The organism is Massilibacteroides sp., from assembly GCF_028705895.1.
Lineage (GTDB): Bacteria > Bacteroidota > Bacteroidia > Bacteroidales > Tannerellaceae > Massilibacteroides.
Genome location: NZ_JAQWCQ010000024.1, coordinates 1 through 49,988, shown reverse-complemented (window position 1 = coordinate 49,988; position 49,988 = coordinate 1). Strand labels below are relative to the sequence as shown.

The window sequence follows — 49,988 nt, the reverse complement described above, 5'->3', positions numbered from 1 at the left end:
CTAAACCAATGTCATCAACTTAAGCTATACAGTTTGGTTTTAAGGCTGAAAGCCTGCTATATTATAGCTCAACGCAACGAGTTGGGAAGGATGTAGAACGAGTCTCGCGCCCTGAAGGGGCAACATAACAGATGTTAGGGTAGGTTTATACTGTCCTTTCAGGCCGCAAAGGAAGGGTGTCCTATTACCCAACACGTTGTGTTGGGCTGATATATACTCGGCTTTCAGCCGGAATTATTCGATGAATCGTAAGACAAAGTGGAGTAAGAAGTTTGAGTTGACGACATTGGTCTCTAAAATGCCAGTTTGCAGTATAGACGTATCACGATGGATTATTACCATAACAACCGGATATTTTGCCTGATCCCTCTTTTTTTCATCGTACGGATAAAATAAAACTCCGCAGTTCATTTTAAAGAACTGCGGAGTTTCTGAGTTATGTTATAAATCTACTTGCAATGATGATTATAATTCATCGTTATTTTCACTTTCAATCAGTGGAGTAACATATGTCCATCCATTCTTGTAATCAATAGGACGATCAACGGCTGCAGCACTACCAAAGCTACCCCCATCTGCATACGATAAACGAGTGATCGGATCATTATAACGTTTCTTATCTAACCAGTCAAAACCTTCACCCCAAAGTTCAACCGCACGATAAAATTTGATTTCTTTTAGCAAATTTTCCCCTGTTGCTGTTGCATTGTAGGCTTCATCTCTCTTACTATCACGAATAAGTCCGTTTAATAAAGTTCTTGCTCCATCTTCATCTTTAGAGAAATATTTAGCTTCTGCTTCAATCAGATACATTTCAGAAGAACGGAAATGTGGAATATAACCAACACCAATTGATCCACCAATACTAAATTTAAAACTCATATAAGCTGCAACTTGATGTGAAGCAAGCATTGTTGAATGCTGTTTTTTTACTACCGTTGCTAAATCAGATGAAACAACTCCATTCAATTTGTTAAATTGATCATCTCCAGGATCAAGGAACATCTCTTTTCTAATATCTGTCGCAGGTATTTTGTCATATAATGTTTTACTTATACAAACAGGATAAGAGCGTATGATAGACGTGTTTGCATCATAAGCCATGTAAGAATGGAATCCATAATAATAAAGAGTTTGATCGTCTCCTCCATAGCTACCCCAAATCCATTCGCTGTTTTCACTGCTAAATCCTGATGTGTATTCGTCATTACTCATAAGTTTATAGCCTTCTCGAGCTTTAGCTGCCATACTTGCTGCTGTAGGATAATCTTGTTTAGTAATTGCCGCACGTGCATAGATTGCATAAGCAACATTTGAGTCAATTTCCCAAACGTTATCTCTGGTGAGACCACTTTCTGAGAAAAGAGATATAGCTTGGTCTAAATCAGAATAAATCTGTTTGTAAATCTCACCCGAAGAAACTAATGCTATATCCTTCTGCTCCATATTTTCTTCCGTACGAAGGATAAGCCCATCCTGCAAATTTGTAACGGATGATCCTCCATTACTATCTACCCAACGATGACAATAAAACTGTACAAGTTGGGTATAACAATACGCGCGGTAGCTCAAAGCCTGTGCTTTCAAGAATTTACGATCGGCTTCACTTCCTTCTGCTTTGTCAATGTTAGCAATGAATGTATTTGCATTACCTATTATCATATAATAATAGAACCAAGGGTATCTGTTATAAGACGATGTATTGTTGTCCAACATCGTTCCATTCATGACTGTGTACCAACCTGACGCTAAGGCAGGGCGAGAGAAGTTTTCTCCTAAATATTCTCCAAATAAGAATTTAATTGTGCCCTCTCCGCAAAAGACTTGTCCAAATCCACCATATTGACTAACCATTAGTCTCGCCATTCCATTAATGGCCATTTTAGCTGCGTCAGTATCTTTAAAAATTGTTTCTGTTGACGTTGATGATGTCGGCATTGTATCCAGATAATCATCAGAGCAAGCAGTTAATAGAGAGAAAGATACTGCTACTATACTAACTATATTTCTTAGATTTTTCATGTTTTCTTTTTTTTAGAAGTTTACATTAACACCAAATGTTACTACACGAGCCGGAACATAGCCGTTATTATTTATACCACTCCAGGATTGTTGAGGACTCATCCCTTGTAGTTTTGTTAGAATAAGCAAGTTTTCTGCACTTGCAGAGAGAGTAAGTCCCTTAAGTCCAATTTTGTGAGCCAATCTTTTTGGAGCCAAATAACTTAATGTTACATTCTTAATATTCAAATAATCAGAACTGATTAGGAATCGATCGGAAGTAGCATTGCTATAAGTACTTTGTGATGTGTTCAAGGCCGGTGTTCCATTAGGATCAATCCCTGTTCCTGCTTGTTCTGGCGTCCATGATTTAAGTACATCAACATGGAGAGCAGATGGAGTTGCTCCAACTGACATAAGGCTTGAATAAGAATAATCCAACATTTTACCTCCCGTCTGGAATGTAAATAATCCAGACAATTCAAATTGTTTATATCTCAAAGAGGTAGAGAAGGAGCCGTAAACCTTAGGAATTGCACTGCCACTCCAGTCCTTTTTTCCATATGTTGTGTTATATACATAGGCTTCTCCGTCAATTATTGTATAGTCGGCTGTCATTTTAGTGCGTTCTTCATTTTCCTGAGCAGCTCCTGTTCCTGTATAACCTTCATCGGCAATATAATAATCATCACTATTTAGCAAGTAAAGAGAACGTCCGTTGATGCGATCTACTCCGACATATTTATACATCCAGAAATCATAAATACTATGGCCATTCAAGTATTTTTTCGTTCCATCAATATAACCATCTTCTCCATATTCAGGGGGTAACTTTTCTATCTTATTTTTTAGGAAATTAAGATTCGTTCCCACATTCCAAGTCCAATCTTTTGTGCGGATAATATCAAAACCTAATCCAATTTCAAATCCTCTGTTGGATACTGAACCAAAGTTCTTGGTGAATTCAGGACGACCAGAGGAGCCTGTACTTATTGATCCTATAGATGATGGTAATTCAACATCAAAAAGAAGGTCCTCTGATGTTTTGTCAAAATATTCTATGCTTAAATCTAAGCGGTCGAATAAATTCGCTTCCAAAGCAATACTCATTGATTTTGCTTTTTCCCAACTAATTTCTTTTGCTTCATTCTGACTCTTATAATAAGCTCCATTTCCTCCGTTTTGTGTAGAGGTGTATAATGCCATCCATGCATAATAGCCAACACCGGAATCTTGACCTACTTCACCGTATGCTGCACGTAGTTTCAAGTGATTAATCCAGTCAAATTGTTTGATGTATTCTTCGTTTGAAAGAATCCAGCTTCCTCCTAATGACCAGAAGTTTCCCCAACGATTATCTTCGTAAAATCTTGATGAACCATCACGACGGAATGAAAATTCTCCAAAGTAAGTCTGGTCATAGTTATAAGCTGCACGACCGAAATAACCTTCCGTTTTATATCCACTCTGATACCCGTTGAGAGTCGTCATTGTTGTGAAGTTAGTAAGCTCCATTATATTTGCAAACTTCTCGTCTGTTTTATATAAGTAGGTGTATTGATATTTGTAATTGAAATTTTCATGCCCAATTAATACATCTACATTATGTACTTTACCAAATGTGCGTTTCCAGTTCAAAAGCTCTTGAAGAAGATAGTTTTTATAACGATATTCAGTTTGGCTCATACGCCCCTTACCTGCACCATCACCGATAACAGAGTTATCATAACTCTTCTTTGACGATGTTCTGTTGTTCATGTTCCCTTTGACGGTGAAAACAAAATCGTTCAGGAACATGATGTCTGCATATGCAATAGCGTCCATTGTGTTACGATAAGTTTTGTCTTTATTTAACTCTGTTTCCCATTGAATATGACGGTTGTTATTTTGCTTGCGGGAAGTACCTGGATCATACTGTTTTTCACCATTTGCATCTAATACATAATCACCCGTTGCCGAATCATGCAAATGAACAGGATAAATAGGAGCAACATTACGTGCATAATAGAAAGGATTGATGTATGAAGAAGCATTATCAGTTGAAGCAGTCATGCTATTATATTCTTGGCTTGACGCATTTATTGAAAGCCCCGTCTTGAACCAATCGGTAGGATTTACATCTACTTTAATATTTCCTGTAGTACGAGCTCCATCTGAATGTTTTAAGAATCCTTTTTCATCTAAATGCCCTAATGACATATAATATGTCGCTTTTTTCGTTCCTCCACGAGCGCTGATGTTGTATTGGCTTCTACTTCCTGTCCTCTCAAGTCCATCATACCAGTCTAAATCGTCAGTATAGCCATCTAAGATTTGTGTTCCTGCTGATAATTTTCCATTGGCATCATACAAGCTGTTCCAATCTTTATTGAAAATGTTATATTTTTCTCCGATTCCTTCAATTACAGCCTCAAGAGCATCGCCATTCGCATCATTGTAAGTAACATATTTCCCTTTAGCAAGTCCATCGGTATATAAAGCATTTCGTCTTGCCTGCCAATAGGACTCCATGAATTGTTGAGGGTTTAAGCGTTCGTATTCTTTGATTGCACGTTGATAAAAACCCTGATTTACTGTTGCTTGAATATTGATGTTTTCTTCACCTAAACGGCCACTTTTGGTTGTAATCAAAATAACGCCGTTGGCTGCTTTATTTCCATATAAAGCAGCAGAAGATGCATCTTTTAAAACGGAAATAGACTCAATGTCAGTTGGATTAATATCGCTCATGTTTCCACCTAATGGAACGCCATTAACGACATAAAGAGGAGAGTTATCCCCATTGATAGAGTTGAATCCCCGAATACGAATAGAAGGATCTGCTCCTGGTTCGCCATAAGCATTGTTAACCTGTACGCCGAGAGCTTGTCCTTCAAGAGCTGCTGTAGCAGATGCAATCGGTCTTCTTTCAAAAGATTCTGCTTTTATATTAGCAACGGCTCCCGTAATAGCTTCTTTTCTTTGTTGACCATAGGCTACAACAATAACTTCATCCAAAGCTTGTGTGTCGGATTCTAATAGAATTCTTAGATTCGGAGCAACTGCAACTTCTTGGGTTGCCATGCCGATATAAGAAATAACCAGAGTTTTTGCCGAATTTGGGACTTTTAATGTGAATTCACCATCCAAATTCGTGATTGTTCCCACTGTAGTGCCTTTTGCCAGAACGGAGGCACCGATAATTGGCTCATTGTCTTCTCCGGAGAGTACCACGCCTCTCACTGAAGTGGTTTGAGCACTAACCATTGCTATGCTAAGTACGAAGCATAGTAAAAGATAAGTCAATTTGTTCATCATAAACACACACTTGATTAATTTAACTTATAGTAATAAATGAATTTTTCTAATCAGATGTTTTAGTATTGGAGTTCTTTCGATGGTATGTGTTAATGTAACTTTAAAATAAAGTGCTATAACGAGTCAAGTTCCATTCCAAAACTATTCCTAATGCAAAAATAAGTATATTATTTAAAAAAACAACAAAAATACTTTTTTGTACGATTATAAATACAGTTTTGTATAACCGGTTATGACATATCGGATTTATTTGTGATGTTTTTGTTTCAAAATGTTTTATTTTTCTGTTATTATGTTTTACTTTTATGCTATTACTGTGGGTGTAGTGTGAATTGTTAAATCTTTTCCAATGTATTGATGAGGATATAAAAGACGAATCCCGAAAGATATTATTGTTGTTTACACAATAAATATCTTTCGGGATTCATTAAATTTAGCACTTCTCTTAGTTTCGCTTAACTAAGTTTCGGTGTGTATGGTTTGTTAATTATTTATTATCTGCCACATCCCACCATACGCGTTGCCAACGTCCGTCTTCACCATTCAGATAATTTTTGATGGCTTCGTCAGAGTTTGCTACATTGTATTGTTTGTCGGTGTCTGAATATTGCATACGATACGGATAAACTTCTATACCTTCCAATGCCTGACCTTCATAGACGGGCAATGTCGGAATATTGTAACGACGCCAGTCAGACCATGCTTCAATACCGTCGGTCATAAATCCAGCTAAGAATCGTTGCGTAACGATTTGTTTGATCGCTGTGTTTTTATCACTTGACAATGCCACCTTTTCGGATGCAATATATTCGTCAACACCTGTAATGGCTCCATGATAAGTTGATTGAAATTCGAATGATGCACGTATTCCTGCTTCATAAAGCTCTTTTGCATTTGCATTGATCCATCCTAATTCAGCAGCTTCCGCTTCAACGAGCAATGTTCTTGCAGTGGTGATAACTCCGTAAGTCGCCTGAGGTTCGCAGTAGCTGTCAGCCACACTACAACATCCATCTGCAGCAGCAAGTACAGCCGCATTTGATTCGAGTCCGAAAGGTACTCCTTTGTAGGCATTAACATCGGTTGGATCGCCTTCTACTTTTCCTTTATATCCATCCAATGTGAAATAAGAGAACATACGAGGATCTTTATGATCTTTCAATGCTTCAACAATCACTTTATTTGGAACAAAGTTCAGGTTACGGTCTGCAAGATTAGGATTACCTACATAATACATCCATGCGTAAGCACTACTGTTTGAATCGAACGTATAATGGAATCCATCTTCAACTTTAGTCATACCTCCATCGGCATAGGCCTTGGCAAAACGTGTTTTACCATTCGTCGGATCAACGTCAGCCATCTTAATAGCCATCATCATACGCAATGAAGCATTGAACTTTTTCCATTTGCTGATATCTCCATTGTAAAGAATATCCGCATCCGTCAAGGAACCATCTTCATTAAATAATGCATAAGCAGCTTGCAGGTCAGCATCTAAACTTGCATAGATACTTTCCTGTGAATCGAATTTCGGTTCCCATATATCATCACTTTCCCCTTTGAATGCATCAGAATACGGAATAGGTCCGAGCATATCTGTTAATGTCATAAAGAAGAATGCACGCAATGTTTTAGCCACAGCTATCTGGTTTTCATTATCCCCAAAAGACGAGACAGAAACATCTTCTTTTGTTTCTTCGTTCTCGTTCATTTCAATGATCGTGTTCAGATTCTTGATAATATACCGATAGTAATTGGCCGTACCGTAATTGGTTGTTGTCCCCATCGGCCCATATTGGTTATTTTTCGATTCCGACAAGTATCCTGTTCTTAATTGAGTCCAGGGGTCGTAGTCGTAACTATTCATTGTAAAGCTACGTACATTCCTTGCTGAATACGTAAACAGCATGGATGTATATGCGTCACTTGGCTTGTTGGGATTAACGTTTAAATCGCCAAAATCCCCCATGTCGCAACTCGTCAATGTCGTTGCTAATGCCATTGAGGCAATCACTAATGATTTAATATATTTCATGTTTGTTTATCTCCTAAGTTTAAAGAATTAGAAACCTAATTTAACTGTTAATCCAAAAGAACGTGTAGCTGCTGCCTGTCCGCCTTCCAACCAGTTATCTCCTGCTTCAGATGGGTCCACATTCGGGCATGCTGCATAAACTAACCATGGGTTTGTTGCCACAAAAGAAATACTGGCATTGCTTAAACCTGTTTTTGTTTTTGCAATTAAGGCTTTCGGGAAGTCATAAGTTACAGATAATTCGCGCATTTTAACGTAGGTACGGTCATATACCCATTCGTCAAGATCATAGTATGCTTTGTAGTGATAGTAGTAATATGCATTCATATAGGTGGTAACAGCATTACCATCAGCATCTACTCCATCTACACGAACACCTCCGTTTGCGTTTAATGGTTCACGTACGTTCACTCCTCTGTCATTCAGTTTAGCTGTTGATGCATTTGTTCCTGATCCTGTTGACCACATATTTGTCCATGACACCATCTGTCCCCCGATCATAAAGTCGAAGTTCGCAGCAACCTGTAAGTTTTTATAACGGAAGCTTGTAGAAAATCCTCCTGTCCAGTCCGGTTGGAAGTTACCCACTTCTTTTTCTTCATTGAATTCATAAGTCGGAGCCCAACCTCCTCCCCAAGCGGTAGAAGTACTCTTTGCTAAGATAGGTAACCCTTCTTCGTTACGAGCCCAACGAGCCATTGTTGTAATTACTCCCAGAGGTTTTCCTTCGTTTGCTTTCAAATACCAATAGTAATAGAAACTATTTCCTTCCAACAGATATGTTTTAATATTTTCATTCAAGCGAACTAATTTGTTATTGTTCTTTGCAATATTTGCATCAACATTCCACTGGAAGTCTTTCGTTTTTACCGGTGTTCCACCCAAGCTGATTTCTATCCCCTGGTTTCTCACTAATCCGGAGTTTAATTGACGGGAAGAATATCCTGATTGCGGAGCTACAGTCATATTCAATATCTGATTCTTTGTGTCGCGGCGATAGAAGTTGAAGTCTCCCCAGAATCTGTTTTCAAACATTCTGAATTCCGTACCTACTTCGTATGATGTTGAAATAGTCGGTTTGATATTTTTGTTCAACTGTGTAGCACTCGGATACAATGAAGTCAAGGAGTTATATTTATAGTTGGTATTATCAGAATCAGTATAGTTGTAAGCAAGTAATGTTTTATAGACTTCCAGAGTAGAGCCTACCTGCGCTAATGAAGCACGAAGTTTCCAATAATTAAGCCATGGAGTATCGTATTTCAGGAACTGATTTAACATAACACTTGCAGAAAGACCACCATAAAGGAAACTGTTGTTTGCTGCCGGAAGCTTAGAGTCCCAGTCATTACGAATAGATCCATCCAAGAAGTAAGTATCATCAAAACCAAACGTTGCTGTTGCGAATAAACTTCTTGTTTTATAATGTTCTTCTTCATTAAGAGCTGAAACATATCCATTTGATCCTGCCAGGTTGAAATATCCGTCCATGATCAAACCATTAGTCGTGTTCGCAGATAACGTGCCGTAGTTGTAGTTGCGTTGTTCAACGAATGCTGCAGCATCTACAGATAAACGATCATCAACGAAACGGTCACTCCATGTTGCACGTCCCTGAATTGTCAAATCACTGGTATGATATTGTCTTTCGTAATAATAAGAAGAGAAGTTGATAGAACCTTCGTTACGTTTCTGTTCTTCGTTATAACTTTTCATGTTTCCAATAACACGAACCCCCGCTTTGATGTTGTAAGGCAATAAGAATTCAGCATCACCTGTAAAGACATTCCAACGAGAAGTTTTATAATTATTGATGTTATCAAACGTTGCGTAAGGGTTGTCATGGAAGTTAGCATTCAAATTATCAGTGCCTATAATATTCCATGTTCTCCATGTTCCGTCCGGACGTTTATAATCCTTGAAATCTTTCAGGTCAACTTCCGTATGTCCCCATTGTAAATAAGAATTTAACGCATTTCCGGTAGCTCCGTATCCTTCTGCAGCCCCGTTGTGATCACGACGATAGGTGTATTTATAGTCCATAGAAATATTTAACCAATCGGTTGGTTTAAACATTGTCTTTATGCCTAAGAAACGACGTACCGCATCCGAGTTTTGTTGGATACCTTCACGCTCGCTGTTCGTGAATGACACACGTGTGCTGTAATCTTTACCGGCTTTAGAGAAAGCAATATTTGTTGTGTTAGCGATACCTGTTTGGAATAAATCGGCCAGATCCAATCCATGAACGAACGGTTTTGCCTTTTCATATTGAGAGCTTGTCGGGTCGAAATAATTCGCATTTGCCATCATTACATTCTTATTGTAACGGGCACCCCAGCTTTCGTCAGAGTCAAAATCAAGGAAGTAAGAACCATCTGCATTTTGCATACCGCCATATTCTCCATACAAGAATTCCGGACTCATTGTATCCTTTCCTTCATAATCTGCTGCATAACGTGCACCGATCATACCATAGCTACCACCACCATATGATTTCTGCATGTCAAAATGGTTGTAGTATTGGTCAAAAGACAAGGTGTGACTAACCTCAATATGTCCTTTACCATCTTCTTTCGCACCTTTAGTTGTGATGATGATTGCACCGTTTCCACCTTGCGAGCCATACAACGCTGTTGCAGCAGCTCCTTTAAGAACGTTGATACTTTCCACATCATCCATGTTAACGGCATCTTTATTAGAGATAGATCCATCCACTACATAAATAGGTTCGCTACCTTCCGGGCTGGTGAAACTTGTAGAACCACGCAACACAATTTTACCGGAATCAAAGGTAGAACCTGATTTACCAAAGAAACGCGCACCGGCAATCTTTCCGGCCATAGCATTACCCAAGTCAGTTTGGCGGGCAACTGTTAATTTTTCACCGGTCACTTTTTGAGTTGAATACCCTAAGGATTTTTCCTTACGGCTTAATCCTTGCGCAGTCACGACCACTTCGTCGAGCGTTTGCGTATCAGATTCTAATAAAACCCTAAGATTTGGAGCAACAGCCACTTCTTGTGTTGCCATACCAATGTAAGAGATAACCAAAACTTTCGCAGAGCTGGGAATATCCAAAGAAAATTCACCATCCAAGTTTGTTATTGTTCCCACTGTAGTGCCTTTTGCCAGAACGGAGGCACCAATAATCGGCTCATTGTCTTCAGCAGAGAGTACTACACCCCTCACTGAAGTAGTTTGAGCACTAACAATTCCTATACCCATTATCAGGCATAGCAAAAGATAAGTCAACTTTTTCATCATAAACACACACTTGATTAATATAACTTATAGTAAAAAAAAGTTCTGTAAGTTTTAAGGAGGTAAGGTTAGCTTTCTTAAATTACTTAAAGTCCTAATAACTAAAGTTCCTTCTAAAACTCTTTAGAGTGCAAAAATAAATATATTATTTAAAAAAACAATAAATAGTAACAAGGATATTGACGAAATTGATATTGCAATAGATGGTTTTTTGACTTTAAGACGCTTTTTTGTCATCTGTTCTTTCTTAATGTTAGAAGTTCGCGTTTCATAAAAAAAATGAATATTAATGACTGACTAAATGATAGTGACGATAAGAAAATTGTAAGTTGACAATAAAAAACGTTGCTGGAAAAAATTCCGGCAACGTTCTTGTGTTTAGTATTTTCGTTCTGTTTATTTAATAGTTCTAAATCTACTTTTCATTACTGAAAAGTTTATTGGGTGACAAACGTATTACTTTCCCGTATTTTTCTAACGTTTTCGCGTCAATCTGTTTCGGATCGCCAATAACTGCTATTCCGATAGCTTTACCTTTGATATTTTCGCTATGGAATTTGATAATATCCTCAAAAGTCAGTTGATTTATTTTTTCCAGGTTCGTTTTCGCAGGATCTTCGGTGTAACCTCTAAGGTTCCATGCCGAGAGTGATGTGCTTATCTCTCTGAAATTTGGACGTGAAGAAAGGGTTACTTCCCGCATGTAGTTTTTGATATTATCAATTCTTTCAGGATGCAAAGGTAGGTTGTTTAGTAAATCTGTATAAACCTCAATAGCTTCTATAACTTTGTCCCCTTGTGTTCCCACATAACCTATGAAATATGCTTTTTTGTCTTTGATTGGTGGAATAACAGAGGCTCCATATGCTGTATATGCCATAGATCGATATTCACGAATTTCTTTCATGACCAATCCGTTAAAACAATCTTCGATTGGTCTAATTTGTTGTCGCGCGCGTTTGCTTCTGCGGCAATAAGGTACATCTCTTCAATTCTCATATATACCTCATCGTTTTCCCATAGGCGATCTCCCATATATACTCTGTTGGCATCGAAGAATTTATTCCATGGAAGATAAGGCTGTTGATTTCTAAACCAAGCCTTGCGTCCATCTGTTTCCGGAATTTCAGCATATAGGTTATCCGGTATTTCCTTATAATCACCAATACCTGCATAACTATATGTAAAGTAATCTACATGTCCCCAGAAGGTTGGAAGTGCAGGTGTATTATCTTTTGTAAGATCAATAGCCCACATGAAAGATGGCAGTTCAACAGAATTAAACCCGGTGGTCGTCAACTTTTCTTTAGTGAACATGGTGTAGTTTCCGGAATCAATGACTTGCTGTGCTGTTTCTGCTGCTGCTGCATATTCTCCTTTTGCCAAATAGGCATAAGCTAAAAGCCTTTGGCTATATCAACGTTTAATTCAGTTTTATTGCTTCTCTCAAATTGGTCTAAAGCAGTAATGGCTTCTTTCAGGTCGTTAATAATCAGGCTGTAAACCTGGTCAACGGAAGAAAGCCCCTTCGTTTCAGCGGTTAACTGAGACGTGTAAATAGGTAATGCCGGTTGATCTTTTGCAACATCATAAGGACGTGCATACAAATTTACCAGGTTATAGTATGCATATGCTCTCAATATTTTAGCTTGTCCGTAATACGCCCTGTTGGGGCTGTCTTCAGCGGGCATATTACCATCACCTCCGACCGTATCGAAAATGGAATTTGCCGCTTTTATTATACGAAAGTAGTAACGCCAGAAACTATAAGCCCTTCTCGCTCTGTCCTTGTGTGTTGTTTGTTAATCTTGCATCTACTGAAAATCAATCATAGTTGGCTGCTGCTACAGCAATATCTCTCACCATAATGTCTGTGACTAAATCAACAGATTTTTGTCCGAAATCATCATGATCGGTTGTGCTACCGCCACTGCCCATAGAAAATGTTGTTGCGACAATTCCTGCGGATTGTCCCAATAAAATATTAGGATTCCAGACCGCATTTTTTTCTAATTGCTCCGGACTTATATATCCATTCGGAGATTCATTTAAAACACTGTCGGAACAATTCGTGAGCGAAAAAGATGCTACTCCTATTCCTAAAATATATATATATTTTTTCATGCTTAAAATCATTTAATAATTAATTAAAAATCAACTTTTATGCCACCAACGATTGTGCTTACAGGAAGGTATTGGCTGCGACCTGATGCTCCCGAAATACTTGACATAGAAACAAAACCTTTACGTTTTGACAGCATAAATAAGTTATCTCCTGATACATACACTGATAAACCTCCTAATTTAATGTTGCTGACTATATTTTTAGGGAAAGTATATCCTAAGCGGATATTAGCCAGGTTTAAATAAGAACGACTGGTTAAAAATCTCGTGGAACTTGCATTCGCATAAGTGTCGAAACCAGAAGATAAACGTGGAACATCTGTTATATCTCCAGGTGTTGTCCATCTGTTCTCAATGTCTTTATGATAGTTGTGTGATGCCGGGGTTTCATTGTTCATTAATGAGGCATATACATAATCATATGCATAACCTCCTATTCCGTATGTGAATGTTGTGTTTAATGTAACTTACTTGCATATGTTTCCATTTCAGAAATAGGTTCTCTTTTTCCATTGGCTTTTACATTATAATATTGATTGTATAATGCCATACCTGTTTCCGGATCAACGCCAGCATATTCCCTTAAGTAAAAGTCATAGTATGAATGCCCCTTAGACCAAGCGTAAGGTGTTTTTAATTCAATAGGTTTTTGTAAACCTGTTGTTTCATCAATTGGCATTTGAGTGATTTTATTAGAATAATGTCCCCCATTAACTCTAAAATCAAATTTGACATCATTGGTCTTTACTATGTTTGCGGTTAAATTAAACTCCAATCCTTGGTTAATCATTTTTCCATCATTCACAGGATAAGAAGCATATCCCAATGAGGGAGCAACTTGTTTAAGGAATAGCATGTCGGTAGTTGTCTTATGGAAATACTCTACTTCTCCACTTAAAAAATTAAAGATATCAAATTCAATACCTGTATTTATAATACTACTTTTCTCCCATGTCAAGTTCGGATTTCCTTTATATACGAATGAAAATGAAGGTTTGTCATTCATGTTGGAAATACTATATAAATCTTCATACGGATAAAAATTCGCTCTTGTATTTCCTGTACTAATGTCCTGATTTCCTAATAATCCCCAACTTAATTTGTATTTTAGATTATTAAGCCAGTCGATTTCTGAAAGGCTCTCTTCTTTGGTTAATACCCAGGCAGCACCAACAGATCCAAATGTACCCCATTTGTTCCCTTTTGAAAATCTGGAACTTCCATCACTTCTTAAAGAAGCATTAAAGTGATATTTCTCATCATAATTATATTTGATTTGTCCAAAATAACTTTCAATGGTGTATCCGTAAGTATCCGAGTCCATATAGCCCATAATGACTGCATTACTCCATTCTGTATTGTCAGAGCGAACTAATAATGATTTTTGTCCTTTAGTGTATGAATAATCCATCGTAGAGTATTCATGGGCAACAAAGGCGTCAAAGTTATGAAGGTCAAAAGATTTTACATAAGATAAAATCTGGTTGAACGTAAATTCCTTGTAAGAGGCCTGGGTTTTGGTTATACGTCCTAAACCTTCTGCATCGCCATAATAAGGATTTGTTAACTCATCTTGTCGACTTCCTATATACTGTAATCCTATATTTGAACTTAATTTAAAATCACTAAGAAATTTAGCTTCAAAAAGAGCATTTCCTGCAAATTGGTCATGTTTAGTCTCTTTTTTGTCTAAGCGCAATGATCCGACAGGATTGATCCCACCTCCGTAGGCGCGAGAGCGATTTTCTGTATTTCCATAATCGTATCTATATCCTCCAACTCTTGTATCTTCAATCAGATTGCCATCATCACGTTCGTAAACAGGGTAAAGAGCAGGCATTGCATTGACAAATTGAAAGCCATTATTGATATTCTCGTCAGACTGTCCGGGTGAATTAATTTTCATGTTTGAGTATGACATGTTTATTGTGGACTTCAGCCATGAGGATAAATTGGAACTAACATTACTTCTTGCATTGAAACGTTCAAAGTCGGATTCCATATAATAACCTTCATCCTTTAAATAACCTAAAGAGGTAAAGAATGTTGTTTTTTCTGATCCTCCCGAAATACGTACATCTCCTTCTATTTTCTGACCGGTACGGAATATGTGGTCTTCCCAGTTTTCCGGATTGTACTTCCTTTTGATTGCTGAATTGAATTTGCCTGTTGTTCCATTTATTAATTCAGATCCAGGTACATTCCACATATTATATCCAGTAGCGATCCCTTTTTTATTATCAAATATTTCAGTGTTTGCTAATGCGATAGCTTCATCCAAAGATGTTGCTGCCCCATATAAATATTTGTTCTTAATACCTTCCCAGGTTAATTCCGCAAAACGTTCAGGACTATCCATGGTGTCGTATAAAGGTATCAAACGTGTATTTACCCCGTATTTAACCTCTCCTTCTACTCTTGTTTGCCCGCTAATACCTTTTTGGTTGTAATAAGGATAACGCCGTTGGCTGCACGAGAACCATAGAGCGCTGTTGCTGTAGCATCTTTTAGAATTGTTGTTGATTCGATATCGGAAGGGCTGATTCCGCTTAATTCGGCTCCATACGGAATGCCATCTACAACGTAGAGAGGAGCATTGCTGGAATTAACAGATCCAATACCACGTATGCGAATGGATGCGTTTGAACCTGGCTGACCGCTTGTGTTGTACACTTGTACTCCGGCTACCTCTCCTTGTAATGCTTTTGAGATTTCAGAAGAATTTTTTCTTGAAATCGATTCGCTTGATACTTTTGCTGCTGAACCTGTAAATGAGTTTTTTGTCGCTGTTCCATAAGCAACAACAATAATCTCATCTAATGCCTGCGTATCTGATCTCAAAAAAACTTTAAGATTTGGCGAGATTGCGACTTCTTGCGTTATCATTCCTATATAAGAAATAACAAGAGTTTTTGCGGAACTGGGTGTTTCTAAAGAGAAAGCACCATCAATGTCGGTTACTGTTCCTACTGTCGTACCTTTAACCAGAACGGAGGCACCAATAATCGGCTCATTGTCTTCAGCAGAGAGTACTATACCTTTGACTGATGTTGTCTGAGCGCTCACTAATCCTATGCAAACAAATAGGCACAGGACTAAAAAAGTCAAGTTTTTCATCATAAACACACACTTCTAGTGATAAAATAATTAGAAATATAATATGTTTTCTTGATAGAAAATATGTAAATGTTTACATATTATTTTCAAACATATCTTTAGTTAAAGAAATGCAAATATATAGATATTTTTTTAAAATATGCTACCTTGATGTCTATCACAGATTTTTTGCCTACTTTATCCTTTGCTTTAGACCTACCTCAAAAACAATTTACACCTACCTCAAAATTTGAAATAGATACGATCCTTATTTTTTTTGGCCTGCGTGGCTAATGAGGACGTTTACTTCTTTAAACTTTTATTGATTTCTCCGATATAATTTAAGATATCTTCCCGTCCATCTCTACTTGTTGAGGACGAAACAAAGATAGGAGGGAGTTCTTCCCATGCTTCTGATAGCTTTTCTTTGTAAGCATTTAGGTTTTCTGTTAAACGGCTCTTGCTTAATTTGTCGCTTTTTGTGAAAATAATTGAGAAAGGAATGCCACTCTCACCGAGCCATTCCATAAAATCAAGATCAATCTTTTGTGCTTCGTGGCGACAGTCTAATAGGAGAAACAGATTCGTAAGTTGCATCCGTTTTAGTATGTATGAGTCTATAATTTTACGAATTTTTTCACGTCCTTCTTTTCCTCGTTGGGCGTAACCATATCCTGGTAAGTCCACCAAATACCATTCATTGTTAATCAGAAAGTGATTGATAAGCTGAGTTTTTCCCGGTTTCTGTGAAGTCATAGCTAATCCTTTTCTGTTGGTCAGCATGTTGATCAAGGATGATTTTCCTACATTACTACGTCCGATAAAGGCGTACTCAGGCAGGTTTCCTTCCGGGCATTTTTTTACATCTGTATTGCTGATAACAAATTCTGCGCTATTTACTTCCATTTTTTCTGTTTTTTCCTTTACGTGTGCAAATTTAGTCAAAAATGTCTGCTTATCCGTAAGTTCGTTAAGTTTGATGTTGTATATTTGACAAATTAAACCTCTAAACAACTATATTTATTATGAAAAAAATATGCGGATTACTTATCCTCATTGGCTTGTTGGCCGGTTTTTCCGTTTCGGCAAAGAAGCCTATTAATACATTAGTTTTAACAGGCCAAAACAACCATAACTGGCCGGTGAGTAGCATTGCTATAAAGCAAATTCTTGAAAATTCGGGACTGTTCCATGTCGATATACTCACTTCTCCTGAAAAGGGAAAAGATATGTCTTCTTTTGTTGCTGATTTTTCTTCTTATTCTTTGGTGGTTGTCGATTATAATGGTGACAACTGGCCGGAAGAAATGAAAAAACGTTTTGTGGAATATGCTCGTAAAGGAGGTGGAATTGTGATTTATCATGCAGCTGATAATCCTTTCCCCGATTGGGATGAATACAGCCGGATTTGTGCCTTAGGCGGTTGGGAAGGAAGAAATGAGAAATCCGGTCCATATGTTTATTGGAAAGATGGAGCTTTATTCAAGGATATGACTTCCGGTGCGGGAGGATCGCATGGAAAACAGCATGAATATGTATTAAACAATAGAAATACAAAACACCCTGTAATGAAGGGTCTCCCTGCACAATGGTTACATGCAAAGGATGAATTATATGATCGCATGCGGGGTCCCGGGAATATAAAAGATATGTTATATACAGCTTATTCTGATAAAGAAACAGGAGGATCAGGGCGTGAAGAACCTTTGATCTTTACTGTTGATTACCATAAAGCACGGATTTTTCATACGATGTTGGGGCATGCAGGTCAGACGCTTGAGGATAATCCGTCAATGCAATGTGTCGGTTTTCAGGTGTTATTGTTGCGTGGAGCTGAATGGGCTGCAACGGGAAAAGTGACTCAAAAAGTTCCGAAGGATTTTCCCACAAAAGATTCTGTAAAGATGAGGTTGGAGTATAAATAATCACACCTAATCTTTCTTACTTAAATATCCGTCTGAAAGAATAAAACGAGCATCATTGTCTGCGAGGAAGCGTATGGCAGCGATGCTTTTTTCTTCAGGGTAGGGGAGTTCTCCTATTATTTCGCTAATAGATTTGGGTGTTTTAGATAGCTGTTTTAACACGGAGTCTCGAATCATATCGAAGTCGTTGTCTGTTATAACCGACTCTTTTGATGCCCGGCATACATCACAAGTGCCACAGTCTTTTGTGCCCTTTTCGCCAAAATAGGAAAGTAATATCCTGCTACGGCAAATATACTTTTCTGCAGTATATTCCAATACCTTTTCGATCCGTTTCTCTAAACGCTCTTTTCTTTCCTCATAGGCTTTTCGGGGGATTGTCAGATATCGCTGTTCTTCCCTTGCTTGCGTATAAATGATTAAGGGCGTTTTTTTATGAGGAATGTAATGAAGTATTTTGTGTTTTGACAAATTCGTGAAGATGTCATAAACTTCTTGAGGCGTGCTGCCTGAACGAGTCGCGATAAGCCTCTCATCGATATAGACATAATCTGCGAATAATCCCGTATAAGATCTCAGTAATGCCTGAATGACTTCTTCTGTTTTTTTGCTGTGATGCTGATATTTATACAGATCGTCCCGTGTTACCCGGAACACTAATCGGGAGGCGTTATCCACTTCTTCCGTGTATTCAATATAGCCGGACAGTTCGAGTATCTTTAATGCATGATGCGCTTGCAGAATCGAAAACTTAAATACATGACAAAAGTCGGTTAGAGAGAAATCATGTACCGTTTCTAATCCATAGCCTACAGCTATCTGAAAGTAGTTTCCCAAAGCCTCATATACGCGGAGTATTAGTTCTTTGTCGGGAAACTCGTCGGATAGGCGTTTCTTTAATTTTGTTTTATCCGTGCCCGAACAGAGCGCGACTGCATAGGCCGTTTTCTCGTCACGTCCTGCGCGTCCTGCTTCCTGATAATATTCTTCCAAAGAGCCGGGCATATCGATATGGACGACGATTCTTACATCCGGTTTGTCTATCCCCATCCCGAAGGCGTTCGTAGAAACAATAACCCGGCATTCATCGTTTTTCCATCGATTCTGTTTTAAATCTTTTTCTGCACGATTTAACCCGGCATGAAAATAATCAGCTGATATTCCTGCCTCTTGTAAAGCTATGGCAATTTCTTTAGTCCGTTTCCGGTTGCGAACATAAACAATCGCACAGCCGGAGACTTTCTGAAGTATCTGAACCAACGAATGTATCTTATCGTCCGTGTTTCGGATAATATAGGAAAGGTTTTCCCGTCGGAAGCTTTTCTGAAAGACATTCTTCTTTTTGAATAGAAGTCTTTCTTGTATGTCGTTTACAACTTCCGGAGTGGCCGTAGCAGTCAGGGCAAGAACAGGTATGCCTTCTAATTGTTCCCGTATTTCGGCAATGTTGAGGTAAGAAGGACGGAAATCATATCCCCATTGAGAGATGCAATGGCTTTCATCTACGACTAATAAGCAGACATTCATCGCTTGTAATTTGGCCTGAAATAATTCTGTGCCTAATCTTTCCGGCGAAACATACAAGAACTTATATCCGCCGAAAATACAATTTTCTAATTGCGTGATAATCTCTTGCCTTGTCATTCCCGAATATACCGCTGTGGCTTTAATACCCGTATGCTTTAAATTCTCTACCTGATCTTTCATCAAGGCGATAAGCGGAGTGACGACAATACAAATACCCTCCATAGCCATTGCCGGAACCTGGAATGTAATTGATTTACCCCCACCGGTAGGCATCAGCCCAAGGGTGTCTTTACCTTCAGCAACAGCATGAATGATTTCTTCTTGTAGAGGGCGAAACGAAGAATACCCCCAATACTTAGCTAATATCTCGTGATATATATCCACGATACGCGGAGTCAGTCAAATTGGCTCTGTTTTGATTTCCTTAACCTGCAATTGAATGGTGGTATTGCCATTGTACGTGTTTTCTTCAATCGTATAGCAAATGTTGAACGGCAACATCCCTTTTATATGTTTGTTGTGTTCATGCATTCCAAAAGCGATACCATGTACCGGATTGTTTGAGTTGCCATCGATCAGTTCCAGTTTAAGATGTTCAAGATCTTTCCCGACTAATTTACTTGTTCCGTAGTCCTTAACTCCCAAAGTGGCAAATACCGGTTTTTGATTGTCAGGTCCGAAGGGACTCATCTTTTTGAGGTCACTAAGGAACTTGTTGTTGATTTCTTTAAAATCAAGAACCGCATCAATATCAATCTGAGGAACCATCTGTTCCGTATTTATCTCATCGGAAGCCAGTTTGGAGAATCGTTCAGTAAACGCCTGCAGGTTTTCTTCCTTTAGGGATAAGCCTGCTGCATAGGTATGCCCTCCAAAGTTTTCCAGCAAATCCCGACAGCTTTCTATAGCCTTATAAATGTCAAATCCCGGGACAGAACGAGCTGATCCGGTAATTAATTCAGGCGATTTTGTCAGGACAACAGCCGGTCTGTAATACTTCTCTGTAAGTCGGGATGCGACGATACCGATTACTCCCTTATGCCATTCCGGATTATATACAATAATCGCTTTCCTGTCTTCCATATTCTGGAATTCGTCAATAATGGCGTTGGCCTCATCGGTTATTCTTTTATCTAATTCGCGACGTTCATCATTGTACTGATTGATATTCTCGCTTTTTTCACGAGCCATCTCACTGTCTTTAGATAACAATAAGTCCACCGCCTCTTTGCCGTTCATCATGCGTCCGGATGCATTAATTCTTGGTCCGATCTTAAACACAATATCACTCATTGTGATGTCCTTTCCTGTCAGACCACAAATATCAATTATCCCTTTTAGTCCGAGACTTGGATTTGTGTTCAGTTGTTTCAACCCAAAATAAGCCATGATTCTGTTTTCTCCACTGATCGGAACAATGTCGGAAGCGATACTCACTGCAACCAAATCAAGCAGTTTTTCTAACTCGGCAAAAGGAAAGTTGTTGCTTTTAGCAAACGCTTGCATAAATTTGAAGCCGACTCCGCAACCCGAAAGATGTTCGTAAGGATATTGTGAATCTAATCTTTTGGCATCCAGCACCGCCACTGCGTCAGGTAAGGTTGCATCCGGCATATGATGGTCGCAAATAATAAAATCAATACCCTTTTCCTTTGCATATTCTACCTTTTCGACGGCTTTAATACCACAGTCGAGCGAAATAATAAGCTTTATGTCGTTTGCAACAGCATAATCAATGCCTTTGTAAGAGATTCCATATCCTTCATCGTATCTGTCCGGAATATAATAATCCAAGGCCGAAGAATACAGGCGCAAGTACTTATATACCAATGAGACGGCAGTAGTTCCATCCACATCGTAATCCCCATAAATCAGAATTTTTTCCTTATTGCCCAATGCCTTATTCAGTCTTTTTACAGCTTTATCCATATCCGGCATCATGAATGGATCATGTAAATCGCTGAGGTTGGGTTTGAAGAATTTCTTTGCTTCTTCAGCTTCGGAAATACCTCGTTTAACAAGTAATAAGGCAATAATAGGGTTTAACCCTAAATCGGCTACTAACTTATCTCTTTTATGTAATTCTTCTTTTGATGGGGTTAGAAAGTTCCATTTGCTTGTCATTATATTTTGTTTTTCTTTTTTTCTTCTCTCTGAATTATTACCAAATCAAGGATAACCAATGAACGTTTCTTTTGCGCTTTTTTGTATCCTGAATTCCCTTTGTCCGGCTAAAGACTATAAAGGCTATGTAATAATTAACTTTGTAAAGTTAGAGAATTTAAATTGATAATAAACAACGGTATCGGTAAAAACGTTTTTTTTAGTAATATTTTAAAAGTACATGAATGATTTGTACATTTGTCTATATAGTTTGAGAATAAAATGATCGAAGATATAAAAAAGGCCTGCGAGGTTTTGTCGAATGGAGGTTTAATTCTGTATCCAACAGATACAATCTGGGGTATTGGCTGTGATGCGACAAATGAAATCGCTGTTCGGAAGGTGTATGAATTGAAGCAACGTATGGATAGTAAGGCAATGCTCGTCCTTGTTGACAGTACAGCGAAATTAAGTGGTTACGTTGAAGAAATCCCGGATCAGGCCTGGGACCTAATCGAACTAACAACAAAACCTCTGACGATTATTTATCCCAAAGCAAAAAACCTTCCTCCTTGTTTAGTGGCTGAAGACGGAAGTATAGGAATCCGTATTTCTTCAGAAGAGTTTTCCCGTAAACTGTGTGAACGTTTTCGGAAACCATTAGTTTCTACTTCGGCAAATCTGAGCGGAACACCGGCTCCTGCCGTTTTTGATGAAATAGCTGAAGAGATAAAATCAGGGGTTGATTATATTGTAAGTTATAGACAGGATGACCGATCCAAAGCGGCTGCATCAAGTATAATAAAACTTGGATTGGGAGGTCTCATCCAAATAATAAGAGAGTGATGACGAAAAACAAACTGGTCATACCTTATGTTTTATCGGATTTCATTTCAGCGTCTTTAGTCTGGTTTTTCTTTAACTGGTTGCGTTTTCATGAGATAGCCATCTTTGATGGTTTTACGACGTTGAAGGAGTTTCTGCTTTTCCTCCCGGTTTGGGGAGGTCAGTTTGTCATTCCTTTTTTCTGGCTCTCTATTTATTACTTTTCGGGATATTACAATGAACCGATCGGTAAATCACGTGTGACAGAGTTTTTTCAGACTCTCGGATCTGTTTTGGTCGGAGTCTTGTTTCTTTTCTTTCTTATTATATTAAATGATCTTCCTCGTTTTTTTAATATTTATTATGCACTTTTCTTTTCATTATTTGTTTGTCAGTTTCTGTTTACTTATATTCCCCGTTTATGCATTACCTTGTATGGCATCTCTAAGATAAAGAGTCGTGAATGGGCTCAGAATGTATTGATCATAGGAACGGGAAGGAAAGCGCAGCAACTTTCTGTACGATTATATGATTTAGGCTATGAGATAAGCGGGTTCGTGAAGGTTGCTGTCGACGATGAAGTCTTTGTTATGCAGGATGAGGTTCTTGGAAAAATAGATGATTTGGAAAACTTGATCAATGCTAAGAATATTCAAGAATTAGTTGTTGCGATAGAATCTCGTGAAAGTGGAGAATTGTTGAATATCTTATATCCTTTGTATCGCTACAGGTTGCCGGTTAAAACGATAGCAGAAGGACTTAACCCATTATCGCGAGTGAATATTAAAACACCAATTGGTGTTCCATTAATTGATATAACGGATAATAATTTTTCCTACGCAGAAGAAAATATAAAACATTTCTTGGACAAGGTTCTCTCTGTGTTCGTGTTAGTCTTGTTCTCTCCTTTGTTTATTTATTTATCCTGGAGAGTAAAAAGAGACTCAAAAGGCAGAATTCTCTTTAAACAGGAACGGATTGGTTATATGGGGAAACCATTTATGATCTATAAGTTCAGAACTATGTACGAAGGAGCAGAGTCGGGGATTCCTCAACTTTCAGAGGAAGATGACGAACGTATAACTCCATTCGGACGATTCATGCGTAATTACAGATTGGATGAATTACCTCAGTTCTGGAATGTATTGAAAGGGGATATGTCGCTTGTCGGTCCTCGTCCTGAAAGGAAATATTTTATTGATCAGATTGTAAAAAAAGCTCCCTATTATTATTTAATGCATAATGTTCGTCCTGGAATAACGTCTTTAGGTATGGTAAAATATGGGTACGCAAAAAATGTGGATGAAATGATTGAACGATTAGCCTATGATGTATTGTATTATGAAAATATGTCGTTGTTGTTCGATTTGAAAATATTAGTATATACAATCAAAACCGTAGCTACCGGTAAAGGCATTTAGTATGATGAAAAGTAAAGACTTATTTTACAAATTTCTGTTATGGCGTGAAAAGAATATAAAGGAAAAGAATTTTATTCTTATCATTAGCTTTGTTGTGGGAATATGTACAGCGCTGGCTGCTATTCTTCTGAAGAATATAATACACACGATCCAACATTTTCTGACGGCTAATTCGCAGATCGATCAGGCGAATTATTGGTTACTGCTCTATCCGATAATCGGTATATTATTGGCCGGACTATTCGTGAAATATATTGTGCGTGATGATATCAGTCACGGGGTAACAAAGATTTTGTATGCCATATCTCAACGGAAAAGCCGTATAAAACCCCACAATATCTGGTCTTCCATTGTTGCCAGTTCTGTCACGATCGGATTTGGTGGATCAGTAGGAGCTGAGGCACCTATCGTGTTGACTGGCGCTGCAATAGGGTCTAATCTTGGGCGTCTGTTTAAAATGGAGCAAAAAACGCTTATGTTATTGGTCGGTTGCGGAGCTGCGGGCGCAATCGCCGGTATTTTTAAGGCGCCTATCGCCGGATTGGTTTTTGTGATCGAGGTGTTGATGCTGGACTTGACCATGACATCCGTTTTGCCTTTGCTCATCTCTTCGGTAACAGCAGCAACAGTCGCTTATATTTTTACCGGTACAGATGCAATGTTTATGTTTTCACAGACAGAGGCATTTGAGATGAATCGTATTCCATACGTTTTACTGTTAGGTATATTCTGCGGATTAGTTTCGTTATATTTTACACGTGTAATGAATCGTGTTGAACAACGATACCGCAAGCTGGGAGGTTATTGGAAGAAGTTCATTGTTGCCGGTGTAATGTTGAGTTTGTTGATCTTTCTTTTTCCTCCTTTGTACGGAGAGGGATATAATACGATCGGTTCATTGTTAGATGGAGAATTTGCTCATATCATGGATGGGAGTATCTTTTATGGATTAAAAGATAATTATTGGGGAGTTGCAATCTTCCTTGGGTTGATTCTTTTAACGAAAGTTTTTGCCTCCAGTGCAACGAATGCAGGTGGAGGTTGTGGTGGTATATTTGCACCCAGTTTGTATCTGGGATGTATTGCCGGATTTGTGTTCGCCTATTCTTCCAATTATTTTTCAATTACGACGATGCTGTCGGAGAAAAACTTTGCTTTACTCGGTATGGCCGGTGTAATGGCGGGTGTAATGCATGCTCCGTTGACAGGGGTGTTTCTCATTGCGGAGCTAACCGGCGGATATGCTCTGTTTTTACCCTTAATGATTGTTTCCATAAGTTCATATATTACCATTCTGATGTTTGAACCCCATAGTATCTATTCTATGCGTTTGGCACAGAAGGGTGAGTTGTTGACACATCACAAAGATAAAGCCGTGCTGACATTGTTGAATGTGAACAGTATCATTGAGAAGGACTTTATTGTCGTCTCTCCCAATATGTCTCTTGGAGATATGGTTAAAGCGATTGCCCAAAGTAGGAGAAACGTATTCCCTGTTGTAGATGAAAAAGGAATCCTTGTAGGAGTTGTTCTGTTAGATGATATACGGAATATCATGTTCCGGCCGGAATTGTATGAACGTTTCCATGTTTCTAAGTTTATGGTTTCCGCGCCGGCCAGAATCTATATAAATATGCCGATGGAACAGATTATGAGAACGTTTGACGACACAAAAGCGTGGAATCTGCCCGTTGTGGATGAAGAAGGGCATTATATTGGGTTTATGTCTAAATCAAAGATATTTAATTCTTACCGTGAAGTATTGGTAGAAAACTTTTCAGGAGATTAAACATAGAAATGGGAAAAAAAGACTTACGAATCGTATATATGGGAACGCCGGATTTTGCGGTAGCAAGTTTGCAGGCGTTGGTGGAAAATGGCTATAATGTGGTGGGTGTAGTTACTATGCCGGATAAGCCTATTGGCCGGCATATGAGTGAATTGAAAGGAAGTCCAGTTAAGGAATATGCTCTGTCGCAGTCTATTCCTGTTCTTCAACCAGAAAAGCTAAAGGATGGAGTCTTCCTCGAAGAACTTCGTAACCTGAAGGCCGACTTGCAAATTGTGGTTGCATTTCGGATGCTACCCGAAATAGTCTGGGATATGCCCCCACGGGGAACTTTCAATTTGCACGCTTCCTTATTACCACAATACAGAGGCGCTGCTCCGATCAACTGGGCAGTGATAAACGGAGAGAAAGAAACAGGTGTAACCACCTTCTTTCTGACACACGAGATTGATACAGGAAAGATCATATTACAAAAAAGAACGCCGATAGCGGAAGCTGATAATGTAGGCGATGTCCATGACAGGCTGATGGAAATGGGCGCAGGCTTAGTTCTGGAAACGGTGGATCTGATTTTAGATGGCACAGTAGATACGATTGCACAAGAGAAGCTGTACACTTCCGAAACCGAATTAAAGCATGCCCCCAAAATATTCAAAGAAACCTGCCGGATAGACTGGATGCGAGCCGCCAAGAAAGTGCATGACTTTATACGGGGATTATCCCCGTATCCTGCAGCCTGGACTAATCTCGTTTCCGAAGAAGGGAAAATGCAGGTACTGAAGATTTACAAAACCGAATATCTTATTGAACAGCATAACTTACCTGTCGGAACATTGCGTTTGTCGGATAAAAAGGTGCTGGATGTCGCTGCAAGTGACGGCTTCATTCGTTTGTTGATTGTTCAGTTATCCGGGAAAAAACAAATGCCGGTTGTTGATTTTCTGAATGGGTTTAAAGATGTTGAAACCTATCGGTTGGACTAATGAGTAAAACAAAGAAGGCTATATATATAATTGTTGGTACGATTAGTCTTGTATTGGGTGCTATTGGTATCTTTTTACCTCTACTGCCCACTACCCCTTTTTGGCTGCTGACTTGTTGGTGCTATCTCCGTGGCTCACAGAGACTGTACGATTATGTAATGGCCAATCGCTACTTTGGACCCTACATACGAAATTATGTTGTTCACAAAGCTATTCCTATCCGTACTAAAGTAACCGCCTTGAGTGTCATGTGGCTCTCTACAATCCTTACCTCCTTGTTCCTGATCGAAAACGGTTGGATGAAACTCGGCCTTGTACTAATCAGTACAGCAGTCACCTGGCATATCGTATCTTTTCCAACGAAGAAAGACAGCAAGACATCTCTGCAATAAATTGAGGGAGCAAGGTATTGCTTTCAAAAATTTAAACAAAACCTATCTTTATTTAGACCTACCTCAAAATTGATTTATACCTACCTCAAAATTTAGAGATGTCGTAGTCGGCAGATCAGTGATCGTTAAGTTCTCCTTTTGGTCACAAACGGAAATAAAAAAGCGGTGAACTGTGAGGCTCACCGCTTTGTTGATTATAGTCCTTTTCCGTGACAATTCTTATATTTTTTACCGCTTCCGCAAGGGCAAGGGTCATTTCTTCCCACCCGTTTCTCTGCGCGAACGGGTTCGTTGCGTTGAGGTTGCGTGTTGGGTAATGGGGGCATTTGCGGATTATCCGGATTGTCTGTCCTTCCTGTCCGGTAGCGACTCATATCTTGCTTACGTTCGGGTGCGGCTTCTCTGACAGCTACCCGCTGACGGGCTTCCTGCTGATCTGCAGATTCTTCGCGTACGGGAATTTGTCCGCGCATCAGGATGGCTGCCGTTTTACGGTTCATGGCATCCACCATTGTTTTAAACAAGTTGTATGATTCTAATTTGTAGATCAACAATGGATCTTTGTTCTCATAACTTGCATTTTGCACGGAGTGGCGTAACTCATCCATTTCACGAAGATGCTCTTTCCATGATTCATCTATCGTATGTAATGTGATCGCTTTTTGGAAAGATTTGGCGATTGCCTTGCATTCTGTGTCATATGCTTCCTTCAGGTTGCAAGATATATTATATATACGTTTGCCATCGGTGATAGGAATCATGATGTTTTCGTATTGTGCGCCTTGTGTTTCGTAAACTTGTTTGATAACAGGCTGTGCAACTTGAGCCATTCGTTCCATTCTGCGTTTGAACGTTGTCAGTGCTGCATCAAAGAGGTTGTCTTGTAATTTATCTTCTTTTGTATCCTTAAAAACATCTTCAGTAAACGGACTTTCCAACGCAAAGGTTTTGAATAATTCTAATTTGAATCCTTCGTAATCGTTGTCATGTTGATCAAGAATTGCATTGGAGGTGTCATAGATTGTATTCAAAACATCTAATCCGATACGTTCACCCATTAAGGCATGACGGCGGCGAGTATAAATTACGGTACGTTGTGAATTCATCACATCATCATATTCGAGCAAACGCTTACGGATACCAAAGTTGTTTTCTTCAACTTTCTTCTGCGCACGCTCTACAGACTTGCTAAGCATGCTGTGCTCTAACACTTCTCCTTCTTTGAAGCCAAGCTTGTCCATCAGACCGGCTATTTTTTCAGAAGCAAACAGACGCATCAGATCGTCTTCTAATGAGACAAAGAATACGGAAGAACCCGGGTCTCCCTGACGTCCTGCACGACCACGTAACTGTCTGTCCACACGACGGCTTTCGTGACGTTCTGTACCAATGATAGCCAAACCTCCTGCAGCCTTTACTTCGGGAGAAAGTTTGATGTCGGTACCACGACCTGCCATATTTGTCGCAATTGTTACTGTTCCGCTCTTACCGGCTTGCGCTACGATTTCGGCCTCACGTTGATGCAGTTTCGCATTCAATACATTATGTGGAATTTTGCGGAGATTCAACATACGGCTCAGTAATTCCGATATTTCGACGGAGGTAGTACCTACAAGTACCGGACGACCTGCTTCTACCAATGAGCTGATTTCTTCAATAACAGCCGAATATTTTTCGCGTTTCGTTTTATAGATCCGGTCATTCATGTCTTTACGAGCGATTGGACGATTGGTCGGAATAACGACGACATCAAGTTTGTAGATATCCCAAAGTTCACCGGCCTCTGTTTCTGCCGTACCTGTCATACCGGATAATTTGTGGTACATACGGAAATAGTTCTGCAATGTAATCGTTGCAAAAGTCTGCGTGGCAGCCTCAACCTTTACGCCTTCTTTTGCTTCGATAGCCTGATGTAAACCATCCGAATAGCGGCGTCCGTCCATGACACGTCCCGTTTGCTCATCAACAATCATCACCTTATTGTCCATCACAACGTATTCATCGTCTTTCTCAAATAAGGTATAAGCCTTTAATAGCTGGTTGATCGTATGTACACGTTCGCTTTTTACCGAATAGTTAGCTAATATTTCATCTTTCTTAGCTTGTCTTTCTTCTTCACTTTCTGTTTCTTTATCTAATTGAGATAGTTCAGAAGTAATATCGGGTAAGATGAAGAATTCCGGGTCGTCCGTTTTACCGGTAAGCAGATCGATACCTTTGTCGGTCAACTCGATGCTATTATTCTTTTCATCGATTACAAAATAGAGCTCATCGGTAACAAGATGCATATTACGCATGTTGTTTTCCATATAAAAGCTTTCGGTCTTGAGCATGCCGGCCTTGATTCCCGGTTCGCTCAGGAATTTGATAAGTGCTTTATTCTTCGGAAAACCTTTGAATGTACGATAGAGTAGGAGGAATCCTTCTTCTGCTACTTTTTCGTCTGCATTCGCAATTTTTTGTTTTGCTTCAGTTAATAGTTTAGTGCAAAGATTCTTTTGTGCATTTACAACTACTTCTACATTCGGGCGGAACTGTTCGAACAATTGTTCTTCTCCACGAGGAATCGGACCGGAGATGATTAACGGAGTACGAGCATCGTCAATCAAAACAGAGTCCACCTCATCCACAATGGCGTAATTGTGCTTGCGTTGCACTAAGTCATTCGGACTGATCGCCATATTATCACGCAAGTAGTCAAATCCGAATTCATTGTTTGTCCCAAATGTTATATCTGCATTATAAGCCGCACGACGAGCATCTGAGTTTGGCTGATGCTTATCAATACAGTCAACCGACAGCCCGTGAAACATATATAGAGGCCCCATCCATTCAGAGTCACGTTTTGACAGGTAATCGTTCACGGTTACCACATGCACCCCATTACGGGTTAATGCATTCAGGAATACCGGTAAGGTAGCTACTAATGTTTTTCCTTCCCCGGTTGCCATTTCTGCGATTTTACCTTTATGAAGCACAACGCCTCCAAATAACTGAACATCATAGTGAACCATATCCCAGGTGATTTCATTACCACCTGCAGTCCAATGATTCTGATAGATTGCTTTGTCTTCTTCGATACGTACAAAGTCATGTTTAGCCGCTAAGTCACGGTCAAAATCATTTGCCGTTACAACAATCTCGTCGTTTTCAGTAAAACGACGAGCTGTATCTTTTACAATTGAAAAAACTTCAGGAAGGACTTCTTCAAGAATTACTTCCATTTTATCCGTGATCGCTTTCTCAATCTTGTCAACTTCAGCCCAGATCGTTTCACGTTCTTCCAGTTCTTTTTCTTCTATATCTTTACGAAGCTCTTGTACTTTAGCGCGTTCATCGGCTACATAATCCTGAATACGTTGTTTGATTTCGTCTGTTTTAGCGCGCAGTTCATCGTTGGAAAGAGTAACAATCGATGGATAGGCAGCTTTAATCTTGGCGACGTACGGATCAATAGTTTTAAGGTCACGCTGCGACTTATTGCCGAACAGCCTCGTCATGAATTCATTAAATCCCATATGTAATTATTATATTATTTTTTTCGTTATTTTTTATTCGTAAACTCAGAAAGCGGTAATTCTCTGCTTGCATTTGGTGGTCTGATTCTGAGTACGTGGGTTACGGTAGGAGCTACCTCCGTAGCTTTGATCTCGCGGTAGATATGTTCCGGTTTGATACCGTTTCCTAAAAATATAAGTGGTGTAATAACCGCATTGTTGCGAACTACTTTTGGCTTTTCTTTTGATGTTTCATTATTAATAATCCAACCGGGCTGAAGCTCTATAATAAGATCTCCGCGGCCTAAATGATGCGTTCCCTGTCGAAGAGAAGATGTTCCTTCATTCCAATCCCCTGTACGCAAAGCAAAATCAGTCGTTACGTTCTGAACTCCACTGAATTCACGAACGAACTCAGCTGCTTTCATCTGGATTTCAGGCAGACTTATTTTGGCATCTTCAATGCCTTTTCTATTCAGGAATACTTGATTATTATAATACCCCTCAACCCAATTCGTCTGACCATAGACGGCCATAAGATACATGTTAAGCAAAGCCGTGCATCGATTAGGATGGAATTCACCACCACCCAAAAGCATTCCTTCCGGATATTCTTCAATGCTTTTGTAATAGCCACTTCCTGTAAAAACAACCAATGTGTTTGCAAGACCTATTTTCTTGTCGATTGTGTTGAGTAGTTGGCTTATGTCTTTGTCTAATTGATAATAGGTGTCCTGTATCTCATACGTGTATTCTTTGCTCATTGTGCCGCGATAATTTCCGGCATAATAAGTGATCGAAAGCATGTCCGGACAAGATCGCGTACCAAATGCCGCATATTCAAGGAACTGAAGCGCAAGACGATTTATCTCCTTGTTAATATAAGGCGACGTTTTGAGATTGCGATAAGCTGTGCCTGATTTTTCGCTGAATGTATATTTGAAAGGGGTGTCGTCCAGGACATAAGGAAAAGCATTGAAAGAGGTAATGGGTAAGGAGGGTGTCCATGTGATCTGGTCTAAACGGGAGGTAAGAGATTCCTGTCCGTTATTATAACGATCTACATACCAGGGAATTCCTTTGAAATAGGTTGTAGTAGCCCATTTCCCATTATAATCATCCATCCAGAATGCTCCGTTGGCCGCATGTCCCGCAGAGAGAATCGCACTTTCTGCGTCCGGAGCAATTGCAAAAACATCACTTCTTCCTTTAGATGCAATCTTAAGTTCGTCTCCAATAGTAGAGGCTAATAAGGCTTTCGGAGAATAGTTTTCCGGAGTATAATTTCCCAGATAATCCGGATCATTTAGTGAGGATGTCTCTCTGCCTTTTGCGAAATCGTATTTTTTGTCGGAAGCAATTCCATGATAACAGGGATTACTGCCTGTAAATAATGTGGCAAAAGCGCTGGCCTGATCTACATTTGAGAATTCGAAACGAATGTTTTTATACATACGTCCTTCATTCAGCAGTCTTTTAAAGCCACCTTCGCCAAAGGTATTATAAAAGTATTCTATATAATCTCCTCTTAATTGATCGACTGTGATGCAAACCACCAATTTAGGCGCTTGTTGTTGCGCTCCCATGTTGGTGACTGCCAGAATCGCAATCAGCGAGGTTATTAATCTTCTCATCCGTTTTATCTTTTATGCCTGTAAACCACATATGCCGACCGTATCAAAAGGGTCAGAATAAGCGGAATGAAAGCTATGTTCAAATGCTGCGGGATAATAAACCATCCGGGCAGCAAAAGCGTAAGCGCCACAAAGTTAATAAAATGATAGTAATAAGCCGCCTTTGTGAATCTTTTTACTATAATAAGAAGTGCTCCGACTAAATGAAAGGGATGAAGCCAAAGGAGTGACCAATTCGGAAAGACAGCCGGGTGGACAGATATAAAACTGAGGAAGAAGAGGATGCAACCGGCAATACCTGCAACAGTGAAGAGCATAAAATCCAACCATTTAGAATATTTCTTTTTACGCCATCCGAGCCAGGTAATGATAGATATAGTTAACAGAAGAAGGATACTACACAAGAGAGGGCTGATCCATTCTTTGGGATAATTGTTTATCTCCGGATCAAACTTAGCTAAAGATATTGTCTTTTTTACCAAAGGTTTAGTAGTACCATCGGTTGACCGGATTTTTGCTGTTATAAATGCTTCTTCTAGATATTGAGGTAGAAACATTTTCTCATGCAGCGTTGCTATACGATCAGTAGGGCTGCCTAAAGCCAGATCGCATCCGAATGTTTGCCACTTGTGTTCTCTTGTGCAATAATTAATAAGATCCCGAAAAGTGTCTTCATTCTGATTTGCAGAATTATAGATAACTTGTCCGTCAATATGTTGTTCAACCAATATTGCCATTCGCGTTGCACAATTGTCAAAAAAGAAATTGTATCGGTAACCTCTGTTCTCCGGTTGATAATTTATAAGTAGCGCGTTCCAGATACGATTTTTCTCTTCAGTAGTCAGGTTGAGTACTAATTCTGTGACAGAACTTCCCCGCATCTGGTATTCGATAAGGTAGTTAAGGAAATCTGTAACACCTAACTTGTAGTCTGTTTCTCCCTTTGCGAAATTGTAGATAAAATTGGACTTGGAGTCATCAAAAATTCCATAATTGAAAATGACATCGAGCTTATTTCCCGGATCGTTAATGCGCATTGCTGCATGCCCATATAACGTGAAAACAGCATCATGAGAAGGCCCTGAAATTAACACACTAATCTCAGCCTCTTCATTCAGCCTCTTCATTTGTTCTGCGTGGAGTGGGAAGATAAAGGCGAGAAGTAGAAAAAAAAGAACGTACTTTCTCATGTTTTTTCTGCAAATTTAAAAGAAAAAGGCCTTATTCCCTAATGTAGGATAAGACCTTTTCCTATATAATAAATACATTTATAAAGAAAAGCCGTTATTTTTGATTCTTTAATAAGTCGCGTATTTCAGAAAGAAGTTGGATGTCTTCAGCTGGAGGAGCAGGAGGTGCCGGAGCTTCTTCTTTCTTCTTATTTAATTTGTTGATTGCTTTAATGAGTAAGAAAATGGCGAAAGCGATAATCAGAAAATCGAAGGTGGCTTGTATAAACGCACCATAATTCAGGCTGACTTCAGGAACAACAGTTTCGCCAACTGTCTCAGCCTCTTTCAAAACTACTTTGAGACTGGAAAAATTAACACCTCCAACCAATAGTCCGATTACAGGCATAATCAAATCTCCAACAGCCGAAGAAACGATCTTTCCGAAAGCACCACCGATAATTATACCTACCGCCATGTCTATAACATTCCCCCGCATGGCAAATTTCTTGAATTCTTCTAACATAAGTCTGTTTGTTTTAAAGGTTTATATAATGTGTTAAAATGAAATTTCAGTTTTAAATTCGCTCCAGTACAGTTTCTATTAAGCCCGTGATGGTTCCTTTGTATTCTGTGTTCATATTATGATCCACACGTCCGGCAATAATACAACAAACGGTCAGTGCTCGGTGTCCCATTAAGGCCGATAGTCCGGCTAAAGACGAGCTTTCCATTTCATAATTTGTTATTTGATTACCATTGTAATTAAATGCTTCAATTTTTGAATTTAGGGCAGGATCGCTCAGGGGTAATCTTACCTCTCGTCCTTGTGGTCCGTAGAAGCCATTGGCAGCAATCGTGTTTCCTTTTCGAATATCGTTCTTCACGATTTGTTCAACAAGTGAAGGATTGGCTGAAACGACATAAGGTTTTAATCCGTCGATCTTCCAGTCTAATTGTTTCTGCAGTTCGGCCTCAAAAGTAAGATCCCGTACTGTTTCCGAATTAGCATAGAAATATAGTACCCCGTCAAAGCCAATAGACCTTTCTGCAGCAACGTAACTACCAACAGGGAGGTCTGGTTGCAAACTTCCGGAGGTGCCTATTCTGACCAATGTAAGTTGAGTAAGTTTCTCTTTAACCATTCTCGTAGAAAAATCGACATTGACTAAAGCATCCAATTCTGTTAAGACAATATCAATATTGTCTGTCCCGATACCGTGAGAAACTACTGTAATCCTTTTTCCTTTATAAGTTCCGGTGACAGAATGAAATTCTCTACTTGATACTTCGCATTCTTTCGTGTCAAAATAAGCCGCAACCGTATCTACTCTGTCGGGATCGCCGACCAATATTACTTTCTCGGCTACTTGTGCAGGTTTTAAATGAAGATGGAATGCACTCCCATCTTCATTTATTATAAGTTCCGATGCCGGAATAACTCTCATTTGATTAGTCTTTTAACGGTTTAGAAGAACCCGTGCTGGGCTTTGCGATATTTTCACGCATAGAGGTATCAGCTTCGATATTCTTCATTTTATAATAATCCATAATACCTAAGTTTCCACTACGGAATGCTTCGGCCATTGCTTTAGGAACTTCGGCTTCAGCTTCGATTACTTTTGCACGAGCTTCCTGTGCCTTAGCTTTCATTTCCTGTTCGGATGCTACAGCCATAGCACGACGCTCTTCTGCTTTTGCCTGGGCAATGTTCTTGTCTGCTTGTGCCTGATCCATTTGCAGGTAAGCACCAATGTTTTTACCTATATCGATGTCTGCGATGTCAATAGACAAGATTTCGAATGCAGTACCGGCATCTAAGCCTTTACGAAGTACGAGTTTTGAAATAGAGTCCGGATTTTCCAATACCGTTTTGTGACTGTCTGATGAACCGATGGAGGATACGATACCTTCACCTACACGGGCAAGGATTGTTTCTTCTCCTGCACCACCTACTAATTGTTTGATGTTAGCACGCACTGTAACACGAGCTTTGGCAATCAGCTGAATACCGTCTTTTGCTACTGCTGTAACCGGGGGAGTGTCGATCACTTTTGGGTTTACTGACATCTGTACGGCTTCAAATACATCACGACCTGCTAAGTCAATAGCCGTAGCCATCTGAAACGACAAGTCGATATTTGCTTTCGATGCAGAGACGAGAGCGTGAACAACACGTTCTACATGTCCACCTGCAAGATAGTGCGCCTCAAGTTCATCACGTGTCAGGGTTTTTAATCCTGCTTTATGCGCTTCAATCATAGCTCGGGTAATGATGTAAGGCGGAACTTTACGAATCCGCATCAGAAATAATTGTATCAGTGAGATGTTAACTCCTGAAACCTTTGCTGATATCCATAACAGGAAAGGAACATAGTAAAAGAATATTATGAGAAGCAATAACGCCGCTCCTAACAAAAAAACAGGCAAAAAAGATGTTTCCATATTTTTGTTGATTATAGTTGTTAATTTACTGAATCTATTTGTTCTACTATCACATTATAGCCGTCAACACGGACAACTTTTACCGGAGTACCTTCATTGATAAATTCTCCCGTTGACTTTGCCTCTACTGTGATATTATTAATTAAAGCCTTTCCAATAGGTGCAAGTCTGGAGAGTGTTACTCCTTCGTCGCCAGGCATAAGACCTAACTCTCTACTGGAAACTAATTTTGAATCAACATCAGTCTTTAATGCAACACGACTGAATGATTTGGAACGCAGTAACCAAAAGAAAGATCCTCCAAAGAGAACAATAGAGGATACTAAAGTGATATGTCCGATAGTCTGACCTACAGTATAAGCATATATAACACCTCCGATGGCAAATATAGCTCCTCCGAAACCGGCTATTGTGATTCCCGGAAGCAAGAATATTTCTAATAAAAGCAGCAGGATAGCAACAATGATCAGAAAGGCTATAATAAGGATGTCTAAGACCATAGGCTGATTTTATTAGGGGGTTGTTATTCTTTTATTAATGGTTTCGTAAATATTGGATTTCGATATTACGCGCCTGCTTTTCGAGTTCATACGGCTGAGTCAATAATGTTGCCAGCTGTTGTTCTTGTTGCAGAATAGCAGCCGCTAATTGCGTACGTACGGATTGATTTGCTCTTGTGTAAGTAGCCCTGGATTCGTCCAGTTTTTCTTTTAACTCATTGATTTGTTGATTTACATTCAATGCTTTTTCGTAATAGCTTTTGGCTTCCGGACTTTTAATATCTGCTAACGTATAATATACTGTATTGTCATTAATTACAAATTCAAAATCTTTCTGAGGTGCAGATGAGCCTGACGCTTCTTCATATGCCAATTGTATCAGTTGAGAGTAATCAGTCTCCTTCCAGGAATCTCGGATTGAAGTGATCATCGCACGAGCACGCTTTTCTTCAATATTGTCACTCTCAATCCGGCTGCGAGCTGCATCCGGAATAAAAAGATAGATACAAGCTTTACCTTCGGGCTGGAAACGATCGGATACAAACCAACCTAAACCTTTGTTCTCATCTATAACCAATAAATAATCATTGTAGATTGAATTATAAGGCATCCCCATTTGTTCGGGAGTCAGATAAGAGTCCATATTAGTATTATATCTGGTGACAAAAAGGTCATACCCTCCTAATGATTCCTGATTGTTTGAAGCATAATAAATCGTTGCCCCATCCGAGAGAACAAAAGGAAAGCTATTGTCGCTGCCAGAACTGTTTATCGTTTGAGGCAGATGTTTTTCATCCCCCCATTTATCCATCAACTTTGATTGCGTATAAAGATTGTATTTCCCTTCATCATTCGGCTTTCCGTAATAGATGTTTTGCTCTTTCTGATTCATATAAACTGAAGAGAAAACACTGTCGTTTGCCTCAAAGAATTGATTGTAACTTAGCAGAGAACCTGATTCTTCGCTCAATTGATAGGCCTGTAGTATGTCTTGTTTGTCCACAATAATACTGTCGATAATCTGTATATCTTCCACCCGTTCAAGCATCCTTTGCCCTCTTTTAGCCAACTCTTCTTTCGCCTCAAACGCTTCTGTATCTTGTTTCTTCTTTGTCAGAATGGCAATATATTCTTCGTACATTTCCAATGCCTCATCGAAACGATACGTAAGAAAATACAGATCCCCCATGTATCGGAACGATTCTTGTACTTTTCTTTTTACGGCAATTTGTAAGTGTTTTTCTGCCGTTTCATAATCTCCGGTTTCAAAGCAACATACTCCATACCAGTGATTATAGGATGAATTATTCGGGACACGTTGAACCAATCGTTCAAAAGCTGGTTTTGCTTCCGCGTACTGTCCTTCATTATAAAGCTTTTTTGCCTGATCCAGACTTTGTGCCTGTAGTCCTGTACATATAAGAACTACAGATATTATATAAAGCAGTTTTCTTGCAACTCCTTTCTCCATTTTATCTATAATTTATATAGATTCAAAGATAATAATAATTTTAAATTAACAGAGAATCTTCTGTTTAAAGAATGTATGAGGAGATATGTTTAATGACCTTTTCGATTTCATCAGGGTGGAACCAGGTGATATCCGGATCTCTTTTGAACCAGGTCATTTGTTTTCTTGCATATACGCGTGAGTTTCGTTTTATTTTTTCTATGGCAAATTCTAAACTCCACTCATTTTCGATGTATCTGAATAGCTCTTTGTAGCCAACCGTGTTTAATGCATTGAGTTGCCTGAACGGAAAAACTCGTGTGGCTTCTTCCAATAAACCGTCTCCCATCATTTGATCCACTCTTTCATTAATGCGATTGCATAATTCTTCCCGTTCTCTGGTCAGGCCTATTTTTATAATCTTAAAAGGACGCTCTTTTTCTTTATTCGTACGAAAGGATGTGTATGTTTTACCTGTCATCCGGCATACCTCTACGGCATGTATCACTCTTTTGTAATTCATCCTATCTACCACTTCATAATGCTCGGGATCTTTTTCTTTCAGTTCTTCAAGAATAGGAGCTAAACCTTCTTTCTCAAACTGAGAATATATTTCGTCTCTGATTTCGTCAGAAATGGTCGGGATATCATCTATACCTTTACAAACGGCATCAATATACATCATTGATCCGCCTGTCATTACAACATAGTTGTTCGTTTTAAATAATTCTTCTAAAAGAGATAAGCTCTCTTGTTCAAAGTTACTGGCACTATAATAATCCGTTAAGTTCAGGAAGCCAACCATGTGGTGTGGTACGTGCTTTAATTGTTCGGGAGTAGGAGCAGCTGTACCTATGGGTAGGTCTTTATATAACTGTCTGGAATCAGCAGAGATAATCGGAGCACTAAAATGTTCTGCTATACGCAAACTCAATTCAGTTTTCCCAACCCCTGTTGGTCCCAGAAGTACAATTAATGAGTTCATCAAAAACGCTCATCCTCATAAGGATTATCAGCCGGCTCTTCGCCAAATCCTTCAAATCCTTCTTTATCTATTTCGTCAATATTATAATCGGAATCACCATAGAAATCTTCTCCTAAATCTGAAGAAGTAACTTTTGTCTCTACTTCATCGAAATCAATTGTCTGATTTGGAGGTGTACCGACTGATTTGCTGCATACCGGTTCGGTCAGATTTTTTCCCGGAATTATTTCTCTTAATTCCATAAAGAAAGCACGTTCCGTCATATAATCGAATACGTAGAGTAATTTCTGATGTTCATCTTCCAGCAAATCCTCCAATCTGGTATCTTCCATCAAATAGTTATCTACTTCCGAAGATGTGTCCATTTCAATTAAGGTTATTTCGGTTTGTTTGCTCCAATCTTCTTCACATATGAAGAATGAAGCCATCTGATCTTTTGCATAATTTACAGAATCTAAGATTGCATTATGTAAATCAAGAAAAGTCGCGGAGGAATCAATCTTTATTTCCCTTTTAAAATCATCAACTTCATCTGATAAAATTAAAAATCTAAATAGCATAGTTTATTCGTTTTTGTTTGCTTCAAAATTAATAATAAATAATATTCAAACTAATAAATGACAAAAAAAAGAACTACTTCATTTCTGCTAATATGAAGTAGTTCTTTTTTTGTTTTCTGTACGTAGCTTAATCGTCTATCGATCCTCTGACAATCCCGCGAGTAGAAGTTTTTATAAAATCCAAGATGATATTTCTTTCAACACTTGGTTCGTATTCTGTTTCGATACACTTCAGCGCTTCCGTGTTGTTTAAACCTCTTGTATAAAGTGTCCGGTAAATATCCTGTATTAAGTAAACCTGTTGGTTTGTAAATCCTCTGCGTCTAAGGCCTACAATGTTTATTCCACAATATACGATAGGGTCACGACCTATTAACGTATAAGGAGGAATGTCTTTTCCTATACGGGAACCGCCTTGAATCATAACATGCTTAGAAATACGAGTAAACTGGTGCACGAGACATCCTCCGCTTACAATGGCGAAATCATCGATTTCTACTTCACCTGCTATTTGGCAGGCATTGCCTATGATAATATGGTTGTTAAGAACGCAATCATGCGCTATGTGCGAATACGCCATTAACAAACAGTCACTTCCAACTACTGTTTTCCCTTTGGACGCTGTACCTCTGTTGACAGTAACACATTCACGGACTGTCGTATTATCACCAATAATTGCCGTTGTCTCCTCTCCCGCAAATTTCAGGTCCTGAGGAATTCCGGCTATTACAGCTCCGGGGAATATTTTGCAGTTATTTCCGATGCGCGCACCATTCTGTAGAACGGCATGCGTGTATATTCTGCAATTATCACCAACCACAACATCTTTTTCTATAACAGCGAAAGGTTCAATAATTACATTCTTCCCAATTTTTGCATCAGGATGAATAACAGCTAAAGGAGAATGGTTCATTTCTTTTAATTATTATTTGTTTTTTACAATTTGCGCCATGAACTCAGCTTCACATACAAGCTTTTCTCCTACAAATACATGTCCTTTCATTGAAGAAATGCCTCTTCGTATAGGGGCTAATAATTCTAAGCGGAAAAATAAAGTATCACCCGGAACAACCATTTGTCTGAACTTAACTCCATCAATTTTCATGAAATAAGTGGAGTAACGTTCCGGTTCATCCACAGAGTTTAAAACTAAAAGACCGCCGGTTTGTGCCATTGCTTCTACAAGTAAAACGCCAGGCATGACCGGTTCCTGAGGAAAGTGTCCTTGAAAAAACGGTTCATTTACCGTTACGTTCTTTACGCCGACAATGCGTTCACCGCCTAATTCGATGATCTTGTCAACAAGAAGGAACGGATAACGGTGAGGTAATAAATCTTTTATTCTGTTTATATCCATAACAGGAGGTGTGTTCGGATTATAAACAGGCGCTTGAATTTCGTTCAGTTTAATGTCTTTTCTGATCAATTTTGCCAGTTGATTGTTTATCTTGTGTCCCGGTCGTGTAGCTATGATACGTCCTTTGATCGGTTTGCCAATTAAAGCCAAATCACCTATCACGTCAATCAGTTTGTGTCTTGCCGGTTCATTATCATATACCAACGGTTTGTTATTTATATATCCCAACTCATTAATGTTCTTATGGGGGATATTCATTTTGTCAGCCAGCGCATTTAAATCTTCCTGCGCAATCTTCTTATCATAGATCACGATTGCGTTATCTAAATCACCACCTTTGATCAGATTGTTTTTAAGAAGCATTTCTACTTCTCTCACAAACACGAATGTCCTTGACGAGGATATCTGGTCTGCAAACTCAGATAAATCATTTAACGTAGCGAATTGATTGGATAATACCGGTGAATCAAAAGAGATCAATGTGTGCACACTGAAATTATCATCCGGCACAATAATTAATGAAGAACCGGTTTCCTCGTCCTTAACTTCAATTTTTTGTTTTACAATATAGTAATCCTTAGGAGCATTCTGCTCGATTACACCGGACTCTTTGATGCTTTGAGTAAAATAAAATGAACTTCCGTCTAAAATCGGAAATTCCGGTGCGTCAACTTCGATCAGGCAGTTGTCTATCTCAAAAGCATAAAGAGCTGCCATAGCATGCTCGATAGTACTGATCTGTATTCCATTTTTAGAAATGACCGTTCCACGCTGCGTCCCGATAACGTTTTCTGCGAGCGCATCAATAACAGGAGTGTCTTCTAAATCTATACGCTTAATCTTGTATCCATGATTCTCAGGGGCAGGATTAAATGTAATATGAATATCTAATCCTGTATGTAATCCCTTGCCCTCAAGAGAAAAGCTTTTCGCAAGCGTTTTTTGTTTTTGCATACTATTCGTTAATTGTTTATTTATTTCTTTCTTTTTTCAACAGTTCGACCTCTCGTTGTAATTCTCCGATAGTGCGATAAATGTCCGGAAGTTTTCCAAAGACAGCACTTGATCGGAAAAACAACTTTGAGTCTATGGCAGGAGCTCCTAATAATGTTTTACCTTCTTTTACGTCGCTGATAACTCCGGCTTGTGCGCCCAACGACACTCTGTCTGCTATTTTTATATGTCCGGCAAGTCCTGCCTGTCCGCCTAACATACAATGTTTCCCTATTTTAACAGAACCCGCAATTCCAACCTGAGCAGCCATTACCGTATTTTCCCCGACTTCAACATTGTGGGCAATCTGAACTAAATTGTCTAATTTAACCCCTTTGCGGATAACCGTTGAGTCCATAACGGCTCTGTCTATTGTCGTATTGGCTCCTATTTCTACATCATCCTCAATAATAACATTTCCTAACTGAGGTATTTTCTTATAAATATCACCTTCCGGTGCAAATCCGAATCCATCAGCTCCAACTACTGATCCGGCATGAAAGATACAGCTTTTTCCGATATAACAATCACTATAGATTGTGACATGCGGATAAATAACTGTGTTTTCTCCGATGGAAACATGATCTCCGATATAAGCGTGAGGGTATATTTTACAACCTTTGCCTATTTTGGTATTCTCACCGATATAGGCAAAATTGCCTACATAACAATCTTCTCCAACAACAGCTGTTGCAGCAATAAAGGCGGTAGATGCCACTCCTGTTTTGCTGTTTTTGGCATTTTCAACCAAGTTCATTAAAACAGCAAGTGAAGAATAAGCATTTTCAACTTTAATTAAAGTCGTTTTTAGTTCTTTTGATGGAACAAAGTCCTTATTTACTAAAACAATGCTTGCTTCAGTGGCATAGATATAATGTTCGTATTTAGGATTAGCCAGAAAACTAAGCGTTCCCGGTTTCCCTTCTTCTATCTTGGAAAAGTTATTCACCCGCACATCCGGATTGCCTTCTACAACCCCATTCAAAACACTCGCTATTTCCTGAGCAGAAAACTCCATCTTACTTAATATATTAGAAGTATATAATCTTACAATTTATAGTCTTATTTGGAAAGACAGCCTGCAAATTTGGTAAAAATATTGCAATTAGACTATAGCAGCCTATTAATAAATTCCTTTATCTTGCAAATATCCAGCCATTTCCTGTTGTACAACAGCAGCAGACTCGCCGGCAATACGGGCAAAATCTTCTGAACTGTCTGCATAAATTACAGCTCTTGATGAGTTCACCAACAGACCGCAATCTTCATTCATTCCATATTCAGCAACCTCCTTAAGACTTCCGCCCTGTGCTCCAACACCGGGTACGAGGAGGAAATGTCTGGGGGCTATTTTACGAACTTCCTCAAATGTTTTTCCATGCGTTGCACCTACTACATACATCATCTGATCTTCATTCGCCCATTCCTGAGATTTTTTCAAGACCGTTTCGAACAATAATTCTCCGTATTCATTCTTAATCATTTGAAAGTCCTGAGAACCTTTGTTGGATGTAAGAGCCAATAAAATAACCCAACTTCCCGGATAAATAAGGAACGGTTTCACACTATCTTCCCCCATATAAGGAGCAACTGTTACAGCATTCACTTTCATATAATCAAAGAAAGAACGTGCATACATTTCAGACGTATTACCTATGTCACCCCGTTTTGCGTCAGCAATAATAAACTGATCAGGATATTTGCTTTTGATATAGTCAACCGTTTTTTCTAAAGCAAGCAATCCGGAAACGCCCGTACTTTCATAAAATGCCAGATTAGGCTTATAAGCTACGCAATAACGAGCAGTCGCATCAATAATTGCTTTGTTAAATGCAAATATGGGATCCTCTTCTTTCAAAAGATGAGGCGGGATTTTTTTTATGTCGGTATCTAATCCTACACAGAGAAAAGATTGTTTTCTTTTTATGTTTTTAATTAATTCTTGTCGTGTCATAGTTCTTCTTTTATATTTATTTTTTGAACACTCCATACTTGTGGTATGAAAGATTGCCCATCTTTATTTTCAAAAGATTCTACCTCCAGACGAACCGTCAGGCGAATCTGTTCCCTCTCGCTGATTTCTTTTATGACTATCTCTCCGGTATGCGTACCCGCTTGTAGATCTGTCCGATCACATTCAATCCGGAAATACACTACTCTGCCTGGATCAATACCATTATTTTGACTATTGTCTATTTTGATCCAGTCAGGAGCAGAACTAATATAGAAAAAGAACGTTTGATATCCCTGATTTGTGAAAGTGAGGAGTTTAGAGGTATTCAATTTACCAAAGTCGATGATCGTAGGCTTTATTTGTATGATTGAGGAGTAGGGAATCTCAAAAGAGGTGCGTATTTCTACTTGCCCAACATTTTCTATCGTAAAGCCGAATATGCAGTCAGGATAGTTAAATGTCCAGGATTCATCAAGATGATAAGATAATGTAATTATGTCATCATTCGCTTTGCCCTGAAACTCAGTATGCTTCATCCATAAAGGAAATATGGCTACTGAAAAATTGTTGTTTCCCGCGCCTGGTATTTTAAATGATATTTGTTGTATTTCTTCTTTTTGCTGAGGTGCTTCAACTGTCACATACAAGCTTGTTTCCGGATTCCATGCACTTTCTTTTAAAAAATCATCGCTACATCCGCTAAGAAAATAACTCAAAGCAATCAATAGTATAAAATAATAGAATGTGTTTGTTTTCATGGCTTTAAATTATAAGTAAAAACGAATATTGAATGATAAATTCAGATTAGAAATATTATCGCTCGAATCGCCTAAATCCGTTTTCCATGTATCGTATCCATTATTATATTTGATCTTTTTAAAAGAAGATCCGAATACCCCTAAATCACATCCTAAAGAAACGTATTGCTTTAAATAATATTCAAGTCCTAAAGAAGCAAAAAGCCCTGCAGAACTGCTTGTTCCCAGAAGCGGATAATCTAATGTTGTTTGTTCAATACGCAGGTGACTATATCCCATAGAGAAAAGTCCTGTGAAAAATAGTCTTCTGTTATTCCCTATTTTGCTTTTTGTAAAAAAAGAAGGACCGATATAATTTATTAAATACTTGAAATTGATATCTCCAACGACGTTTGTCAATCCGTCTCCATTCATGTTTATCACTAAATCATTGATGTTTCCGTCGGATTGTGCGTATTGATATTTTAAACCAATTCCCCATCCGGATTGAAACAGATAATGTACATCTCCACCAAATTGAAGTTGCCATTTGAGTTTGTCAACCCCCTTTTTTGCCTTGTCGTATTCTACTCCTAATTGCTCAAATGCCTTTGCCGTTTCTTTAGTACTGGCCATTAAATAGCCTGTTCCCATGGATACGCCTATTCGCCATTTCTCTGTTTTGTTAACTACTTCCTGCGCCTTCAGAATAGTTGTAGCTTGTAAAATCAACAAGAATACGATGGTAAGTCGTTTCATAATTAAATCAGATTATAATTCCGCTTCTTTTAAACGTTCTGCATTTTCTGCAATGATCAACTTATCAATTACGTCTTGAATATTTCCATCCATAAAAGAAGACAAGTTATAGATTGTGTAATTTATCCGGTGATCAGTAATACGTCCTTGCGGATAATTATAGGTACGTATCTTAGCCGAACGGTCGCCCGAAGAAACCATTGTCTTACGCTTCCCTGCTATTTCATCTAAGTATTTCTGATACTCCATATTGTATATACGGCTTCTCAGCTCGATTAGCGCCTTTGCTTTGTTTTTTAATTGCGATTTTTCATCCTGACATTGAACAGCTATACCGGTCGGTATATGCACAAGACGTACCGCAGAGTAGGTTGTGTTGACCGATTGACCACCATGTCCGGATGCGCAGAAAATATCTGTCCGGATATCAGACTCTTTTATTTCCACGTCAAATTCATCGGCTTCAGGCAAAACGGCAACTGTAGCGGCGGAGGTATGTACCCTTCCTTGAGTTTCTGTCTGCGGAATACGTTGAACGCGATGAACGCCGGATTCATACTTCAATGTTCCATAAACGTTCTCGCCCGTTACCGTAAAAATAACTTCTTTAAAACCTCCGGAGGTTCCTTCCGTACTACTGGTCTGTTCCACTCTCCATCCTTTGTTCTCGCAATACTTTACATACATACGATATAAATCACCTGCAAAGATTGCTGCTTCATCACCACCGGTTCCTCCACGGATCTCAACGATAGCATTTTTATCATCTTGCGGATCTGTCGGAATTAATAGAAGTTTAATTTCTTCTTCTAACTCAGGGATGCGATTACTGCATTGCTCCAATTCCTCACGGGCAATCTCTCTCATCTCGGCATCCTGTTCAGTATCTAATATTGTTTTGGCTTCAGCAACTCCATCCAGCATACGTTTGTATTCTGAACGTGCTTTGTTGATTTTTTCCAACTCGCGGTATTCTTTGTTTAGCTTAACAAACCGCTTCATGTCTGAAATGACTCCCGGATCAGTGATTAATGTGCCTACTTCTTCAAATCGGCTCACTAACCCGTCCAATCTTTTTAATAAATCACTCTCTGCCATTCGTATCTTTTAATATAAGAAACGTCCTTTTTCGCTTTCTATTATAAGTTCGTTCTTTTCCGCTTCCTCTACGAAGCCAACAATTTGAGCATCTACACCGAATGACTTGCTGATTGAAATTACTTCTTCAGCATATTCAGGAGCAAGATAAATCTCCATCCGATGTCCCATATTGAACACCTTGTACATCTCATCCCAAGCTGTTCCGCTCTGTTCATGAATAATACGGAACAACGGTGGAATAGGGAAGAGGTTGTTCTTAGTTACCCGTTTGTTTTTTACGAAGTGAAGTATTTTAGTTTGCGCTCCCCCCGAACAATGTACCATTCCATGTATTTGCGGACGTAATTGATCCAGTAATTTTTTGATAATCGGTGCGTACGTACGCGTAGGAGACAAAACTAATTTGCCGGCATCGATACCCAATTCAGTAATCTGATCGGTCAATTTTAACCCTCCCGAATAAATCAATTCTGACGGAACATGCGGATCGTAACTTTCCGGATATTTCTCAGCCAGATATTTTGAAAATACATCATGTCGGGCAGAGGTAAGTCCGTTACTTCCCATGCCTCCATTGTATTCTTTCTCATAGGTTGCCTGTCCGGAAGAAGATAGCCCAACAATGATATCGCCTGCCTGGATATTTTTATTATCAATTACATCACTTCGTTTCATGCGACAAGTAACCGTGCTATCTACAATAATGGTACGAACCAAATCGCCCACATCGGCTGTCTCGCCACCAGTAGCATAGCAACCAACCCCCAGTTCCTGTAATTCAGAAAGAAGCTCATCCGTTCCATTAATAATGGCAGAAATAACCTCTCCCGGAATCAATAACTTATTTCGTCCGATCGTAGAAGAAACCAGAATATTATCTGTTGCGCCTACACAAAGTAAATCATCGACATTCATGATGAGTGCGTCCTGAGCAATCCCTTTCCATACGGACAGATCACCGGTTTCCTTCCAATAAAGATAAGCCAGCGAAGACTTTGTTCCAGCACCATCCGCATGCATAATATTGCAATACTCCGGATCACCACCCAGAATATCCGGAATTATTTTACAAAAAGCCTGAGGAAATATTCCTTTATCAATATTCTTTATGGCATTATGCACATCTTCTTTCGAAGCCGAAACGCCACGCATTTTATAACGTTGGTTATCCATTATCCTTAATTCTTTGGAATGCAAAGGTAATATTTTTCTCTTATAAGTTAAGGACGGTTCATAACGATTCTCTACTATGTATAGAATGCCGTTCCTTTCTCCAAACTATAACCCAAAACGCGAGGTGTCTATATTGGATGATTTTTTTTCTTTGTAACCTCCGATATTGTACCTTATTGAAACTAAAAATCTTCTGGAATCGTTGTTGATTATTTGGTTGTAATTCTGATTTTGTATGTTTGTCAACGTCCTTCCTCTTCGTCCATTTAATAGATCATCCCCAACCATGCTCAACTTCAAGCGTTCATTTACAGTCCAAACGATACCCGTCGAAAGATTATACATGGGTTTTATATCATAAATTCCTTGTATGGATTTTGTTGCATAAAACCCATTAAGCTGAATCGATAGATTTTTTTTAGTGTTTAAATAAAAATTATTATTCATTGAGATCCGCCCAAACATCTTCTTTCTATCGAAAAAAACATCTTCCAACACACCTTTATCAGAAATAAGAAAACCTGATAATGTTAATTTAGAATCAATCACTTGACCAATTTTAAATGGCAAAACCGCCATACTACCAAACGTATTATGTTTATCAAGATTGATTACTTTATATGTAGCCTGCAACTTATCCGAAGATTGATATAAAGATTGTTGTATATAATCTGAAGAAACATTGCCAAATAACTGAAAGATGTACTTACCCCTTAAAATAAAATTTAATCTTCCAGAGTATATTTTGGATGGTTTAATATTAGGATTCCCTTCGATGGCAACATAATAATTCATATAAGTAATATTGGGTGTTGTCTGCCAATATGACGGGTAGCGCCTTTCGCTTAACACAGAGAATTGGAGGATCTTCATCGGAGCAATTCTATAAACCATTGTGATAGTAGGGTATAAGTTCCAATCTTGCCAAATCGTCTGGTTGATATCGCCGGAAGCAATATTCGCTTCATAATATTCCAATAACATATTAGCGTTTACTGTAAATTTCTTACCGAAATTTTGTGACCAACCAACAAAACCATCAACAGAATACTCTGATTGCTCTTGTGAAAAAACATTATCCGGTTTGTTGTTGATAAACGTGGATTGATCATTATCGGAATGATTCATTTTTGTATTAATGCCATATGATAATTTTAGGTTTTTCATTAAAACATGCTCATTACTCATATAGAATGAAGCTTGATTAACAATTTGTTTGGAATTTGATATAATACTATCTGACGTTTGTTCTCTTGAATTAATTAAATATTGATCTTTTTTGTTATTATAATATGAGTAATCAGCGCCAATAAGTAGGTTGTTATGAGAATAATTAATTGATACACTATGTAAATCAGATGGCCCCTTTCTTTTATTTACAGATTTAATATATTGATCTTCATCAACAACGATCAACCCATTTCTTTTTGTATCAGACCTGTTTATATTAGCATTATACGAAAAACTTATTACATCTTTATTTTTCAGATCATAATCAAAAGATAAACCAATATTATGCGTTTTATACTTCGTTTTAGAATTGTTTTCTAATGAAATGTGGTGTGATTCATTGTTTAACAAATGAAAAGCATCCAATTTTTCACTTGGGTTAGCATTGTCGTATCGGAATAAATATACAACATTTAATAAGGATTTTTCATTAGCGGATGAATATGAAAACCCCGTTGATGGCGAAAAGCAATGCGCCTGATTTCCTTCTAATATTATTTGTGCTTTTCTTTCTCTTTTTGTTGTTCTATAATTATCAATTAATATGTTTATGGATGAACCATTAACCCCGTACTTTGGAGGGGTCACATACAATAATTCCACTCTTTTTATATGTTCAGGAGGGACACTTTTTAAATATTCAACTATCTGTTCGAACGACATTGAACTTACTCTATTATTGATTATTATTGTTGTGGAGTTAGCTCCAATTATACTAATCCTATCACCATTTTTTTCCACACCTGGTATTTCTCCCAAAATATCAAAAGCACTATTTATGGGTCGTTGTTGTATAAGAGTTGGAACATCGAAAGACAGCTTTCCATCATCAATTTTCACAATTGGTCTACTCGCTGTTATTTTAACCTCATTAAGAATTTGAATACTTTCATCTAAAATGTAGTCTGCTTTACTATCAAGTAAGGCTGTATATATAGTATCCTTATAACCTAAGCACGTAAGTTTTATATATAGGTCTTTTTTATTCATATTTTCTATTATAAATTCACCATCTTGATTTGTAATGGTTCCGGTTATAAGTGTAGAATCTCTCGTATCATATAAAACTACATTTACTAATTCAATCACTTCTCCTTTATTATTTATGACTCGACCTAATATTTGTTGAGCATAAGTTTGCATATTAACCGATATCATTATAATTAAAATAACATGTTTCATAATCGTATTATATTTGAATCTATTCTACTGATACTTATTCTAATATTATGTTTTTCATCACTACTGAAAATTGATCTGTTTTTGTCTTTGTATATTCATAAACACGAGAAAATCGAGCCCATTTAGTAAATCCAATTTGGTCGTATTATCAGATCAAATGAAAGAACAGTTAGAGGTGATAAAACAAGGTTTGATCGCCTAAAAATAACCATTTTTTTGGATATTGAAAATCAATAGAAAAACAGGCGTAAAAATATAAAGGATATTTTCGGAAAAATAAAGGATATTTTTGCAATTATATCCTTTATTTTTTTACGTGTTACTTGCTTGAAAAAACGGATCAGTCCGAAACCCCGGTTGTTATTACACTTGGATTATGTCGTTTTTAATGGGATTACCTCGATAGGTTAAAACAAATCGTGGACAGCAAATATAAAAAAGTGAAATAAAAAACAAAATAATAGCAAAATTTATCAT

General features: G+C 38.5%; 38 protein-coding genes and 1 pseudogene. 6 read left to right on the top strand and 33 right to left on the bottom strand.

The features are described 5' to 3' along the window. Nucleotides 1-465 precede the first annotated feature (465 nt). The 12 genes and pseudogenes from PHT93_RS07945 to yihA all read right to left on the bottom strand — a co-directional run bounded on the left by PHT93_RS07945 (nucleotide 466) and on the right by yihA (nucleotide 16,726). Nucleotides 466-2,022, bottom strand: coding sequence for a RagB/SusD family nutrient uptake outer membrane protein (locus tag PHT93_RS07945; RefSeq protein WP_300241536.1), 1,557 nt, complete (start codon nucleotides 2,020-2,022; stop codon nucleotides 466-468). A gap of 12 nt (nucleotides 2,023-2,034) precedes the next feature. Beyond that, complete coding sequence (locus PHT93_RS07940; protein ID WP_300241532.1) at nucleotides 2,035-5,298, bottom strand: TonB-dependent receptor; 3,264 nt, start codon at nucleotides 5,296-5,298, stop codon at nucleotides 2,035-2,037. Between the two features lie 487 nt (nucleotides 5,299-5,785). Then, nucleotides 5,786-7,336 (bottom strand): SusD/RagB family nutrient-binding outer membrane lipoprotein, encoded by a 1,551-nt coding sequence (locus tag PHT93_RS07935; RefSeq protein WP_300241530.1) that lies wholly within the window; start codon nucleotides 7,334-7,336, stop codon nucleotides 5,786-5,788. Nucleotides 7,337-7,363: 27 nt separating this feature from the next. Next, complete coding sequence (locus PHT93_RS07930; protein WP_300241528.1) at nucleotides 7,364-10,603, bottom strand: SusC/RagA family TonB-linked outer membrane protein; 3,240 nt, start codon at nucleotides 10,601-10,603, stop codon at nucleotides 7,364-7,366. Nucleotides 10,604-11,015: 412 nt separating this feature from the next. After that, on the bottom strand, nucleotides 11,016-11,507 hold the full coding sequence (locus tag PHT93_RS07925) for a hypothetical protein (RefSeq protein ID WP_300241526.1): 492 nt from the start codon (nucleotides 11,505-11,507) through the stop codon (nucleotides 11,016-11,018). Then, nucleotides 11,504-11,986, bottom strand: a complete 483-nt coding sequence (locus PHT93_RS07920; RefSeq protein WP_300241523.1) for a hypothetical protein — start codon at nucleotides 11,984-11,986, stop codon at nucleotides 11,504-11,506. The genes PHT93_RS07925 and PHT93_RS07920 overlap by 4 nt, the downstream gene beginning before the upstream one ends. Before the next feature lie 11 nt (nucleotides 11,987-11,997). After that, nucleotides 11,998-12,360, bottom strand: a pseudogene (locus PHT93_RS07915) (RagB/SusD family nutrient uptake outer membrane protein); the annotation flags it as partial. Nucleotides 12,361-12,424: 64 nt separating this feature from the next. After that, complete coding sequence (locus tag PHT93_RS07910; protein WP_300241521.1) at nucleotides 12,425-12,724, bottom strand: hypothetical protein; 300 nt, start codon at nucleotides 12,722-12,724, stop codon at nucleotides 12,425-12,427. Between the two features lie 23 nt (nucleotides 12,725-12,747). Continuing rightward, the gene (locus tag PHT93_RS07905) at nucleotides 12,748-13,122 is read right to left on the bottom strand and encodes a TonB-dependent receptor (protein WP_300241519.1); all 375 of its coding nucleotides are present in this window, start codon (nucleotides 13,120-13,122) and stop codon (nucleotides 12,748-12,750) included. A gap of 59 nt (nucleotides 13,123-13,181) precedes the next feature. Continuing rightward, on the bottom strand, nucleotides 13,182-15,083 hold the full coding sequence (locus PHT93_RS07900) for a TonB-dependent receptor (protein ID WP_300241517.1): 1,902 nt from the start codon (nucleotides 15,081-15,083) through the stop codon (nucleotides 13,182-13,184). 53 nt (nucleotides 15,084-15,136) lie between these two features. Then, on the bottom strand, nucleotides 15,137-15,844 hold the full coding sequence (locus PHT93_RS07895) for a TonB-dependent receptor plug domain-containing protein (RefSeq protein ID WP_300241515.1): 708 nt from the start codon (nucleotides 15,842-15,844) through the stop codon (nucleotides 15,137-15,139). A gap of 279 nt (nucleotides 15,845-16,123) precedes the next feature. Beyond that, a complete protein-coding gene (gene yihA, locus PHT93_RS07890; RefSeq protein WP_300241513.1) occupies nucleotides 16,124-16,726 on the bottom strand; it encodes a ribosome biogenesis GTP-binding protein YihA/YsxC in 603 nt (200 codons plus the stop codon). A gap of 119 nt (nucleotides 16,727-16,845) precedes the next feature. Between yihA and PHT93_RS07885 the strand changes: the two genes are divergently transcribed. Then, complete coding sequence (locus tag PHT93_RS07885) at nucleotides 16,846-17,745, top strand: ThuA domain-containing protein (RefSeq protein WP_300241512.1); 900 nt, start codon at nucleotides 16,846-16,848, stop codon at nucleotides 17,743-17,745. A 6-nt stretch (nucleotides 17,746-17,751) separates the two neighbouring features. Here PHT93_RS07885 and PHT93_RS07880 read toward each other — a convergent pair whose 3' ends face one another. Together PHT93_RS07880 and recJ are read right to left on the bottom strand one after the other, a co-directional pair. Then, nucleotides 17,752-19,656, bottom strand: coding sequence for a RecQ family ATP-dependent DNA helicase (locus tag PHT93_RS07880; protein ID WP_300241509.1), 1,905 nt, complete (start codon nucleotides 19,654-19,656; stop codon nucleotides 17,752-17,754). Between the two features lie 15 nt (nucleotides 19,657-19,671). Then, nucleotides 19,672-21,396, bottom strand: coding sequence for a single-stranded-DNA-specific exonuclease RecJ (recJ, locus tag PHT93_RS07875; RefSeq protein ID WP_300241506.1), 1,725 nt, complete (start codon nucleotides 21,394-21,396; stop codon nucleotides 19,672-19,674). A gap of 261 nt (nucleotides 21,397-21,657) precedes the next feature. On the opposite strand from recJ, the gene PHT93_RS07870 reads away from it, so the two are divergent. From PHT93_RS07870 to PHT93_RS07850, 5 genes are read left to right on the top strand one after another with little or no spacing between them, the layout of a single operon-like run. Continuing rightward, nucleotides 21,658-22,221, top strand: coding sequence for an L-threonylcarbamoyladenylate synthase (locus PHT93_RS07870; RefSeq protein ID WP_300241504.1), 564 nt, complete (start codon nucleotides 21,658-21,660; stop codon nucleotides 22,219-22,221). Continuing rightward, the gene (locus PHT93_RS07865; RefSeq protein WP_300241501.1) at nucleotides 22,221-23,621 is read left to right on the top strand and encodes a sugar transferase; all 1,401 of its coding nucleotides are present in this window, start codon (nucleotides 22,221-22,223) and stop codon (nucleotides 23,619-23,621) included. The genes PHT93_RS07870 and PHT93_RS07865 overlap by 1 nt, the downstream gene beginning before the upstream one ends. Before the next feature lie 4 nt (nucleotides 23,622-23,625). Next, nucleotides 23,626-25,410 carry a chloride channel protein gene (locus PHT93_RS07860; protein ID WP_300241539.1) on the top strand — a complete coding sequence of 595 codons (1,785 nt, stop codon included), beginning with the start codon at nucleotides 23,626-23,628 and terminating at the stop codon, nucleotides 25,408-25,410. A gap of 8 nt (nucleotides 25,411-25,418) precedes the next feature. Further along, entirely contained in the window at nucleotides 25,419-26,393 is a 975-nt protein-coding gene (gene fmt / locus PHT93_RS07855) for a methionyl-tRNA formyltransferase (protein ID WP_300241498.1), read from the top strand. Beyond that, the gene (locus PHT93_RS07850) at nucleotides 26,393-26,785 is read left to right on the top strand and encodes a YbaN family protein (protein ID WP_300241495.1); all 393 of its coding nucleotides are present in this window, start codon (nucleotides 26,393-26,395) and stop codon (nucleotides 26,783-26,785) included. Before fmt ends, PHT93_RS07850 begins: the two co-directional genes overlap by 1 nt. A gap of 194 nt (nucleotides 26,786-26,979) precedes the next feature. Here PHT93_RS07850 and secA read toward each other — a convergent pair whose 3' ends face one another. The 19 genes from secA to PHT93_RS07755 form a co-directional block, all read right to left on the bottom strand. Further along, on the bottom strand, nucleotides 26,980-30,303 hold the full coding sequence (gene secA / locus PHT93_RS07845; protein ID WP_300241493.1) for a preprotein translocase subunit SecA: 3,324 nt from the start codon (nucleotides 30,301-30,303) through the stop codon (nucleotides 26,980-26,982). A 26-nt stretch (nucleotides 30,304-30,329) separates the two neighbouring features. Next, nucleotides 30,330-31,916, bottom strand: a complete 1,587-nt coding sequence (locus PHT93_RS07840; RefSeq protein ID WP_300241491.1) for an alkaline phosphatase family protein — start codon at nucleotides 31,914-31,916, stop codon at nucleotides 30,330-30,332. A 5-nt stretch (nucleotides 31,917-31,921) separates the two neighbouring features. Next, nucleotides 31,922-33,106, bottom strand: coding sequence for a DUF4105 domain-containing protein (locus tag PHT93_RS07835; RefSeq protein ID WP_300241488.1), 1,185 nt, complete (start codon nucleotides 33,104-33,106; stop codon nucleotides 31,922-31,924). Between the two features lie 94 nt (nucleotides 33,107-33,200). Beyond that, nucleotides 33,201-33,611 carry a large-conductance mechanosensitive channel protein MscL gene (gene mscL / locus PHT93_RS07830; protein WP_300241486.1) on the bottom strand — a complete coding sequence of 137 codons (411 nt, stop codon included), beginning with the start codon at nucleotides 33,609-33,611 and terminating at the stop codon, nucleotides 33,201-33,203. 52 nt (nucleotides 33,612-33,663) lie between these two features. After that, the gene (locus PHT93_RS07825) at nucleotides 33,664-34,533 is read right to left on the bottom strand and encodes a nucleoside phosphorylase (RefSeq protein WP_300241484.1); all 870 of its coding nucleotides are present in this window, start codon (nucleotides 34,531-34,533) and stop codon (nucleotides 33,664-33,666) included. A 4-nt stretch (nucleotides 34,534-34,537) separates the two neighbouring features. Then, nucleotides 34,538-35,530 (bottom strand): flotillin-like protein FloA, encoded by a 993-nt coding sequence (gene floA / locus PHT93_RS07820; RefSeq protein ID WP_300241482.1) that lies wholly within the window; start codon nucleotides 35,528-35,530, stop codon nucleotides 34,538-34,540. Nucleotides 35,531-35,550: 20 nt separating this feature from the next. Further along, on the bottom strand, nucleotides 35,551-36,030 hold the full coding sequence (locus tag PHT93_RS07815) for an NfeD family protein (RefSeq protein WP_300241479.1): 480 nt from the start codon (nucleotides 36,028-36,030) through the stop codon (nucleotides 35,551-35,553). Nucleotides 36,031-36,064: 34 nt separating this feature from the next. Continuing rightward, nucleotides 36,065-37,501 (bottom strand): tetratricopeptide repeat protein, encoded by a 1,437-nt coding sequence (locus tag PHT93_RS07810; protein WP_300241478.1) that lies wholly within the window; start codon nucleotides 37,499-37,501, stop codon nucleotides 36,065-36,067. Nucleotides 37,502-37,565: 64 nt separating this feature from the next. Next, nucleotides 37,566-38,465 (bottom strand): tRNA (adenosine(37)-N6)-dimethylallyltransferase MiaA, encoded by a 900-nt coding sequence (miaA, locus tag PHT93_RS07805; protein ID WP_300241476.1) that lies wholly within the window; start codon nucleotides 38,463-38,465, stop codon nucleotides 37,566-37,568. Next, complete coding sequence (locus PHT93_RS07800; RefSeq protein ID WP_300241474.1) at nucleotides 38,465-39,025, bottom strand: hypothetical protein; 561 nt, start codon at nucleotides 39,023-39,025, stop codon at nucleotides 38,465-38,467. The genes miaA and PHT93_RS07800 overlap by 1 nt, the downstream gene beginning before the upstream one ends. A gap of 127 nt (nucleotides 39,026-39,152) precedes the next feature. Beyond that, nucleotides 39,153-39,938 carry an acyl-ACP--UDP-N-acetylglucosamine O-acyltransferase gene (lpxA, locus tag PHT93_RS07795; protein ID WP_300241472.1) on the bottom strand — a complete coding sequence of 262 codons (786 nt, stop codon included), beginning with the start codon at nucleotides 39,936-39,938 and terminating at the stop codon, nucleotides 39,153-39,155. A 12-nt stretch (nucleotides 39,939-39,950) separates the two neighbouring features. After that, complete coding sequence (locus tag PHT93_RS07790) at nucleotides 39,951-41,336, bottom strand: bifunctional UDP-3-O-[3-hydroxymyristoyl] N-acetylglucosamine deacetylase/3-hydroxyacyl-ACP dehydratase (protein ID WP_300241471.1); 1,386 nt, start codon at nucleotides 41,334-41,336, stop codon at nucleotides 39,951-39,953. A 16-nt stretch (nucleotides 41,337-41,352) separates the two neighbouring features. Beyond that, nucleotides 41,353-42,393: a UDP-3-O-(3-hydroxymyristoyl)glucosamine N-acyltransferase gene (lpxD, locus tag PHT93_RS07785; protein ID WP_300241468.1), complete on the bottom strand. Its 1,041-nt coding sequence runs from the start codon at nucleotides 42,391-42,393 to the stop codon at nucleotides 41,353-41,355. Nucleotides 42,394-42,498: 105 nt separating this feature from the next. Further along, nucleotides 42,499-43,329, bottom strand: coding sequence for an orotidine-5'-phosphate decarboxylase (gene pyrF / locus PHT93_RS07780; protein ID WP_300241465.1), 831 nt, complete (start codon nucleotides 43,327-43,329; stop codon nucleotides 42,499-42,501). Continuing rightward, entirely contained in the window at nucleotides 43,326-44,087 is a 762-nt protein-coding gene (locus tag PHT93_RS07775) for a hypothetical protein (protein WP_300241463.1), read from the bottom strand. Before PHT93_RS07775 ends, pyrF begins: the two co-directional genes overlap by 4 nt. Nucleotides 44,088-44,096: 9 nt before the next feature. Next, nucleotides 44,097-44,825: a hypothetical protein gene (locus PHT93_RS07770; protein WP_300241460.1), complete on the bottom strand. Its 729-nt coding sequence runs from the start codon at nucleotides 44,823-44,825 to the stop codon at nucleotides 44,097-44,099. A 12-nt stretch (nucleotides 44,826-44,837) separates the two neighbouring features. Continuing rightward, nucleotides 44,838-45,923: a peptide chain release factor 1 gene (gene prfA, locus PHT93_RS07765; protein ID WP_300241458.1), complete on the bottom strand. Its 1,086-nt coding sequence runs from the start codon at nucleotides 45,921-45,923 to the stop codon at nucleotides 44,838-44,840. Nucleotides 45,924-45,932: 9 nt separating this feature from the next. Then, nucleotides 45,933-47,099, bottom strand: coding sequence for an AIR synthase related protein (locus PHT93_RS07760; RefSeq protein ID WP_300241456.1), 1,167 nt, complete (start codon nucleotides 47,097-47,099; stop codon nucleotides 45,933-45,935). Nucleotides 47,100-47,204: 105 nt separating this feature from the next. Continuing rightward, entirely contained in the window at nucleotides 47,205-49,511 is a 2,307-nt protein-coding gene (locus PHT93_RS07755; protein ID WP_300241453.1) for an outer membrane beta-barrel family protein, read from the bottom strand. Between the last annotated feature and the right edge of the window lie 477 nt (nucleotides 49,512-49,988).

Coding starts and splice junctions, on each gene's coding strand:
- PHT93_RS07945 (WP_300241536.1), bottom strand. CDS start 2,022: ATGAAAAATCTAAGAAATATAGTTAGTATAGTAGCAGTATCTTTCTCT.
- PHT93_RS07940 (WP_300241532.1), bottom strand. CDS start 5,298: ATGATGAACAAATTGACTTATCTTTTACTATGCTTCGTACTTAGCATA.
- PHT93_RS07935 (WP_300241530.1), bottom strand. CDS start 7,336: ATGAAATATATTAAATCATTAGTGATTGCCTCAATGGCATTAGCAACG.
- PHT93_RS07930 (WP_300241528.1), bottom strand. CDS start 10,603: ATGATGAAAAAGTTGACTTATCTTTTGCTATGCCTGATAATGGGTATA.
- PHT93_RS07925 (WP_300241526.1), bottom strand. CDS start 11,507: ATGAAAGAAATTCGTGAATATCGATCTATGGCATATACAGCATATGGA.
- PHT93_RS07910 (WP_300241521.1), bottom strand. CDS start 12,724: ATGAAAAAATATATATATATTTTAGGAATAGGAGTAGCATCTTTTTCG.
- PHT93_RS07905 (WP_300241519.1), bottom strand. CDS start 13,122: ATGAACAATGAAACCCCGGCATCACACAACTATCATAAAGACATTGAG.
- PHT93_RS07900 (WP_300241517.1), bottom strand. CDS start 15,083: ATGGATAGTCCTGAACGTTTTGCGGAATTAACCTGGGAAGGTATTAAG.
- PHT93_RS07895 (WP_300241515.1), bottom strand. CDS start 15,844: ATGATGAAAAACTTGACTTTTTTAGTCCTGTGCCTATTTGTTTGCATA.
- yihA (WP_300241513.1), bottom strand. CDS start 16,726: ATGGAAGTAAATAGCGCAGAATTTGTTATCAGCAATACAGATGTAAAA.
- PHT93_RS07885 (WP_300241512.1), top strand. CDS start 16,846: ATGAAAAAAATATGCGGATTACTTATCCTCATTGGCTTGTTGGCCGGT.
- recJ (WP_300241506.1), bottom strand. CDS start 21,396: ATGACAAGCAAATGGAACTTTCTAACCCCATCAAAAGAAGAATTACAT.
- PHT93_RS07870 (WP_300241504.1), top strand. CDS start 21,658: ATGATCGAAGATATAAAAAAGGCCTGCGAGGTTTTGTCGAATGGAGGT.
- PHT93_RS07865 (WP_300241501.1), top strand. CDS start 22,221: ATGACGAAAAACAAACTGGTCATACCTTATGTTTTATCGGATTTCATT.
- PHT93_RS07860 (WP_300241539.1), top strand. CDS start 23,626: ATGAAAAGTAAAGACTTATTTTACAAATTTCTGTTATGGCGTGAAAAG.
- fmt (WP_300241498.1), top strand. CDS start 25,419: ATGGGAAAAAAAGACTTACGAATCGTATATATGGGAACGCCGGATTTT.
- PHT93_RS07850 (WP_300241495.1), top strand. CDS start 26,393: ATGAGTAAAACAAAGAAGGCTATATATATAATTGTTGGTACGATTAGT.
- secA (WP_300241493.1), bottom strand. CDS start 30,303: ATGGGATTTAATGAATTCATGACGAGGCTGTTCGGCAATAAGTCGCAG.
- PHT93_RS07840 (WP_300241491.1), bottom strand. CDS start 31,916: ATGAGAAGATTAATAACCTCGCTGATTGCGATTCTGGCAGTCACCAAC.
- PHT93_RS07835 (WP_300241488.1), bottom strand. CDS start 33,106: ATGAGAAAGTACGTTCTTTTTTTTCTACTTCTCGCCTTTATCTTCCCA.
- mscL (WP_300241486.1), bottom strand. CDS start 33,611: ATGTTAGAAGAATTCAAGAAATTTGCCATGCGGGGGAATGTTATAGAC.
- PHT93_RS07825 (WP_300241484.1), bottom strand. CDS start 34,533: ATGAGAGTTATTCCGGCATCGGAACTTATAATAAATGAAGATGGGAGT.
- floA (WP_300241482.1), bottom strand. CDS start 35,530: ATGGAAACATCTTTTTTGCCTGTTTTTTTGTTAGGAGCGGCGTTATTG.
- PHT93_RS07815 (WP_300241479.1), bottom strand. CDS start 36,030: ATGGTCTTAGACATCCTTATTATAGCCTTTCTGATCATTGTTGCTATC.
- PHT93_RS07810 (WP_300241478.1), bottom strand. CDS start 37,501: ATGGAGAAAGGAGTTGCAAGAAAACTGCTTTATATAATATCTGTAGTT.
- miaA (WP_300241476.1), bottom strand. CDS start 38,465: ATGAACTCATTAATTGTACTTCTGGGACCAACAGGGGTTGGGAAAACT.
- PHT93_RS07800 (WP_300241474.1), bottom strand. CDS start 39,025: ATGCTATTTAGATTTTTAATTTTATCAGATGAAGTTGATGATTTTAAA.
- lpxA (WP_300241472.1), bottom strand. CDS start 39,938: ATGAACCATTCTCCTTTAGCTGTTATTCATCCTGATGCAAAAATTGGG.
- PHT93_RS07790 (WP_300241471.1), bottom strand. CDS start 41,336: ATGCAAAAACAAAAAACGCTTGCGAAAAGCTTTTCTCTTGAGGGCAAG.
- lpxD (WP_300241468.1), bottom strand. CDS start 42,393: ATGGAGTTTTCTGCTCAGGAAATAGCGAGTGTTTTGAATGGGGTTGTA.
- pyrF (WP_300241465.1), bottom strand. CDS start 43,329: ATGACACGACAAGAATTAATTAAAAACATAAAAAGAAAACAATCTTTT.
- PHT93_RS07775 (WP_300241463.1), bottom strand. CDS start 44,087: ATGAAAACAAACACATTCTATTATTTTATACTATTGATTGCTTTGAGT.
- PHT93_RS07770 (WP_300241460.1), bottom strand. CDS start 44,825: ATGAAACGACTTACCATCGTATTCTTGTTGATTTTACAAGCTACAACT.
- prfA (WP_300241458.1), bottom strand. CDS start 45,923: ATGGCAGAGAGTGATTTATTAAAAAGATTGGACGGGTTAGTGAGCCGA.
- PHT93_RS07760 (WP_300241456.1), bottom strand. CDS start 47,099: ATGGATAACCAACGTTATAAAATGCGTGGCGTTTCGGCTTCGAAAGAA.
- PHT93_RS07755 (WP_300241453.1), bottom strand. CDS start 49,511: ATGAAACATGTTATTTTAATTATAATGATATCGGTTAATATGCAAACT.